Genomic DNA, 55,845 nt, shown 5'->3' with positions numbered 1-55,845 from the left:
GCCCCACAACACCGCCACCAGCGGCATCCCGGACCCGTCCGGGGACTTGCGGGCGGCCAGCGCGGTGACTGCCGCCGTCGTAATTTCCTCCCAGCCTTTGCCCCGGTGGGAGCCAGCCGCGCCGGCCCGGACGGTGAGCACCCGGTTCAGGAGCAGCACCCCCTGCTCCGTCCACGCCGACAAATCTCCATGGACGCGCGGAGGAATTCCCAGGTCCGATTCCAGCTCCCGGTAGATGTTGACCAGGCTGCGGGGGAGGGGCCGGACGTGCGGTTCAACCGAAAACGACAGGCCGACGGCGTGTCCCGGCGTGGGGTAGGGGTCCTGCCCCACGATGAGGACCTTCACGTCCGCGAGGGGCTGGCGGAAGGCGCGCAGGACGTTCGACGGCGGCGGCAGGAGCTGGTGCCCGGCCGCCTCTTCGTCTGCGAGGAACGCCAGGACCTTCCGGAGCTGGGCTTCCACGCCCTGCAGCGCCGCGGCCCAGTCCGGAGCCATCAGCTCTGCCAGTGGCAGCTGCGCCAGATCGGCGAAGCCGGCGGCGTCCGCAGGGTCCTGGTGCAGCTCGAAGAGGGCATCCGGTTCAAACATCGTTCCATTGTTGCAGGGACGGTGCACAGCGGGCCGGGAACATTCAGCCGGCTTGGCTTAAATGACACCCTTGTTATTCGGCGGCTAGCATAGGGGTAAGACATTGACCGTTACCAGCGAAGGAGTGTGCCGTGGCGGAACCGGCCCGGGAACACCTGCCGGAGCAGGACCCAGGGAAGTCCCTCCTGGCGGATTTCATCCTTCGTGAGTCCTCCCTGTCCGAGCGTGAACAACAAATGCTGGCCCTGGAACGGCAGTGGTGGAAGTACGCGGGAGCCAAGGAGCAGGCGATCCGTGACCTGTTTGACCTCTCCGCCACCCATTACTACCAGCTCCTGAACGCGTTGATCGACCGCGAGGATGCGCTGGCCCACGATCCCATGCTGGTCAAGAGATTGCGTAGACTACGTACGTCGCGCCACCGTGCACGTACTGCCCGGCGCCTGGGATCCGACGCTTAAGACGCCCCAGGCCGGGACAACAGCCGCAATCAACAAGGATGTCCTTCCACCATGACCAGATACGCCCGCGATGAATTCGACAAAGTCCCGGAGGCTGCGTCGCGACAAGGTGTCCACCGGACGGCCTCGGCCCCGTCCCGCGTGCGGCTGTGGCCCATCCTGGCTATGGGAGTGGCGGCCCTGGCCATAGGGTTGATGTCCTTCCTGATCCTTCCCAAACTTGGCTTCAACGCCACCGCCAGCCAGGCCTCCGCCAGCGTGGAGTCAGCTCCGCTGGCCGGCACCGGCACAGCCCCTTCGGCCACGCCTTCCGCTTCCGCGCCCGTGACGTCCCCGGCGCCCCCCGCCTCTTCCGAGCCAACCCAGGACGCCGGCCCCTCGCCGGAGTCCACGGCCTCTGCCACCCAGCAGGCTGCTGTCGACAGGACCCAGGCAGTTGCCATCTACAACGCCGCCGGCACGGCGGGGCTGGCCAGCCGGGTAGGCGGAACCGTCCAAGCAGACGGATGGCGGCTGGGCCAGGTTGGCAACTGGTCCGGAGCCCCGCAAAAGTCCTCCGTGATCTTCTACGCCGGCCCCCAGCACCTGGCCAGCGCCCAGGCGCTTGCCGGGCTGCTGAACATCCCCACCGTGGTGGACAGCACCGAATTCCAGTCGCCGCTCGTCGTGGTCCTGGGCCCGGGTTACCGGTAGCCGCACGCCGTCCAGTAACGCAGGTCCGGTCTCCACCTGGCCCCAAACGGAAAGAGTTGTTCATCATGGCACTGGGAACCGTGAAATGGTTCAACGCTGAAAAGGGCTACGGCTTCATCACCGTTGACGGCTCCGGTGATGACATTTTTGTCCACTGGTCCGCAATCCAGGGGGAGGGGTACCGTGCCCTGGCCGAGGGGCAGCGGGTCCAGCTCGATGTGGGCGAGGGTGAAAAGGGTCCGCAGGCGGAAAACGTCCGGCCGGCGCAGTGATGCCTGCTTTGCGACCCGGTGTCCGCGTCCGCGCGGCCCTCGCCCTGTCCGCGGGAGCGGTTCTTTCGATGACGGCATGCGCCGGCACCGGCGGCAACGCCAGGGTGGAAACGGCGGAGGCCTCCGGCGACGGCGTCCTGCGGGTGGGGCTGGTCCTGGACAACGCCGGTGACAATGCCTTCCTTAACGCGCCCCAGCTGGCTGCCGCCAAGCTCGCTGTCCAGGACATCAACGCCGCCGGCGGACACAAAGGCCGGCCGGTGGAGCTCGTCCCGGTGCACCCGGACCAGGACACGGGAAGGCAGGCAAAGGACCTCGCCGCCAAAGCGGATGTGGTGATTGGACCCACTGACTCCAGCCACGCAGCCGCCGCGGTGGACGTTCTGTCCCACGCGCGCATACCGCTCATCTCGCCGGCCAACACTGCTGCAGGCCTGTCGGAGCTTACCAGCGGAGGCTACTATTTCCGCACCGCCGCGGCCGACGTCGCCCAGGGCCCCGTGTTGGCAAAACTCGCCAAGGACTCCGGCGCTGCCACCATCGGCGTGCTGTACCAGGAAGGCTCCTACGGCAAGGACCTCTCCGCTGCCGTCACGGACGCTGCGAGAAAGTCCGGACTCACGGTCCTGCCCGGGGCCGGCTTCAAGGACGGTGCCGCCGCCGAAGCCGCGCGCTCCATGGCAAAGGCCAAGCCGGACGCCGTCGTCCTGATTGCCCGCGAGGGCGCGCAGGACGCCCTGGCCGGGCTGGACAGCGCCGGCCTCAGCGGTTCACGGATCATCCTCAGCGACGGCGCGTTTGCCCGTTACGGATCCAGGCTCGCCTCCGGGACCCTGGAGGGCGCACGTGCCGTCGTCCCCGGACAGTTGCCCACCGCTGCGTTCCAGGCAAAACTGCTGGCGGTGGACCCTGCCCTCAAGGACCTCTCCTACGCTGCCGAAACCTACGATGCCGTAACGCTGGCGGCCCTCGCCGCAGCACGTGCCCAGGATGACGCCGGACGCTCCATTGCCGCCAACCTGATTGCCGTCTCCGGAGGGGCAGCCGACCCTGGAGCCGGAGTGCCGACCGCCCCATGCTTGAGCTACAAGGAGTGCCTGGGCGGCCTTGCTGCCGGCCCGGACATCAACTATGACGGCGAATCGGGCCCGGTGGCCTTCGACGCCAAGGGCGACATCACCACGGCCCTCTTCTCCGTGTACACCTTCGGACCCGACAACAACCCCGCCCTGTCCGGCCGGGAGACAGCCGGACACTCCGGCTGATCGCCCTGGGCGAAGCCGCTGCTTCCCGCAGGGCATCAAGCGTCTTTTCGCTTGCACTCTCACCTGGGGAGTGCTAATTATTGACTTAGCACTCTGACGCACCGACTGCTAAAGCAACGCCTGGTTCCGGCCGGCAGCGCACGGCACCGGTCGAGGAGCGAAAGAAACACCTCACTTCAGTGAGATCCCCGCCCGGAGGCATACAGAGGCCGCCGGCAAAGGATCGTCCGTCGCGGGCACTGCAGCGAAGGTTCATTCTTAACGACTGTCCCGAAAGGACTATTGCCGTTATGGCCAAGATCATTGCATTTGATGAAGAGGCACGCCGCGGCCTTGAGCGTGGCCTGAACACCCTCGCCGACGCCGTTAAGGTCACCCTCGGCCCGCGTGGACGCAACGTCGTCCTCGAAAAGAAGTGGGGCGCCCCCACGATCACCAACGATGGTGTTTCCATCGCCAAGGAGATCGAGCTGGACGATCCCTACGAGAAGATCGGCGCAGAGCTGGTCAAGGAAGTTGCCAAGAAGACTGACGACGTTGCCGGTGACGGCACCACCACGGCAACCGTCCTGGCCCAGGCCCTGGTCAAGGAAGGCCTGCGCAACGTTGCCGCCGGCGCCGACCCGCTGTCCCTCAAGCGCGGCATCGAAAAGGCTGTTGAGGCCGTCACCGCCGAGCTGCTGAACTCCGCCAAGGAAATCGAAACCAAGGAAGAGATCGCGGCTACTGCCTCCATCTCCGCCGGTGACGACGAGATCGGCGCCCTCATCGCCGAAGCCCTGGACAAGGTGGGCAAGGAAGGCGTCATCACGGTCGAGGAGTCCAACACCTTCGGCCTGGAGCTGGAACTCACCGAAGGCATGCGCTTCGACAAGGGTTACATCTCTGCCTACTTCGTCACCGACGCTGAGCGCCAGGAAACGGTCCTCGAGGATCCGTACATCCTGATCGTCAACTCCAAGATCTCCAACGTCAAGGAACTGGTTGCTGTCCTGGAAAAGGTCATGCAGTCCAACAAGCCGCTGCTGATCATTGCAGAGGACATCGAGGGCGAGGCCCTGGCCACCCTGATCGTCAACAAGATCCGTGGCACCTTCAAGTCCGTTGCCGTCAAGGCTCCGGGCTTCGGTGACCGCCGCAAGGCCCAGTTGGCCGACATCGCCGTCCTGACCGGCGGCCAGGTCATCTCCGAGGAAGTTGGACTCAAGCTCGAGACCGCCGGCCTTGAACTGCTGGGCCAGGCCCGCAAGGTTGTTGTCACCAAGGACGAGACCACCATCGTCGAAGGTGCCGGCGACGCCGACCAGATCGCCGGCCGCGTCTCCCAGATCCGCGCCGAGATCGAGAACTCCGACTCCGACTACGACCGCGAGAAGCTGCAGGAGCGCCTGGCCAAGCTGGCCGGCGGTGTTGCAGTCATCAAGGCCGGTGCTGCAACCGAGGTCGAGCTCAAGGAACGCAAGCACCGCATCGAGGACGCCGTCCGCAACGCCAAGGCTGCGGTTGAAGAAGGCATCGTCGCCGGTGGTGGCGTGGCCCTGATCCAGGCCGGTGCCAAGGCATTTGCCAACCTGCAGCTGTCCGGCGACGAAGCAACGGGCGCCAACATCGTCCGCGTTGCCATCGACGCTCCGCTGAAGCAGATTGCCTTCAACGCCGGCCTCGAGCCTGGCGTGGTTGTCGACAAGGTCCGCGGCCTGCCCGCAGGCCACGGCCTGAACGCAGCCACCGGCGAGTACGTCGACCTGCTGGCAGCCGGCGTGAACGATCCGGTCAAGGTAACCCGCTCTGCCCTGCAGAACGCGGCCTCCATCGCCGGCCTGTTCCTCACCACCGAAGCTGTTGTGGCTGACAAGCCGGAGAAGGCTTCTGCCCCCGCCGGTGGAGACGACATGGGCGGCATGGGCGGCATGGGCGGCTTCTAAGCCGCCCGGCCGGGACCGGCCCCGACCAGTTACTAACGGGCGGCCCCCTCTTCGGAGGGGGCCGCACTTTTTTGTCCCGGTGCCAGGATCCTGCCGGGGATTTACTTCCTGGCCGAGTCCAGCATCCCCTGGACTTCCTTCCTAAAGGCGTCCGCCGCGGCCTGGGGGGTCAGCCGGTCATACAGCACTTCATCCGTGTAGCGTTTGATGACGTTCTGGACGCTTCCGGCACCCACGGGAGGGACCGGGGGTGCATCCTTGATGTCCGGCGCAATGTCGTTCAGGAACCCGACCACCGTGGTGTCCGCCGGCTTCAGCGTGGGCGTGATGTCCGCGACGATGTCGATGTTGGTGGGCACGCCCCTGTCCGTCATCAGGATGGCGCCCGCCTCAGGGCTGTTGGTGAGGTAGTTGATGAACTCTGCGGCCTGCTGGGGATGCTTGGACCGGGAGGAGGCGGACCAGAACATGGTCGGTTTGTAGTACATGCCGTTCGCGGCCGATGCGCCGTCCCTGCTCGGAGCGCGCAGCATCTTGATGCTGCTGCCTGTGGTGGCCTCAAGCGATCCAAGCTGGTTGGTCCACCACCAGGCCATGGCCACCCGGTTTGTACCGAAGAGGCTTTCTTCAAGCCCGGCCCCGGCGTCCTCCGTGGCCACCGTGGCCGGCGGGCTGGCCTTGGAATCGCGCTGCTCCTTGAGCCGATCCCAGAAGGAGGCGGCCGTGTCGGCCTCGAAGCCGAGCTTGCCGTCAGCGGAGTAGAGGTTTTCCCCGTGCTGGCGCAGCCAAATGATCAGGTCGGCCTCGTTGCTGCCGTAGGCGGCTCCATAGGTCTTTCCGTCCCCTGCAGCACTGATCTTTGCAGCGGTGTCCGTGAAGTCCTTCCACGTCCATGTCTTGTCGTCCGGAACGGGCACCCCGGCCGCTTCGAATACCTTGGTGTTTGCCATGATGACATAGGCATTCCGGCCAGTGCTCAGCCCGTACTGGGCGCCGTTGTACTGGCCGGAGGCCAGTGCTTCCTTGTCCAGTTTTGCGGTGTCGATGCCGCTTTGCTTTGAGAGATCCATCAGCGCGCCGCGGCCGCCGTATTCGGCAATGTACTTCTGGTCCATCTGGATGACGTCGGGCGCATCATTGGCGGCGGTCTTCGTGGCCAGCTTGTCCCAGTAGCTGGACCATTCGCCGGGCTCGGCCTTGATCTTGATGTTTGGGTGGGACGCCTCAAACGCGGCGATGACCTTGTCCGTCTGTCCGTTGAGGTATTCGTTGCCCCACCATGCGAACCGCAGGGTTACCTGGCCGTTGTCGCCCGATCCGCCCGGGGCTCCGCAGCCTGTGGCCAGGATGGACAGGGCCAGGGCGGCGGCGCCAAGCTGGAAACTGCGGCGGCTTACGACTGGAATCGTCATTGATGTTCCTTCCGGGTTGGCTTCTCCGGGGGCGGCGGCAGCACGGTCGACCGACGTAGCCCAAGATGTGTGAGAAACCGCTTTCTCATGTGATGCTGTGATTGTTTCGCGCATCCCGCACCCCCGTCAAGAACTTTCGGTAAACGGTTTCCCACATCTTGGCCGGGCCGCTGTCGGCCGCTTCTGGCAGGATGGACCGGTGACGATTACTGCAGCGGCTGATGGTTCGGCCTTGGGAAACCCCGGCCCGGCCGGCTGGGCCTGGTATGTGAATGACGATTGCTGGCGCGCCGGCGGCTGGCCCCACGGGACCAACAACCAGGGGGAGCTGATGGCTGTCCTTGACCTCCTGCGCGCCACCGCGCACCTGCCCGGGGAAGACCTGCGCATCCTTTGCGACAGCCAGTACGTGATCAACTCCATTACCAAATGGATGCCTGGATGGAAGCGCAAGGGCTGGCGCAAGGCCGATGGAAAGCCTGTCCTGAACGTGGAACTGCTGAAGGAACTTGACCGCGAACTGGCCGGCAGGACCTACACCTTCGAATGGGTCAAGGGGCACGCCGGCCACGACCTGAATGAGGCAGCCGACGAGCGTGCCAGGGCTGCGGCCACCGCCTACCAGCAGGGAGTGGCGGCAAGGTCGGGCCCGGGCTTCCCCGGCGGCCACCACCCGGGCACCTCCGGGCGTGCCGCGGCCCCGCAGCCTGCCTCCGGCGCGGGCCTGCCGCCCGCCACGCTGGACATTCCGCCCGCCGCGCCGGTCCGTCCTGCGGCCGCTCCTTCCGGCGCGGTGCCTGCAGCCACCGGCGACGTTCCGACAGCCCGCGGCGCTGATGCTGTGGGGAGGCCGCGGGCCACGCCGGCGCCCGTCCCGGCCTTCGAGGAACTTGACCTGTTCAGTGAACTGGACAACGAAGCCTTCGAAGAGGCCGAGGCAACCCAGCACGCTGGCTCCGTTCCGCCCGAGGCGCTGGTGGAAGAGCTCGAACGTGAGCTGCTGGGTCCCTTGGTGCGGGGGGATATCGGGCGGACCGCCGTCCTCCTCCACCCGGACTTCGTGGAAATCGGGAGCTCCGGAAGGGTCTGGACCCGGGACGCCATGATGATGGCCCTCGAGGAGGACCCGGGGGAACGGACCGATATTGAAATCCTGGGTGCAGAGCGCATCGGCACCAGCGCGGTCCTGCTGACGTACCGAAGCTTTGCTCGATCCGGCACTACGCTCCGCAGTTCGCTGTGGGTCCTCGATGGGGGCCGCTGGCGGTTGCGGTTCCACCAGGGTACTCCGGAGGCCTGACCCGGGGGTGTCAGCTGAACCGCTGCGCGTTCCCCTGCTCCGCCTGGGCGTAAGTGGCGGCGGCAGAGGCCAATGCGGTGTTGATGGATGCCAGTGAAGCCTCCACCCGGCCCTGGGTGATGGTCCATTCGGTGACGAGTGCCTGGAAGTTGGTGGCTGCGGAGCCACGCCATGATCCCTGGAGTTCATCCAGTCCGCGCTTCATTGTTTGCACGTCGGCGCTGATCCGGTCCACGGTGGCCTGCACGTTGGCGGACTTCAGCTGCAGTAATTCTGTGTCGACGGAAATGATGCTCATGGCTGTGCCTCTCAGGTAGGGCGGGGAATGCCCCCGCGCCCGGGGGGTCCGGGCTGCTGGGACGAGCCTATGGAGCGGCGGCGGGCCGGAGCCATGGCCGGCCGGCTATATGTGGATAACCGATCCGTCGCTGCCCCTGGCACCGGCGGTACTTCCGGCTGCTTCCTGGCCGTCTCCGCCGCCATCCCGGGATGGCTCTTCACGCCGCGGCAGGCTGACCATCAGGGTGGCGCCGCCGCCGTCGGTCTTCTCCACCCGCACCGAGCCGCCGTGGGATCCCACGATGGCCGCCACGATGGCGAGCCCCAGGCCGCTGCCGCCTGTCTCCCTGGTGCGGGAGGTGTCCGCACGGTAGAAGCGTTCGAAGACCTTGGCCGCCTCCTCTTCGGAGATGCCCGGTCCGTGGTCCCGCACTTCGATGACAGACCGCTCCCCGCCGTCGGCCCTGCGGACTCCCACGGCGAGTTCGATGGGACTGCCCTCCGGGGTGTAGCGCAACGCGTTGCCCACGAGGTTTCCCACCACCTGGCGCAATTTGGCCTCATCCCCGAGCACCGGGGCAGGTGCCGCCGGTCCGCCGTCGAGCCCGGTCAGTGAAATCACCCTGGAACGGTCGCTCGCCTGCGTGTCCACCACGGCATCGTGGGCGATCAGCTGCAGGTCCACCGGCTTCTGCTGCAGGGGCCGCTGCTCGTCGAGGCGGGCCAGCAGGAGCAGGTCCTCAACCATCGACCCCATGCGCTTGGCTTCGCTTTCGATCCGGCCCATGGCTGTGGCCACGTCCTCGTCCGTGGCCAGGGCGCCGTGGCGGTACAGCTCGGAGAACCCGCGGATGGTCACCAGCGGGGTACGCAGCTCGTGGGAGGCATCGGCCGCAAAGCGGCGCATCCTGGCTTCGGAGGCCGTCCGCGCTGCGAAGGCGGTTTCAATATGCGCCAGCATGGCATTCAGGGAACTGCTGAGCCGGCCCAGCTCGGTAGTGGGGTTCTCCACTTCCACGCGGCGGGAGAGGTCGCCGGCGGCAATGGCTGCCGCCGTTTTCTCCACCCTGGCCAGAGGCCGGAAGGAACGGGACACTGTCCAGCTCGCAATGAGCGAGGCCAGCAGCAGCGTCAGCAGGCCTACCCCGGTGACCACCAGGGTGGCATGCTTGAGGACGTCGTCCACGCTCTCCAGCGGCAGCCCAATCACCACCACGGCAGTGGTTTGGCCGTTCTGGACCGTCACCGCCACCACGCGCCAGTTCTCCCCGTCCGTCCCGCGGACCTGGAAGGGGGCCAGCCCGCGGGCCTGCGCCTGCTCGACGGTCATGGAGCTGATGTCCGGGTGGTCGTCGGGATCGCCGCCGAACGTGTACGGCTGCTCGCCCGGAGCGAAGAGCATCAGCGAGTAGTCGGTGGGTATGGAGCTGGGAGCCTGCAGCTGGGTGAAGGAGCGTTGTTTCCGGGCGGAGTCGACGGCGGCGTTCAGTTTGTCATCCACCTGGCCCTGAAGGTAGCTGTGCAGCAGTGTCAGGGTCACCGCGCCGGTCACCGTCAGGGCCACAATCAGCAGGGCCATGATCATGGCCACCAGCTGCGACCTGAGTGAGGCCGACTTCCACCGCTTCAGCAAGGTCAGCGCTTTTCGGCCGTCCGCAGGACGTAGCCCACGCCGCGCTTGGTCTGGATCAGGGCCGGTGCCTCGGGGTCGATGTCCACTTTCCGCCGAAGGTAGGAGATGTAGGACTCCACGATGGACGCGTCGCCGTTGAAGTTGTACTCCCAGACGTGGTCAAGGATCTGCGACTTGGACAGGACCCGGTTGGGGTTGAGCATGAGATAGCGCAGGAGCTTGAACTCGGTGGGGGAGAGCTCAATGACGGTGCCGCCACGCCGCACCTCGTGGGCATCGTCGTCGAGTTCGAGGTCGTCCACGCGGATGACCGCGTCGTCGTCCAGCAGGGGCTGTGTGCGGCGGAGCACGGCCCGGATCCTGGCCACCACTTCGTCGAGGCTGAAGGGTTTGGTGACGTAGTCGTCGCCGCCCACGGTCAGGCCCGTAACCTTGTCCTCCGTGTCGTCCTTGGCGGTCAGGAAGAGAACGGGGAAGTGCTTGCCGGAGGCACGAAGCCGGCGGGTCACGGTGAAGCCGTCCATGTCAGGGAGCATGACGTCCAGCACGGCCAGGTCGGGGGCGTGGGTATCGGCCGCGGCGAGGGCGTCGCGGCCGTTCGCGGCGGAGACCACTTCAAAGCCGGCGAACCGGAGCGACGTGGAGAGGAGCTCGCGGATGTTGGGTTCATCATCGACGACGAGCAGCCGGGCTTCTGGACCGTTCTTGTTCATGCTCCCATCATGCTCCCAGTCTCTGGGAGTTGTCTGGATATTCGTTGTGAGCATGATGATGGTGGGCTTGCGGTCACCAGTCCATGGTCCCCGGCTCGCCTTTGAACGGGCCCACCACCCGGCTGGTGATCCAGCCGCCGTAGAACCGACCGGGCTGGGCGGTGACCCGTTCGCCATCCACTTCGCAGTAATCCATCCGGGCCGGGTAGACCGCCACCCGGTCAGCGAGTGCCTCGAAGCCGGAGGCGGGCTCAGGATAGGACCAGGCGGCGCTGTCCGCTTCCTTGCCGCCGCCGCGCACGGTCAGGTACTTCGCGGAACCCTTGAACTCGCAGAAGCTGCTGCCCGAGGCAGGCTCCAGGGAACCGGTGGCGAATGCTGACTTGAGGATGTAGTACACCGGTGGGTGGCTGGTTTCGAGGACGCGCAACGAATCGGTGGTATCGAGGATCAGCTCCCCGCCCAGGACGATACGTATCCGTTCGCTGCTGGTTCGATCCGCGGCGGGCGGGGATAGTCCCATACCGACTCCTGCCCGGGGCCGGGCATGGCCGGAACGATTCTTGTTGTCATGCTTCCAGTGTGCGTCCGCGCAGGGCGTTCCGCACCCGGGAACCCAATTCGCGGCAAGAACGTTCCGCGTCCCGCTGTATTCCCCCGCCCCTGGTGCGGGAATACAGTGATGCTTGCCGGGCGTTCAAGCCCGGCACCAGCGTTCAAACGGAGCACCGGCAGCTGTTTTTCCGCATCCCCGTGGCTCCACCCCACCAACGGTAGTTATCCGCTGGCTCCTGGCCCATCGAAGGGGATTGACCATCATGACTGACCTAAGTGCGACTGAAGAACCAGCTGCCAGTGAACGCAGCATTCGGGACTGGGCGGACCTTGCCGAGGAGATGTGGTCCTATCTCACCGGCAAAGGTGCCGCGATCAACTACCAGTTCATCGACATGACCGTTGAGGTCCCGCGTGACATCGGCCCTGACGCGCCGCGTGCCACCTGGAAGCTCAACGGAAGCCTGCGCGTCACCACCAGCGACCGGGACGCCGCCGGAGCGGATTCGAACCGCGGTTGACGGACATGACGGAGAACCGTCTGGACATCGATCTGGACTTTTCGTACACGGACGGGTCGGGCGCGGTCACCCATGGCCGTGCCAGGGCCGCCGGTACGGAGGTAACCGTGTCACTGGAAGGCCTCGCCCCGCTGACTGGCGGCGGCCTGCCATCGCTTGAAGAGATTAAACCGCTGGCGGAACTGCTGGCCCGTAAGGGGGTCAGCGTCACCGTGGCCGGACCTGACGGAACCATCGTCAGCCTGGGCAACGTGGACAGCCCGGCGCCACAGCGGCTGCTGACGCGCTCGCCATACATCAAACTTGGCAAGCTCGGCTCCCTGCTGCCGCTGGTCAGGCAGGGCAGGCGGAGGCCCAGGGGCATGCCACTGCTGCCCCCGTCCACGCCCTTGCCGTTGGTCCCCACAGTCCAGCGGAACATCATCCGGCGCATCACCACCACCCACTACGCCAGGGGTGGCGGGCGGCCGCGGCTGATCTTTGTCCAGGATGCCGCCACCTGGACCGGCCAGATCCCGCGGGAGGTGGCCCTCTCCGGGGAGGTCACGACCATAGGCGGCAGTCCCGGGTCGGATGTCCAACTGGAGGGACTGGAAGCACTCCACGCCGAAATAAGGCACGACGAGCAGGATGAGTACGTCCTGGTGCCGCACGGGCCGGTCAGCGGAAGTGTCTCCAGGACAGGGCCTTCCGTGCTGCGGACCGGGGCAAGGATCCAAATGGGGCAGTGGTGCCTTGCCTTCTTCCGGGAGGAATTCGCCGACCACGGCCGCCCCTATGGCGGCCGGAGCGGCGGGGAACTGGCCTACGAACGCCCCCAGCTGGACCCGCGGACGGGAACCATGGAGCGGGACAGCTCTGAGGGCATCAGCTGAGGACGTGCAGGCCGCGGCCTATTCCGCGGCCTGCACGTCCTTGGCGTCCATGATCCGGTAGGCGTAGCCCTGCTCGGCAAGGAACCTTTGGCGCTTGGCGGCGAAATCCTGGTCCAGGGTGTCCCGTGCCACCAGGGAGTAGAAGCGGGCGGCGCGGCCGTCCTTCTTGGGCCGCAGCAGCCGGCCCAGCCGTTGCGCTTCCTCCTGCCGTGACCCGAAGGAACCGGACACCTGGATGGCCACCGAGGCCTCGGGCAGGTCGATGGAGAAGTTGGCCACCTTGGACACCACCAGGGTCTGCAGTTCCCCGGCACGGAACGCGTCAAAGAGTTTCTGCCGCACCTTGACGGAGGTGTCGCCCTTGATCACAGGTGCCTGCAGGCGCGCCCCAAGGTCATCCAGCTGGTCGATGTACTGACCGATCACCAGCAGCTGTTCCCCGGCGTGCCGCGCCACCAGCTGCTCCACCACCTGGGTTTTGGACTCCGAGGTGGCGCAAAGCCGGTACTTGTCCGCATCATCGGCCATGGCATAGGCAACGCGTTCATCACCTGGCAGGTCCACGCGGACCTCCACGCAGTCCGCGGGGGCAATGTAGCCCTGGGACTCGATGTCCTTCCACGGGGCATCATAGCGTTTGGGTCCAATCAGGCTGAAGACCTCGCCCTCGCGCCCGTCCTCGCGGACCAGGGTGGCGGTGAGCCCAAGCCGGCGGCGGGCCTGCAGGTCGGCGGTCATCCTGAAGATCGGTGCCGGGAGGAGGTGGACCTCGTCATAAATGATCAGGCCCCAGTCATGGCCGTCCACCAGTTCCAGGTGGGGGTAGATGCCGCCGCGCCTGGTGGTGAGCACCTGGTAGGTGGCGATGGTCACCGGCCTGACCTCCTTGAGGGCGCCGGAGTATTCACCCACCTCATCCTCCGTGAGGGAGGTGCGCCTGATCAGTTCGTCCTTCCACTGCCTGGCCGCCACCGTGTTGGTGACCAGGATCAGCGTGGTGGTGGACCCAGTGGCCATGGCCGCCGCTCCCACCAGGGTCTTGCCGGCACCGCAGGGCAGTACCACCACGCCGCTGCCGCCCGCCCAGAAGTTTTCACTGGCCAGGCGCTGGTATGGCCGCAGTTCCCAGCCGTCCTCGTTGAGGGAAATAAGGTGCGGGGTGCCGTCCACGTAGCCGGCCAGGTCTTCCGCCGGCCAGCCGATCTTCAGCAGCAGCTGCTTGAGCTGGCCGCGCTGGGAGGCATGCACCACCACCGTCTCGCCGTCGATCCTGGGCCCCAGCAGCGGCGCGATCTTCTTGGCCCGGATCACTTCCTCCAGTACGGGGTAGTCATCGGTCCGCATGACCAGACCGTGGCGGGGGTCTTTTTCGAGCCGCAGCCGGCCGTACCGGGACATGGTTTCCGCCACGTCGATCAACAGGGCATGCGGCACGGGGAAGCGGGAGTACTTCAGCAGGGCGTCCAGCACCTTTTCGGCATCCAGTCCGGCGGCCCGTGCGTTCCACAGGCCCAACGGGGTCAGCCGGTAGCTGTGCATGTGCTCGGGTGCCCGCTCCAGCTCGGCGAAAGGCGCGATGGCGTGCCGGGCTTCGGTGGCCAGCTCGTGGTCCACCTCAAGGAGGATGGTTTTGTCGCTTTGGACGATCAGGGGTCCGTCGGTCACGCGGGGAAATCCTTCACTGGCGCAGTTCCTCTGCGGCCTCGATATCGATGATGCGGTGCACGGACAGGACCCGCTCTGTGTCCCTGGCGGGATCGAAGACACGGACCCTGCCCCCGCTCACAGATAGCGGAACAACGACTTCCAGGCTGGCATTCCCCAGGCTGTCCACCACGTTCATGTGGATCCGCTGCTTCAGGCGAATGGCCCTTTGCAGGGCCTCAAGCCCCAGCTGGGTGGCTGCCTCACTGCCGGCAACGGCGCCCGGGTGGTGTCCGACGCCGGCGCCCGCCTGCCGCAGGACGTGCAGCTGGGCTTCAACCTCCTCCGCCGGGGGCGCCATCCGCGGGGCGGTGTAGACGGGGCGGGAGCTTTCCTGCGGCGTGGAAGGCCGGCGCAGGTGGGCCGCGGGCTCGGCCCCGTCCACAGACGGGGACAGTCCCAGGCTCCGGAGTGCGGCGGCCAGTTCGCGGGGCGGCGCCGATGAGGTCACAACCGTGGGTGACAGGCTGGCCAGGCCCAGCTGGGCGGCTTTCGGTCCTGCCAGCAGCTCGCGCAGGGCTGCTTCGTCGTCGCTTTGGATGAAGCTGGCAGCCTGGCCCACGCGGAGCCGGCCGTGCCGGGAAGCGGTGTCCTCCACGAGGTATTCCAGCGGCTGCGGCACGGCGGTGGCTGAGTGTTCGCGAAGAAACGCCAGCAGGGCCGCAGCGTCGTAGCCGTGGTCCAGTGCCCGCTTGATGGACTCTGCGGAGAAGCGGTAGATGGTGGCCGGGCCCTGCCCCTCGGCGTCGGCCATGACCAGGAGCTTTTCGGTCAGCGACGGTGCCAGGTAGCCGGGGGCCACAGCGGTCAGGTCCGCCTGCAGCAGCACATGGTTCAGGGCCGCAGGCAGGTGCTCGCCCAGGATGGCAAGGGCGGCATCAGGATCGTCCTCGGCGACGGCGCTGCCCAGTTGGCTCAGGGCACCCGAACCGACCAGGCCCAGCATCTCCGCTTCGGCCAGGACGCCGCGGATCAGTGAGCTGAACCGCCGGGCCATACGAGGCTGCGACCACTCTGCACGCTGCAGGACGGCGGCGGCGTCAAGGACGGGAGCGGCGCCGTCGGACGCGGCCGCCTGCTGGGTGAGCTCGTGCAGGATCTCGAGGATCCGCTTGCGGACCACGGGAGCATCGGGCCGCTGCGCCCCGGCGGACAGCGCGGCGATGGTGGTTCCCGACGCCGACCGGCCGGCCGCTACGCCCGGCGCCGAATTCACCGGTTGGCCCACCATGGACGGCACGCGCTCGCTGGCCAGCCACGCGTTCACCAGCCACAGCCACTGTTCCTGCCGGGGAAGGACCAGCCATTCCAGTTGCGGGGGCTGCACCCACGATGAGGAGTCGACGTCGAGCCGGATAAGGCCAGCCAGGCCGCACAGTTCCAGCAGCAGGCCCACCGCACCCTGGTCAATCCGCAGGTGCTCTGCCAGGCGGCGTATCTCACGGACACCCACACCTCCACTGCGCAGCGTGGCCAGCGGGTGCTCCCGGACGGCATGCAGCAGTTCCGAGACCAGCCGCAGGGTTTCCGAGATGGAGCTCAGGGCCGCATTCCTGCGCAGCGCCGCCGTTGTCCGGCCAAGCTCGGGGACCGGTGGCGCAAGAGTGAAATCGTTGATGATCGAGCCGCCGCGGAGGGCCAGTCCCACGCTGTGGGGCAGCTCCACGTGGGCGGCGTCCAGCGGAACCAGCAGCCCGCGGGCAAGGAGCCAGTCAACGGGCCCGACGTCGGCGCCCTCCGTGGTGACCGACGCTTTCCGCTGCGCCTGGGGGACGGCACCCATGGCCCAGTTCCGGAACCGGGCGAGCAGCGCCGTCGTCCGCTCCGGGGCGCCGGCGAGGATGTCCCGCAGCGCCTCCGGGGAGGAGGTCCAGTGCTGAAGGGCCAGGGCAGCCTCCATGGGCGTGGTGGCTTCGTGGATTGCGAACCCGCTGTGGTGCAGCTCGGAGACCAGCTGCACGGCCCGCTGGGCGAAGGCCGGCTGCAGGCGGACCAGCTCGGTATAGCTGCGGCCCAGGCCGGCCGGATAGATCCCCACAACGTCCTTGAGGGAGCCCGCCGGGAGGTAGAACGGCTGGTCGGCAGCAGGGGAAGGGGTGCCGTGCGGGGGAGGGGCGGGGTGCACCAGGGCCAGCTCCTGCAGGGTGCCCAGGATCTGGGTGACGGTAGCCAGGGCGGAGCCGTGGATCAGCCTGTGCACGCCTTCAGCGGAGGCACTGTGTCCGGTGTCGGTGTTGGTGCACAGATGGAGGGTTTCCAGGACCTGCATGTGCGGCCGGTCGAGCCGCTCCAGGGCGCGCTGGACGCTGACGCGGGAACTGGCGCGTGCCGCCAGTGCGGCAAAGTCCGGGACGGAAGGGGAAATAAGGTCCGGCCGCGCGGCGAACAGCGCACGCAACGAATCGTCGCTGCGTGCCTCCAGGTCCTTGCCAAGCGCGCGAATAAGGGACATCAGTCCAACGTTACCGCTGCTGTGCCCTTCCCGCCCGCCGCCGGGCGGCAACACCGTCCAGGACCAGCAGGAGCATCAGGATGAAGGCCACCGGCAGGCCGTAAAGCGCGGTGTACGTGATCCAGGCAGGAGCTACCGAGCCGGCGAAGGCAAGCGCCATGACAGCTGCCACGGCTATCAGGGACAGCACGGCCACAACTGCGGCGAGGACCATCAACGGCCGCCGGTAACGCGAGGGAGTCATGGACGCAACGCTACCGCGCCCGGAGCGGTGCGGGTAAAAGCCGGGGCCTTGCGCCTGCGGCGGAACAGTGCTCCCCAAAGCATCAATAGGCCATGCGGCAGGATAACCTTGAAGCATACAGACCAACACGGTTTCCGTTTGCCATACCCTGAACCCGCACAACAATGCGGATGCGGTGGCAGCCGCCGTGTCTCATGACAGCAGAACGAAGAAGGTTGATTACGTGCCTACCGGCAAGGTCAAGTGGTATGACAAGGACAAGGGCTTTGGGTTCCTCGCGGGAGAAGACGGCCAGGAGGTCTTCCTGCCCAAGTCGTCGCTGCCCGAGGGCGTCACGGAGCTGAAGGCCGGCACCCGGGTGGAGTTCGGCGTAGCGGACGGGCGCAAGGGTGCCCAGGCACTGGGCCTGCGGGTGCTGGACAAGACGCCTTCCATTGCCAAGGCCAAGCGCCCCAGCGCAAAGGATCTCGCCCCGCTGGTGCAGGACCTGGTGACCGTCCTGGACAACCTGTCCGGGACCCTGTCCAAGGGCAAGTACCCGGAGGGCAACAAGGGCAAGGCCATTGCTGCCGCCCTGCGCAAGGTCGCCGACGAGCTGGACGTTTAGGCGCCCATGACTCCCGATTCTGAACAGCTGGGCACGCCAGTGCAGGAGCAGTCTGCCAAGACTCCGCCCAAGCGCAAGGCCGGTGTGCCCGTGTGGCGTACGGGCAAGCCGGACGCTTTCCTGGCCGCGGCGGTGGACACTGCCCGGACCGCAGTGGAGGGCATCACGCCGGCGGCTACCATCGGCCCGCACCTGGCCGCCAAGAGCGAGGGCGACCGGCTGGTCACGCACCTGTTCGAGTCGAGGCTGCCCGGCTACGCAGGGTGGCAGTGGTACGCGGTGCTGACCCGCAACTCGCGCTCCAAGGTGGTTACGGTCAATGAGCTGGGCCTGCTGCCGTCCGAGGATTCCATCCTCGCCCCCGAGTGGGTGCCCTGGGCCGAACGCGTCCGCCCCGAGGACCAGCAGCAGGAATCCGAAGCGGACTCCTCTGAAGCGCAAAGCCCTGAAACGGACGGCTCTGAAACGGACAGCCCTGAAACGGACGGCTCTGAAACGGACAGCCCTGAAACGGAGGGTCCTGCGGCGGACGGCCAGGAACCAGCGGAAGAGGCCCGGGATGTGACGGACGACGCCGGCACCCAGGCAGGAGCCTGACCGCACCTCCGCCGGGAAACCGGCCACCCCTTTGCCGGGGACAACGAAAAACGGCGCCGTCCGGGAAGAACCCTGGCGGCGCCGTCGTACGTTATCCGTACCTGTATTCCGTGCCTACTTCCGCAGCTCGCCCACCACGTAGTCGATGCTGGACAGCAGGGCCGAGACATCGCTCGGCTCGATGGCCACGAAGGTGGCGATGCGCAGCTGGTTGCGGCCCAGCTTCCGGTAGGGCTCGGTGTCCACGATGCCGTTGGCGCGCAGGATCTTCGCCACAACTGCCGCATCAACCGTTTCGTCGAAGTCGATGGTGGCGATGACGTTGGAGCGTTCCTCCGGGTTGGCCACGAAGGGGGTGGCGAAGTCGGAAGCCTCGGCCCAGCTGTAGATGCGCCCTGCGGAGTCAGCGGTGCGCGCGGCGGCAAAGTCCAGGCCGCCGTTGGAGTTCAGCCACTGGACCTGGGCGTCCAGGGTGACCAGCGTGGACAGCGAGGGCGTGTTGTACGTCTGGTTCAGGCGGGAGTTGTCGATGGCGGTCTGGAGGTCCAGGAAATCCGGGATCCAGCGGCCGCTGGCCTTGACCCGCGCGGCACGCTCGATGGCGGCGGGGGAGAACAGGCCAAGCCAGAGGCCGCCGTCGGAGGCGAAGTTCTTTTGCGGGGCGAAGTAGTAGACGTCGCTCTGCGCAATGTCCACGTCCAGGCCGCCGGCCGCCGAGGTGGCGTCCACCAGCACGAGCGATCCCTCGTCAGCTCCGGAGACGCGCGCGACCGGGGCCGCCACACCGGTGGAGGTCTCGTTCTGCGGCCAGGCATAGACGTCCACGCCGGCCTCGGCCTGCGCTGCCGGACGGGTGCCGGGCTCGGACTTGATGATCGAGGAGGCCTCCAGGAAGGGCGCCTTGTTGGTGGCTGCGGCGAACTTTGACCCGAACTCACCAAAGGAGAGGTGCTGGGCCTTCTTCTCCACCAGGCCAAAGCTTGCGATGTCCCAGAAGGCCGTGGAGCCGCCAACGCCGAGGACCACCTCATACCCCTCAGGGGCACGGAAGAACCGGCTCAGCCCGTCGCGGACCGATCCGACCAGGTTCTTGACCGGCGCCTGGCGGTGCGAGGTGCCGAGGATGGTCTTGGACGCTGCTGCCAGGGCATCGATCTGTTCCTGGCGGACCTTTGACGGGCCGGCGCCGAACCGCCCGTCCTTGGGCAGGAGGTCGGCGGGGATCGTGATGCTGGTGTCGCTCACAGGTGCTCCAATTCGGCGGGGACGAAAACTTTGGTCCGGACGGGCGGGTAAGGGTGGCCGCAGCGCGCGATGGCTGCGCGGCAGGCCTGTTCCATTCTGCCTGAAGGGCAGTGGGTGCGGGAGCCGGAGGGGGCAAAGTCCAGACAATGAGACGGTCCCGTTCGTGGGTGGCTGCCCAGGGGCCAGCTATTCGGACAAAGTCAAAATAGGCTAAGCTAGCCCCCGGACTACCTCGCGGGAACAGGCGGTACGGTGGGACAACGCAAGGTACTGCGCTCGAGGAGCTGAGCTGGATGACGGATCTGATCGACACTACGGAGATGTACCTCAGGACCATCCTGGAGCTTGAGGAAGAAAACATCGTTGCCCTTCGGGCCCGTATCGCCGAGCGTCTGCGCCACTCCGGCCCCACGGTGTCCCAGACCATCGGCAGGATGGAACGCGACGGACTCGTCGTCGTCTCCGGCGACAGGCATCTTGAACTCACGGACACGGGCCGCAAGCGGGCCACCGAAGTCATGCGCAAGCACCGGCTGGCCGAACGCCTGCTGGCTGACGTTATCGGTCTGGACTGGGCCTACGTGCACGACGAAGCCTGCCGCTGGGAACACGTCATGAGCGAGCGCGTTGAGCGGCGCATCTACGAGATGCTGGACCACCCCACCGAATCGCCCTACGGCAACCCGATCCCCGGCCTCGCTGCCCTGGGCGGACAACCGGCCACCGGCTTCCCCGACGGAGCCATCAGCCTGGTAGAGGCCATGAAGGGCTACGGTCCCGCCTCTGCAGTGACCATCAGCCGGCTGGCTGAGCCAATCCAGGTGGAGCCGGAACTGCTGGCGCAACTGGACGAAGGCGGGATCCGGCCCGGCGCTGCCGTTGCGCTGGAACGCGTGGGAGATTACATCTCCGTGCGGGTGTCCGGAATCGAAGGTGCGCTGGAGTTGCCGCCTGAGGTAGCCGCGCATGTTTTTGTCGCTGTTAAGCAGCCCTGAGCCGCGTCCCAATACCCCAGCGCAGAGCTTCCACGCAAAGATAACGGAATTGTTACCTAGGGTCTTAAGGCCCTATAGTGGAAGCAATCGTTGATACTTAAGCGTTACCCGATCCGGAGCCGAGCTCTGCCAGCGGATCGGGTGCACGAGTCGTTACTGGCAGAGGCGGGGGAACCACAATTGGCAGCGGGGGACTGCCTTGGGGTGAAGTCCGTCAGCAGCAAGCCTCTCCAGCGAAGGATTCTTCCGGGAATACCCCTGTGCAGAAGCTTGCCCATGACGGGCCGGGTCTTTGATCTCTCTGACCCGCATCCGACAGCTAACTCCGCAGGCTTTTCCAGAGAGGAACCCTTCTTGACCACGCAGACCTCCCGGGGCCGCCGCCGCGCCGCAGGCCCCCCTTCGGCACCCCGGGTTGTCGAAGATGCCGCAGCGGAGCGTCCCCGCGATCTGCATCGCGATGCGCGCCGCCGCCGGGGTCCGTTCCGGCAGGTGACGGAGTTCGCCGCCGCCAGTGGCATTGGCCAGAAAGCTGGAATCGCCCTGGCCGCCACCGGCCTGGTTCTGACGGTCACAGTGCCCGCCACCAGCCCCGTCATGGCCACGGACGCCGCCGGCAACGCGCCATTGGCAGCCTCCGCCGTCAGCCCGCAGCCCCAGATTTCCGCTGATGTTGGCGCCCAAATCGACTTCAGCCGTTCGGCAGTGGTGACCCAGGCCGACCCCGACGGGAAGCTGAAGCAGCTCCTGAGCGCCCAGTCCGCCGGCTCCGTCACGCGGGCCGCCTCGGCCGGCACCCTGGCCGCACCGCTGGCATCCCTCACCACCGCCTCGCCCTTTGGTTACCGCGTGAGCCCCATCACCGGCGGCTCCGGAGACTTCCACCGCGGCCAGGACTTCGTGGCACAGTGCGGAACGTCCGTCCTGGCGGCCGCGACCGGCACCGTGACCTTCGCGGGCTGGCACCAGTATGGCGGTGGAAACCGGGTGGTCATCGACCACGGCAACGGGCTGGAGACCACCTACAACCACCTGTCGTCGTTCAACGTCAAGGTGGGCCAGACCGTCTCCCGTGGCGAGGTTGTGGCACTCAGCGGCACCACGGGCGCATCCACCGGCTGCCACCTGCACTTTGAGGTCCAGGTCAACGGCGAAGTGGTCGATCCCATGGGCTGGCTGTAGCCGAATGATTGTCCACTCTCAGATCGCAGGGACCTGCCGTGACCTGAATGTGACATTGAAACAAAACTGCTGTACCGTCTAACTCGCGTCAACTTTTCCGAAGTTGACGCTCTTGAGTGGATTGCCTAACTCTGCCACCGCTCAAGGTCCGTTCGCATTTCATCGTCTGGCAGGGGCGGGGGAACCAATTTTGGCCTTCATTTCCTGAAGGCCTTGGGGTTAAGTCATGAGCTTCCCAGGAAGCAGAGTGGCCGGGTGACTCCCATCCGAATCCGACAGCTCACCTCGCAGGCATTGGGAGAGGCTACCTTCGTGTCTTCACGCCATAATTCTGCGCGCCACCGTGCGCAAACGGTTCGCATTAACCCCCTGGACGCCGTGTCCAAGGCCGTCAGTGCAAATGCCGGGACCGTAGGCCGCCAGGCTGCCGTTGTGGCAGCCGCGTCGGGCCTCATCCTGAGCATGGGCCTGCCCGCCACCGCAGCTGACACCACCGCTGGTGTCTCCGCATCCACCGAGTCCGGTTCGGCCCAGACGGCCCTCGCCGTCACTGCCGCCCCCACGGCTACGGTTTCCTTCGAACGTCCCGTCGTCAAGACCACCGCCGCTCCAAAGGTGGAAGCGGTGCGTCCGCAGTCCACCGCGCCGGCCGAGCGCGACGCCGCTGCCACCGCAGGCCAGGACGCTGCCCCTGCCGCCAAGGCTGCCGAGACTGTCTCCGCCGCAACCTCCGGCATTGCAGCAATCGCCTACACCGGCATCGGCCACTCCTACGTGTGGGGCGGCACCAGCCCCGTCACCGGCTGGGACTGCTCCGGGTTCGTCCAGTGGGTCTACGCCCAGGCCGGGATCAGCATCCCCCGCACCAACGCGTGGAACATCATGACCCCCACCTCCACCCCGCAGCCGGGCGACGTTGTGGTCCAGAACGGCGGCGCGCACGTGGGCATCTACGTCGGCAACGGCATGATGGTCAGCGCACTCAACCCTTCCCAGGGCACGCTGCTCCACTCGCCTGCAGCCACCGGTACCTCGTCGTACTACCACCTCAACAAGTAGTTCTTGGGCTTCATGCTCCAAGGGCTATTTCTTTGCCCAAAGCTTTTTCGCTAGAAACCACATCCCCGTTCGGAATGCGCCGGCTTGCCCCCAAGATGCCGGCGCGTCCAGTTCCCTTTGCCTGCCTACCCGCGGTTCGAAGGAAAAACGAAAGAGAGAACTGATGACGACTCGTGCTACCGCACGGCACCGCGCCGAGGTCACCAAAACCAACTCGATCGCTGTCATTGCCAAAGCTGTCAGCGACAATGCCGGTGGCATGGGCCGCCAGGCTGCTGTCATCGCTGCTGCTTCCGGTCTGGTCCTGACCAGTGGCATCGCGGCCAACGCTGCCGACACCAACGTCAAGCGCGATTCCGCTCCTGCATCCCAGCTGGAAGTTGAATCCGTCGTCGACGCCCCGATTTCCGCGGCTTCCACTATTTCCATCAGCTACGAGAAGCCCGCCGTTACCACCACGCCGGCTCCCGTCGTTGAGCCGGAGCCCGAGGTTCAGGTGCAGGAAGCTGCTCCTGCCGCCCAGCCGGCTGCTGCTCCCAAGGTCACCGCCAAGGTTGCAACCGCTGCCGCTCCGGCCGCACCGGCAGGCCAGGCTTCGGCCAGCGGCAAGGGTGCTGCCATCCTGTCCGCCGCTTACGCCCAGCTCGGCGTGCACCAAGACTGCACCATGCTGGTGACCAACGCACTGGCCGCCGTCGGCATCCACTTCCACGACTGGCCGGCTGGCTACCTGTCACTGGGTGACACTGTGCCCATGTCCCAGGCCCAGGCCGGTGACCTGCTGTACTACGCTGACGGTGGCGGAGGTATGGCTCACATTGCCGTTTACGCCGGAAACGGGATGGCCGTCCACGGCGGCTTCAACGGCAACGACACCGTGGTCTTCAGCGCCAATGTTGGCTCTGGCGCGGTTGCCATCCGCGTACGTTAGGCAGTCCTGGGGCGGCCTGATCCAACGCCGCCCGCGAATTGCTGTAAGGGACCCCCGCCGCCAGGCGGGGGTCCCTCGCGCTTTAACGGGTTCCCCCAGTGGTGCCCCTTGCCTTTCCCGTCTTCGTGCCCCGGTTGGGCTCCGGGGGCGGCGATTACCTGATTTTGCACTTCTTTGTTTACTCTTGTGATGTCGATCCATAGCCCGGACATGCCGAGGGCAGCCGGCCCTCGTGCCCCTGACGGGTGCGGCCGTGAAGAGGTAAGTGCATGCGCACTCTCGTTCTGAATGCTGGATATGAACCGCTGGCGGTTATCACTTTCCGCCGGGCGCTGGTGCTTGTGCTCACGGGCAAGGCAAGCGTGGTGGCCGAAGGGGATGACCCGGTGGTAGGGCCCACCGACGTTCTGGGCCGCCCGTCCGTGATCCTCCTCAACCGCTACATACGGCCCCGGTACAACCACTCGACGGCAGTCAGCCGCAGGGGTGTGCTCCGGCGCGACGGACATAAATGTGCCTACTGCGGCAAGGCGGCGCACACAATCGACCACGTTCACCCGAAGTCGCGGGGCGGTGCCGATTCATGGGAAAATCTTGTGGCCGCCTGCCTGCGGTGCAACAACGTCAAGGGCGACCACACTCCCGCGGAGATGGGCTGGACCCTTCGGTTCGTGCCCGGGCCGCCGCACGGAACGATCTGGCAGATCAAGGAACTGGAGAAGCCGACGCCGGCGTGGGATCCGTTCCTTCTTCCGGAGCGCGCCGCCTGACGCATCGCGCTGCCCCCAGCCTTGCTGATCGCTAGTCTGGGGGAGTGCAAAAGAGCATGGTGGTTTTCGACGCCCTGATCCTGGCCGGGGGGCGGTCATCCCGGCTGGGCGGGGTACCCAAGCAGTCGCTGGTCTACCAGGGCCAGACCCTCCTTGAGCGCGCCGTGGCCGCGGCAGACGGCGCCCGCCGCACCGTGGTGGTGGGTGATGCGGGGTCCCTGCCGGTGGAGTCCGGGGGTCTGCCGGCCCCGTCAACCCGGCCCTCCGCCGTGCTGATGTGCCGCGAGGAGCCGCAATTCGCCGGGCCTGCTGCCGCAATAGCCGCAGGCCTGGCCGCGCTGGCCAGGAGCGGTGAAGGTGCGCCCTGGTGCCTGGTGCTGGCGTGCGACATGCCGCTGGCCTCCCAGGCGGTGGCTGTGCTGAAGGATGTCCTGACGCGCACCGATGCTGCGGCCGGTGGGGGTGGTGTGATGGCTTGTTCCGGCGATGGAAGGGCCCAGCCCCTGGCGGGTTTTTACAGCACGGCTGAGTTAACAAAAGCCTGCTGCGACCTGGCTGCCCGCAACGCCCTGGTCAACGGATCTGTGAGGGCGCTCCTTGCTAGTCTGGACGTGCAGCTTGTCACAGTCCCCGCCGGGTCCACATCCGATGTGGATACCTGGGACGATGCTGCCGCGCTGGGGATTGCCGCCGGGAACCAGCGCGCGGGCCAGGACCCGTTCATGGGCGGAGCTAACGTGGGAGGCAAGTCGTGAAAAGCCAGGACGAGACGCTGGAAGAGTGGTGCAGGGCGCTTCTCCAGGCCTACAAGCTTGAAGATGTCCAGGTGGATGTCAACGCCGTGCTGGCGCTGGCCGGCGTCGCTGCCCATGCGGTTGTCAGGCCGGCCGCGCCGCTGACCACCTTCATCGCAGGCTTCGCCGCAGGGCTGGCGGCTGCTCCCGGCAGGGAAATGGACGCAGCATCGATGGACGCGGCGCTGGCCGTTGCCCGTTCCCTCGCGGAAGACTACGACGCTGAAGCCGCCGGGACTCCCGGCGAATGACGGCAGAACCCCACAGCGATCCGGAGGCGCCACCGGGCAGTGAAGCAGAGGCGCACAAAACTGAACAGCCGCATGACGCCCACCATCATGCGGCCCACACCTGGGAAGAGGCCCGGCAAGCTGCGTTCGATGCAGCAACCCCCATACCCCCCGGGCCGGTGGCGCTCAGGATAGCCCTGGGCCGCAGACTGGACCGGGACATCGTGGCCCTTCAGGACATGCCCCACTACGCGTCCTCAGCCATGGACGGCTGGGCTGTCAACGGCAGCGGCCCGTGGATCCCGGTGGAGCCCGGAACGCGGCTGGCACCGCACCAGGCGAGTCCCATTGCCACGGGAGGCCTCATCCCGCCCGGCGCCAAGGCAGTCCTTCGCACCGAGAATGCTGTCCTCGGCACGGACGATGAGGGGCTCCCCATCCTGATGCCCGGCGGCAAGGCGCGCCCCGGCGAGCCCCGCGCGGGAGAACACATCCGCAAGGCCGGCGAGGAAGCACTGGAAGGGGACACCCTGGTCAAGGCAGGGGTGGAGCTCAACCCGGCACACCTGGCGCTGGCCGCCCTGGCCGGCTACGACGAAGTCCAGGTCCAGGGGAAGCCGGTGGTCCGCCTGGTGCTCACGGGGTCAGAGGTGGTGGAACAGGGCACTCCGGCCCCGGGCCAGGTGCGCGACACGTTCGGCCCGCAGTTGCCCGACGTCGTGGCCATGCTGGGCGGCATCGCCGGCGGACAGCAGCGGATCGGCGACTCCTACGCCGAATGGCTGGCGGCGCTTGAGGACGTGCTGCCGGAGGTGCCCAGCGCGCCGGACCTGCCCGCCGACGTCGTTATCACCACCGGGGGTACCGGGCGCTCCGGAACGGACCACCTGCGGCGGGCTGTGGCGGAGCTCGGCGGACGGCTCATCATCGACGGCGTGGCAATGCGCCCGGGACACCCAGCGGTTCTCGCCGAGCTTCCGGACGGCCGCTTCGTCCTGGGGCTTCCGGGCAACCCGCTGGCGGCCATGATGGCCCTCTCCACCGTGGGTGCTCCGCTGCTGGCCGCACTGGGGCACCGGTCCATGCCGCCCGTGGAGGAAGTGCCCTGCGGGACGATGGTCGAGCCGGACCCCGGACGCACCAGGCTGATGCCGTTCCGCCTGCTGTACGGCATGGCGTCTCCGGCGCAGCATACGGGACCGGGCATGATGCGCGGGCTGGCCGCTGCCGACGGGGTCCTGGTGGTGCCGCCGCACGGAGTGCAGCTGGGCGAACTGGTGCCGGCCTTCGCCCTGCCATGGGGGCCGCCCATTCCGCGCCCTGGTGACAGGGAAGCAAAAGCCAAACCGCGGAGCAATGCCCGGACGGGCCAGCCCAAGGCCAAACCGGCACCGAGCGGACCCGTGGACTGGAGCGCCCTCCTGGGCTGAGCCAGTTTTGGGCTGAGCCGTTCAGGGCCGGTCGGATGGGCCGTGGCAGGCTCTGTTGGTGCCATGATGGAGTAATGAACAGGCAGGGTGGAACATGGGACGAGTAACCCAGCGCCGCAAGGTGCACAAGTATCTCCTGGATGGTTCTCCGGGCGCCCTGGAGTACCCGGTCCGCCACCGCGAAGACGTCCTCGCCGTGGAGGAACCGCTGGAAATCCGGCTGGGCGGTCTGTCCTACTCGGTCACCATGCGCACGCCCGGCGACGACTTTGACCTGGTGGCCGGATTCCTGGTGTCCGAAGGGGTCATCTGGGCCCCTGAACAGCTGGTGTCGCTGCGGTTCTGCGCCGGCGAGGACGAAAACGGCGTCCAGACATTCAACGTGGTGGAGGCCCAGCTGCGGCCGGACGTTCCGCTCCCCGACGCCGGCCGCAGGGTCTATACGTCCAGCTCCTGCGGCATCTGCGGGACGGACTCCATCGAAGCCGTCCAGAAGTCCTCGCACCACAGCCCGCAGGCGGACCCGCTGACGGTGGACGCGAAGGTCCTGGCCGCCCTGCCGGACCTGCTGCGGGAATCCCAGCGCGTCTTTGATGACACCGGCGGGGTTCACGCGGCGGGCCTGTTCAGGATCGACGACGACGGCGCGCCACGGCTTCTGTGCCTGCGCGAAGACGTGGGACGGCACAATGCGGTGGACAAAGTGGTGGGCTGGGCGCTGCGCGAAGGGCTCCTGCCGTTGAGCGGGACGGTCCTCCAAGTGTCCGGCCGGGCATCCTTCGAGCTGGTGCAGAAAGCTTCGCTCGCCGGAATTCCCGTCCTGGCTGCCGTCAGTGCCCCGTCCAGCCTCGCCGTGGAACTGGCAGAGGCGAACGGTTTGACCGTGGCGGGATTCAGCCGCGGCACCAGTTTCAATATCTATGCCGGGGACTCCCGGATCCTGAGGCCCGAACCCGCCGTCCCAAGGACGTAGCGGCGCCAACACCTGGGCCGGTCCCGCTGCATGGACCCGGGGGGTTGGTTGCGGTGCTGTCAGCGGGTAGATTTGTCCATCGAATGGACTCGATGATCCAGTCTCCAGCTTAAAGAGGACCTATATTGCATGACGACCGCAGGATCACGGAAGTCCGCCTGGCCAGGTTTGTGCGGGAGCGCATTGTCCCTGCCGTTTACAGCAGGACAGTCCCGCTTACCCTGAGCAGCTGGGAAGTGCCCGGTGAGCCGGTCCCCGCGCTCGAGGCGATGCGGCAGGAGTTCCAGCCGCAGGAGCACGGTGCCCCCTGGGGGCGGCCGTGGGGTACCACGTGGCTGCGGCTGCAGGGGGAAGTGCCCGAATCCTGGGGCGGCGGCCCGGACACCACGGTGGAGGTGGTGGTGGACCTGGGGTTCACCACCGAGGCCCCCGGGTTCCAGTGCGAGGGCATCGCCTGGCGCTCCGATGGCAGCATCATCAAGGCAATATCACCCCGCAATCAGTACATTCCGCTCAAGCTGCTGGGCAGCGGCATGGCCGTGGACTTCTACGTTGAGGCGGCCGCGAACCCGGACATGGCCCAGGGCTGGACGTTTGCCGCCACCCTATTGGGGGACAAGGTGACCGCAGGGGAAGCCCCGCAGTACCGGCTCGGAAGCATCGCCATCGCCGAACTGAACCAGACCGTGTGGGAACTGCAGCAGGACATCTGGACCCTTGCCGGCCTCATGGAGCAGCTTCCGCTGGAGCTTCCGCGCCGCCACGAGATCCTCCGGGCGCTGGAACACATGATGGACGTGATGGACCCGGACGATGTTGCCGGGACCGCGGGGGCAGGGCGGCGGGCGCTCGCCGATGTCCTGACCAGGCCTGCCTATGCCTCCGCGCACCAACTGGTTGCCACCGGGCATGCGCACATCGACTCCGCCTGGCTCTGGCCGGTCCGGGAAACCATCCGCAAATGTGCGCGGACGTTCTCCAACGTGGTGGCCCTGATGGACGAGGACCCCGGCTTTGTCTTCTCCTGCTCCTCCGCGCAGCAGCTGGCCTGGATCAAGGAGCTGTACCCGGACCTGTTCGGCCGGATCAGGGAAAAAGTCCGCGCCGGGCAGTTCGTCCCGGTCGGCGGCATGTGGGTCGAGTCGGACACCAACATGCCCGGAGGTGAAGCCATGGCCCGGCAGTTCGTGGAGGGCAAGGGCTTCTTCCTGGACGAATTTGGCATTGAATGCAGGGAGGCGTGGCTCCCGGACTCATTCGGCTACAGTGCGGCCCTGCCCCAGATCGTGAAGGCCGCGGGCAGCCGCTGGTTCCTCACGCAGAAGATCTCCTGGAACCAGACCAACAGGATGCCCCACCACACGTTCAACTGGGAGGGGATCGACGGCACCCGGCTCTTCACCCACTTCCCGCCGGTGGACACCTACAACTCCGACCTCAGCGGCAGGGACCTGGCCCACGCCGAACGGAACTACCGGGACCACGGCCGCGGCACCGTGTCGCTGGTGCCGTTCGGGTATGGCGACGGTGGCGGCGGCCCCACCCGCGAAATGCTTGCCGCCGCTGCACGCACGGCCGACCTGGAAGGATCGCCGAAGGTCAGGGTCGGCTCCGCGGAAAGCTTCTTCCGGCAGGCCGAGGAAGACTATCGAGCTTTGCCGGTCTGGGTGGGCGAGATGTATCTGGAGCTGCACCGCGGCACGTACACCAGCCAGGCGCGCACCAAGAAGGGCAACCGGCGCAGCGAGCACCTGCTGCGTGAAGCCGAATTGTGGTGCGCCACGGCTGCTGTCCGCGCCGCCGGTGCCTACGAGTATCCCGGCGCCGAGCTCAAGCGCCTTTGGCAGCTGGTGCTGCTGCAGCAGTTCCATGACATTCTTCCCGGCAGTTCGATTGCCTGGGTGCATCAGGATGCCGAGCGGAACTACCAGGCCATCGAGAGCGCCCTCGAGTCGCTGATCGGCCGCGCTGCCGCCGCCATGCTGGGCTCCGGTGACCGCCGGTTCCTGTTGAACGCCGCCCCGCACGCCCGGGATGGAGTTCCCGCGCTGGCGGCGGCTGAAGCGGCGGTGGCCCCGGAGCCGGTGCAGGCCACACCGCATGAGGATGGCTACATCCTGGACAACGGAATCATCCGCGCCGTGGTGGATGCCGACGGACTGCTCTCCTCCCTGTGTGACCACGCCAGCGGCCGTGAAGCCATCGCTCCCGGCCAGCACGGCAACCTGCTGGAGCTGCACCGGGACACCCCCAATGAGTGGGATGCCTGGGACATCGACGAGTTCTACCGGCGCAACGTCACACAGCTGGTCCACGCAGAATCAGTCCGGCTTGCCACCGAAGGCGGCAGCGTCGTCGTTGTGGTGGAACGGCTGGCAGGCGCCTCCCCGCTGATTCAGCGCATCACGCTTGCCCCCGGCAGTCCGTCACTGGAGATCACCACGTCAGTGGACTGGCAGGAGCGCGAAAAGCTGCTGAAGCTTGGCTTTGCCCTCGACGTCCGGGCTGACAGGTCGGCTGCCGAAACGCAGTTCGGCCACGTTTTCCGGCCCACCCACACCAACACCTCGTGGGAGGCCGCGAAGTTCGAAATCTGTGCCCACCGGTGGATCCATGTGGGTGAACCCGGCTACGGCGTGGCCGTGTCCAACTCATCCACCTACGGCCATGACGTGGGCAGGAACATCAGGGAATCCGACGGCGGAACCACCACCACGGTGCGCCTGTCGCTGCTGCGGGCGCCCAAGTTCCCCGACCCGGACGCAGACCGGGGGCGGCACGAGTTGACCGTCACCATCCGCCCGGGTGCTGACATTGCCGATGCCGTCCAGGAAGGGTACCGGACCAACCTGGCGCCCCGGCTGGTCAGCGGAGGCGCCGGCGTGGAGCCGCTGTTCTCCGTCAGCAATCCTGCCCTGGTCATCGAAGCGGTGAAACTGGCGCAGGACGGTTCCGGGGACGTGGTGGTCCGGCTGTATGAGTCGCTGGGGAAGCGTTCGGCGGGGAACATTACGGCGAACTTCCCGGTGCAGGACGTGGTGCCAACGGACCTCCTGGAACGCACCACCGAAGCTGCTGGAGTCCAGCCCACCGGCACGGGTGCCGTGCTCAGACTCCGGCCGTTCCAGCTGGTGACACTGAGGTTTGCCCGGGCGTAGGTGCCCGGGGGCAGACCGGGGGCTGCTGAAAGGGCCTTAAACAGGCTGAGTGGGGGCGGTCCCCAACGGTCCGCCACCACTCATCCCCCCAATGTGTGCGAAGGCCCCCGGGGCGCCCGCGTTTTGGAATTTATCCCCGTTCGAAAACGCTGGGCAGTCCCGCCTTCACACATTCATGATTGTGTCACACACTAATGATTTTGTGAAAGCCCGTGAAGGTTACGTTTCGGTAGATGTCCTGCGGCTGCGCACGGTACGCGCGTTGACCACCTTGGCCGCCCAGATCAGGGCCAGTCCAACGACGTAGCAGAGTACTGCCGTGTAGTTGATGATGAACTCCAGAGCGTCCATGGAGGGCGGCACCACCGGGAAGAGCAGGGTGAGGGCCACGGCGACTCCGCCCAGGGCAAGCAGGGCCGAGGCTGCCCGCACCAGGGGCGGCAGCCGGTCCTTCACCGCACGCACCATTGCCGGCACCAAGGCCAGCCCCACATACGCCGGGTAGGCCCTGCCTGCCGCACCGTAGAACTCAACAAGCGCGAAGTTCCGGCCGTCCTTGTCTGAGATGGCCTTGAGGCCCGCAGAGGAACCGGCGGTGTCCATCATAAAGAAGACAGCGACCAGGACCACGGAGACAGCCAGCAGGACCAGCATGCCGGCCCGTCCCGTAATAAGGCGGTGTGCGCTCTCTGCGCCGAACCCTCTGGAGATGCGGATGCCCATGAAGTAGATGGCACCGAAGATCACGAACCGGAGCAGCAGGTTGGCCAGGTTGATTCCCCCCAGTGCCCGGTCGATCACCAGGTAGGGGCCCTGGATGCTCAACAGGATGGCCAGGGTCATCATGGCAAAGATGCCGAACAGGGACCGGTTTTCACCGCGGAGGGTGCTGGGAATGCGTGCCGCCGCAACGAATGCGCAGACGGCCAGTGTGGTCCATTGAAGGGTCTCGATCATCCCAGGTTCTCCCAAATCTTCTCTGTCTGCGCCTGGTCCTGCTCCTGCCGGCGCAATACTTTGCCCAGTGCCTGGAGCCTGTCCCCTGCAAGCGCGGTAAGTTCTCCGTCCGAGAGGCTGTCCAGAGCAGCCTGCCGGGCTCCCGGAGGCCAGCCGGCCTCTTCCTCCGTGATGACCCCGGTGGCCACCAGCCCGCCGGCCGGTCCCACCCCGGCCGCCAGGGCCGTGGCCATGGCAAGCTCGGGGGAGAGCCGGTTCGCGGTCAGCTGGGCGGAATAATTCTGCGGGGCCACGCCGGTGGAGGCCGAAACGCGGTGCCGCACCTCGCCGTCGTCAATGGCGTCAACCCAGTTCTTCACGGAGGTGCCGTGCGGGGCAGGGGTGAGAGCTGGGGCGGCCGCCCCCCGGGCGGCGTCCATGGCCGGACGGGCCAGGAGGGCCCGGAGGAGGTCTGCGCTGGAAATCTGGCTCACCAGCTCGTTCCTGGTGGGCGGGCGGGGCGGACCCGCGAGGGCGCTGTAGGCATCGAACCCGGCCAGCGCTGCCACCGGGTTGATTTTGTAGGCGCGGCTGATGCTGACCACCGTACTCACCGAGACCTTGCCCCGGACCAGTTGCTGGGCCAGCGTGGTCCGTTTGATCCCCGAGACCCGGCAGACGTCGGCAGTGCTGGCATCCGGCGCGATGCTTTGCAGCCAGCGCTGGAACGCCTTGGCGGAAAGGGTCATGGGGTGCTCTCTGCAGAACGGGTGGTGACGACGATTTTACCGTGCCCGCCTGCCGCTCCGGCCCGTGCCCGCCGTGCCGCGGATTTTGTCCATGGCCCACTTTCCTCTATAGTTGTTGGTCGAGCCCGCTGGTCCGTACACCCCCCAAGTCCGGACCAGCGGGTTCTTCTATGTCCTGCAGCCCCAGCGGCGCCGCGGCCCGCAATTTCGCCGCCTCTGCCGGCCGTCGACGGCTGTCCGGGCAGCGGCGAAAGGACGAATCAATGACTGCAACCCTTGTTGCCAAGGACGTCTCCGGTGGCCATGGGCACCGCACGCTCTTTTCCGGGCTCTCGCTGACAGTGGCGCCCGGCGACGTGGTGGGCGTCGTGGGTGCCAACGGGGCAGGGAAATCCACGCTGCTGCGCCTCCTTGCCGGCGTCGACCAGCCCCATGCGGGCTCCGTCAGTCTTGCCCCGGCCGATGCCTTCGTCGGCTGGCTGCCCCAGGAACACGAGCGTGTCCCAGGAGAAACGGTGGCAGGCTACATCGCCCGCCGGACAGGCTGCGCGGAAACCACCCTTGAAATGGAATCCACCGCGGAGGGCCTCGGTTCAGGTGCTCCCGGCGCAGATGATGCCTACGCGCGGGCCTTTGACCGCTGGATGGCCTCCGGCGCCGCCGACCTGGATGACCGCATCCCTGCCGTGCTGGCGGAGCTGGGCCTGGACGCCGGCCCGGACGCGCTGATGACCGGCCTTTCCGGCGGCCAGGCGGCCCGGGTGGCGCTGGCTGCCCTGCTGCTGAGCCGCTTCGATGTGGTGCTGCTGGACGAGCCCACCAACGACCTCGACCTCGCCGGCCTGGCCACCCTTGAAAGCTTCGTGACAGGGTTGCGCGGCGGGGTGGTGCTGGTCAGCCATGACCGTGAATTCCTTGCCCACTGCGTGACCAGGGTGGTGGAGCTGGACCTGGCACAGAACAGCGTGGCCGTGTACGACGGCGGCTACGACGCCTTCCTTGAGGAACGCGCCGTGGCCCGCCGGCACGCCCGCGAAAAGTACGAGGAGTTCTCCGCCACCAAGGCAGATCTGGTGTCCCGGGCACGGACCCAGCGTGAGTGGAGCTCCCAAGGCGTCCGGAACGCCATGAAGAAGAACCCCGACAACGACAAGATCCGGCGCGCCGCCAGCACCGAGTCCTCCGAGAAGCAGGCCCAGAAGGTCCGGCAGATGGAATCCCGCATCGCCCGGCTGGACGTGGTGGAGGAGCCCCGGAAGGAATGGCAGCTGCAGTTCAGCATCGGCCAGGCACCGCGCTCCAGCGCCGTCGTCGCCACGTTGCGCGACGCCGTGGCACGCCAGGGGGACTTCACGCTGGGACCGGTGAACCTCCAGCTCAACGGCGGGGAGCGGGTGGGCATCACCGGGCCAAACGGCGCAGGCAAGTCCACCCTCCTGCGCCTGCTGCTGGGAACCCAGGCACCGGACGACGGCGACGCCTCCATGGGTGCCACCGTCGCCGTCGGCGAAATCGACCAGGCCCGGGGACTGCTGGACGGTGCCCAGCCACTGGGCGACGCCGTCGAAGCCGTGCTGGCCGACTGGAACAGCGCGGACGTCCGCACCCTTTTGGCGAAGTTCGGCCTCAAGGCGGACCACACGTCGCGGACCGTGGATTCGCTGTCGCCGGGGGAGCGGACGCGGGCAGCCCTGGCGCTGCTCCAGGCGCGCGGCGTGAACCTGCTGGTGCTGGACGAACCCACCAACCACCTCGACCTGCCGGCCATTGAGCAGCTCGAAGAGGCCCTGGAAAGCTACGACGGAGCGCTGCTGCTGGTCACCCACGACCGCCGGCTGCTCGAAAATGTCCGACTCGACTACCGGTGGCACCTGGAAAACGGCACGGTCCAGGAGCTCCACCACACTGCAAGCCAGGAGAAATAACCATGAGCATGGACCGCGTGGCGTGGAGTTCGCTCTACAACATCAGCACCGCCAAGAGCGGCTCCAAGCCGTTCTCCAAGGAAACCCTGAAGCGGGTCCTGGCCTTTGCTGCTCCGCACAAGGGCAAGCTCATCGCTTTTGTGCTCTCTTCCATCGCAGCGGCTTTCCTGGCCGTCGCCACCCCGGTGCTTGCCGGCCAGGTGGTTGACGCCATCATCGCCAAGACGGATGCCGGTACGGTGATCTGGCTGGCCGTGCTGATCGCCATCGTGGCGGTGGGCGAAGCGGGGGTGGGGCTGTTGACCCGCTGGCTGTCCTCGACCATCGGCGAAGGCGTCATCGTGGACCTGCGCACCCGGGTGTTCGACCACGTGCAGCGCATGCCCATTGCCTTCTTCACCCGCACCCGGACGGGAGCCTTGGTCAGCCGACTCAACAACGACGTCATCGGAGCGCAGTCCGCCTTTGCCGGCACGCTCTCCGGCGTGGTGAGCAACTCCGTGGCGCTGGCCCTGACCCTGATCGTGATGCTCAACAAGTCCTGGCTGGTCACCGTGCTCGCCATGGTCCTTCTGCCGATCTTCCTGATCCCTGCCCGGCGCATGGGCTCCAAGCTGGCGGACCTGCGCCGCGAAGCTGCCGCGCACAACGCCGCCATGGGCACCCAGATGACCGAGCGGTTCTCCGCGCCCGGCGCGACGCTGGTGAAGCTGTTCGGCCGCCCGGATGAGGAATCCCGCGAATTCGCTGCCCGCGCGGGCCGCGTCCGCGACATCGGCGTCCGTATGGCGATGCTGCAGTTCACATTTGTCACGGCACTGACCCTGGTCTCCGCGCTCGCACTGGCGCTGGTCTACGGCCTCGGTGGCTGGCTCGCCCTGGGCGGCCAGCTCGCGCCCGGCGACGTGGTGGTCCTGGCGCTGCTCCTGACCCGGCTCTACGCCCCGCTCACGGCGCTGTCCAACGCCCGCGTGGAAGTCATGAGCGCGCTGGTCAGTTTTGAGCGGGTGTTTGAAATCCTGGACCTGAAGCCGCTGATCCAGCAGAAGCCGGATGCTGTGCCCGTTCCTGCCGGGCCCGTGTCCGTGGAGTTCGATAACGTCCGCTTCGCCTATCCCTCCGCGGACAAGGTCTCTTTGGCCTCGTTGGAGGAGGTCTCCACCCTGGACACGCGGGGCGGCGAGGAAGTGTTGCACGGCGTCAGCTTCCGGGTTGAGCCAGGCCAGACGGTGGCGCTGGTGGGTTCCTCCGGGGCCGGCAAGTCCACCATTGCCCAGCTGCTGTCGAGGCTTTACGACGTCGACTCGGGCGCCGTGCGTCTTGGGGGCACCGCGCCGGGGACGGGGCTGGACGTCAGGGACACCACCTTCGATTCGCTGCGGGACACCCTGGGCATGGTCACCCAGGACGGCCACCTGTTCCATGAGACCATCGCCTCCAACCTCCGGCTGGCCCGGCCCGACGCCACGGACGAAGACATGTGGGACGTCCTGCGCCAGGCCCGGCTGGAGACGATGATCAGGTCCCTGCCGGACGGCCTGGAGACGGTGGTGGGGGAGCGCGGCTACCGGCTTTCCGGCGGCGAACGCCAACGGCTCACCATCGCCCGGCTCCTCATTGCCCAGCCGCGGGTTGTCATCCTCGATGAGGCCACTGCCGCGCTCGACTCCACGAACGAAGCCGCCGTGCAGGCAGCCCTGGGCGCCGCACTCGAGGGGCGTACCGCCGTCGTGATTGCGCACCGGCTCTCCACTGTCCGCGCGGCGGACGCCATCCTGGTGGTGGAGGGCGGCCAAATCGTGGAACGTGGAACCCACACCGAACTGCTGGCGGCGGGCGGCCGCTACGCCGAGCTGTACCGGACGCAGTTTGCCGAGGCCACAGCTGTGGCGCAGGAGTCCGTCCCCGAGTTCTAAGGGCTGGAAGCCGCTGCCTAGAGGGCCCGCGAGGCCAGCAGGGGCAGGATGTGGTCCGTCAGCAGCGGCGCGAGGTCCCGGGGGAGGGCCGCGTCCGCCGGCCTGCTGATGTCCAGCCACCGGATCTCGGCGATTTCAGCCGCGGGAGTGGCCTGCCACGTGCCCGGAGCCACGAACACGGTGGCTTCGATGTCGGTGGCGGCCTCGTTCGCGGCGTCCGCGATCCAGACACCCATCAGTTCAAGCTCCTGCGGCCGCACCACGATCCCCACCTCCTCGGCGAGCTCGCGGGCTGCGGCTTCAACGGCCGTCTCGCCGGGTTCTGGCTTGCCGCCCGGATGCATGAACATGCCGGTCCCGCGCTTCCGCACGGTCAGGAGGCGCCCGGCGTCGTCAAACACGCAGACGGCGGAAACCACGATCCGGTCCTTCATGCGGTGATCCTTGCCAGGCGCGAGACCAGCAGGAGGTCCTTGCGGGGACCGGTGACGTCCCAGCTGTAACTGAACGCGTCCGGGCCCTGGCGGGTGTAGGACACGCGGTAGGTGTCGGGGTCGCACCAGTGGGTGTCCTGGCTGGTGTCAGGGGTGAAGCTCATGCGGTGGAACGGCCTGCCGTCGGGAAAGAACACGTCCAGCGCATCGGGCTGCGGCAGGGGTTTCAGGACGTACTCCCGCGAGGCGGGACCGGTAAAAGAAGGCCAGCGCATGGTGCCTTCCTCGCGAAGGGTCAGGCCGCCGTCGTCCGTTGGCGTGTAAACCACGACGCCGGAAAAGGTTCCGTGGGTGCCGTCCGACCTGTCCAGCAGGTCCCGCTCAAGCTGCCAGCGCCCAGCCTGGCTTGCTGCGCTGACGCCCAGGAGGTAGGCGCGGAGGCTTGGCTCCGGGGAAGGAGAATTCAAGTGCCCTCGATTGGAATCGAACCAACGACACCGGCTTTAGGAGAGCCGTGCTCTATCCACTGAGCTACGAGGGCGGGTGTCCGGTGGGGTTCGGCGAGGCCGGTCCGTCCGGACACGGTTACAAGCATACAAGGTGCCGGGCCGTACTACGCTCAAGGCATGAGTCCAGCCCCCACTGCCACTCCCGTCACTGCCTTCACCCCGAACGTAGCATCCACCCGGCAGTACATCGGGGCGTGGGCAGTGCTGAGCGTGCTGCAGTATTTCGCTGCCGAGGCAACCGTGGCCATGGCGTGGGCGGGTCGACGTCCGTACAACCTGCGGACCGGGTACATCAGCGACCTGGGGGCGCTCCACTGCGGAATCTACTCAGGACGCGACGTCTGCTCCCCATTGAACTGGCTGATGAACGCCTCGTTCGTGGTCCAGGGCCTCGGGCTGCTGCTGGGGGCGATATTGCTGACCTCGGGACTGCTGCGCGTGGCCGCCCGGCCCGGCACCCGGGTTAGTTGGGCCCGCAGGGAGCCTTGGCTCGCGGCCTCCGCCGTCCGGCTGCTCACCGGAGCCGCCGGCGTTGGAACCGTGGTGGTGGGCCTGGTCCCCGAAGACGTTGGCTCCCCCTGGCACTATGCGGGCGCCGTTATGTACTTCATCACCGGCGGCGCGGCACTGCTGGTGCTCGGCCTGCTGTGGCTGCGGAAGACGGGGATGGCGTGGTTCATCCTGGCGTGCGGCACCGTGTCCTTGGCGGCGGTCGCCACCGGGGGATTGACTCGCATGGAGGTACCGGAGCCGGGGACGCTGGAGCGGCTGATGGGCTACCCGGTGACGCTGGGGATGGCGACGGCGGGCCTGGTCATTGCGCAGCGGGTGCACCGGCACCGGAAGCAACGCCGCGCTGCGGAAGCTGCCGCAAGGGCAACTGCCGTTTAGCGCTCTTTCCGCTTCCGGCTGTTGAGGAAGACTGCGGCCGCCCCGGCCAGCAGGCTCAGCACCAAAAGCACCCAGCCTGCAATGGTGAGCCCGGACGCCAAAGCCACCTGGCCAGCGTCGGGACCTGGCGTGCCCATCATGGCGTCAATGGCTACGTTGCCCCACAGCCGAACCACCACGAACAGCATGGGCGCCGCCCAGAGCGCCCAGCGCACCGCCTTCCGTGCCACGTTGGTCCCAATGAGCAGCAGCCACGTGAACCCGAAGATCAGCGGGAAGAGCGTGCCGGCGGTCTTGTGGACGTAACTAAGCTGGCCCAGTGCGTCGCCGTTCATGACGCCCTGGAGCCGGCCGATGTAGCCGGCATCAAAACCGCCCACCAGGGAATCCGGCATGGCCATGTCCTGGGACAGCTGCGTGAGCTGGTCCAGGGTCAGAAGGTGCAGGTACCAAAACAGGAACAGGCTGGCCACCACACCGGCGATCACAATCAGGTTGCTGTTGCCCTGCGCCTTCTCCGGCGTGCGCGACGTGGTGGGGTTGACCACCGGCGGCAGGTGGTGCTGCGGCACAGCCGCGTTGGCGCCGTGCTTCTTGATCCGCTGGGCAGGGGTTTTGGCCATGGCACCATTATCCCGCCCCATAAACTGAACCCATGACCACTGGCCGACACAGCGCAGCTGTTCTTGACCCCTCATTGGATGACTACGACCTGGCGGCCGCCCTGGTCCGCGAAGCCGGCCAGCTGGCGCTCCTCATGCGCATGGCCGGGCTTGAGTCAGAACAAAAGACTTCTGTGTCCGACGTCGTCACCGCGGCCGACCACGCCGCGGAAGCCTACGTCCTGGAACAACTGCGGCGCTGCCGGCCGGACGACGGGATCGTGGGCGAGGAAGGTGCCTCCGTCCAGGGGACCAGCGGCCGGACCTGGGTGATCGACCCCGTAGACGGTACCTACAACTTCCTGCACGGTTCCACGTACTGGTGCTCAGCCATCGCGCTCAAGGACCGCCGCGATGTGCTGCTGGGCGCCGTCTTCCAGCCGGAGGAGGACAAACTGTGGCTGGGCGGGCATGACCGGCAGGCCACCTTGAACGGTGAAGCGCTGACCTCGTTTACCGGCGACGAAGGCAGGCGCAACACCATCAGCGTCGCCGAACTCGGCGCTGCCACCTACATCCATCCCACTTGGTTGATGGACCCGATGTGTGCCATGCCGTGGCACGCTGCGGCCACCTCCGCCGCATCCCTCCGCATGCTGGGATCCGGTTCCTGCGACCTTGGCCGGGTAGCCGACGGGCAGCTGGGGTGCTGGTTCCAGCACAGCTGCCCGGAGTGGGACTGGCTGCCGGGCAAGGCGATTGTCCTTGCGGCCGGCGGGGCCGTGGATACCGTCCGGGTCAACGGGCTGGAGTGGTTCATCGCAGGAGGAACGACGGCGGTCCGAGAGCTGCGTGCGGCCCTCGAGTCAGGCTCTGTGGCCTGAAGCAATCGCCCGCGCAGCGGGAGTAATCCACAGGCTGGAAGGCGTTGTCGGTCCCACCGCCTAGACTTGTAGGCACCATGGATATGTTGTTTGACCCGTACTCTGACGGACCGTTCAAGGCCGCTCCCGCCTCCACCGCCCGGACAAGGACGGAGCCTGAGGGCGTTGCCACCACGGCAGGGCCGGGCGGAATGCCGGAGCCAAACGCCGGCGGGCACAACACCTCCGGGGGCTGGCAACAGTCCAACCACGACGCCGGCAGCCGGCACCACGGTGACGGTCACCAAGGCAGTCGCCGCCCCGGCGCCGCCCAGCTGCTGGAGGGACTGAACCCGCAGCAGGAGGAAGCGGTCAAGCACGGCGGATCGGCGCTGCTGATCGTCGCCGGCGCCGGATCCGGCAAGACGCGTGTGCTCAGTAACCGGATCGCGTACCTGATCGCCACCGGCCGTGCCCACCACGGCGAAATCCTGGCCATCACGTTCACCAACAAGGCGGCCGCGGAAATGCGGGAGCGCATCGAGGCGCTGGTGGGTGGACGCGCCAAAATCATGTGGATTTCGACGTTCCACTCGTCCTGTGTCCGGATCCTGCGGCAGGAAGCGGCCAACGTCGGCCTGAAATCCAACTTCTCCATCTATGACTCCGCCGACTCCCTCCGCCTGGTCACGCAGGTTTCAAAAACCCTTGACCTGGACCCCAAGAAGTTCGCGCCGAAAGCCATCCAGCACAAGATTTCGGCGTTGAAGAACGAACTGATCGACGCCGAGTCCTTTGCCTCGGCAGCCAACTACAACGATCCCTTCGAACATGCGGTGGCGGACGTCTACAAGGGCTACACGCAGCGGCTCCGCCAGGCCAACGCCATGGACTTCGACGACCTCATCGCCGAGACCGTCTACATGTTCCGAGCATTTCCGGCGCTGGCGGAGTCCTACCGGCGCCGGTTCCGCCACGTCCTGGTGGACGAATACCAGGACACCAACCACGCCCAGTACGCCCTGGTCCGGGAGATCGTGGGGGAGGGCCCCGGTGCCTCGGAGCTCACCGTTGTTGGCGACTCGGACCAGTCCATCTATGCCTTCCGCGGTGCGGACATCCGGAACATCGTGGAGTTCGAAAAGGACTACCCCGAGGCCCGCACCATCAAACTGGAGCAGAACTACCGTTCCACCCAGAACATCCTGAGTGCCGCCAACTCGGTCATCTCCCGCAACCCCAACCGGCCGGAGAAGCGGCTGTGGACCGCTGAGGGCGAAGGCCACAAAATCATCGGTTACGTCGGCGAAAACGAACACGACGAAGCGCAGTTCATCGCGAAGGAGATCGACCGGCTCCAGGACGAGGAGAACCTCCGCCCGGGCGACGTCGCCATCTTCTACCGCACCAACGCCCAGTCCCGTTCCATCGAGGACGTGCTGGTGCGCGTGGGCCTGCCGTACAAGGTGGTGGGCGGCACCCGCTTCTACGAGCGCAAGGAAATCAAGGACGCCCTGGCCTACCTGCGCGTCCTGGTGAACCCGGACGACGACGTCAACCTCCGCCGGGTGCTCAACGAACCCAAGCGCGGCATCGGCGACCGTGCGGAAGGCGCCGTGGCGGCCCTCGCCAGCCGCGAACGCACGTCCTTCATGGCCGCCGCCCGCCGCGCCGACCAGGCGCCCGGCATGGCCACCCGTTCGGTCAACGCCGTCCTGGGCTTCGTGAAAATGCTGGACGACCTCGCCGAAGTGGCTGCCGGGTCCGGGGCTGCCGCGGCACTCGAAGCAGTGCTCGAGCAAACCGGCTACCTTGCCGCGCTGCGGTCCAGCACCGATCCGCAGGACGAGTCCCGCGTGGAAAACCTGGCCGAGCTCGTGGCCGTGGTGCGCGAGTACGAACAGGAAAATCCCGAGGGCAGCCTCGGCGCATTCCTGGAACAGGTGTCCCTCGTGGCAGACGCCGACCAGATCCCGGATGCCCCCGGCGCGGACATTGACGCCGCCGTCGCCGAGGCCAAACGGCTGGGCGTGGTAACGCTGATGACCCTGCACACCGCCAAGGGCCTGGAGTTCCCGGTGGTATTCCTCACCGGCATGGAGCACGGGCTCTTCCCGCACCAACGCTCCGCCACCGACCCCAAGGAACTGGCTGAGGAACGCCGGCTGGCCTACGTGGGCCTTACCCGTGCCCGGAAGCGGCTGTACGTGACCCGGTCCGAGGTACGCAGCATGTGGGGCCAGAGCCAATACAACCCGGCCAGCCAATTCCTTGAGGAAATCCCCGCGGAGCTCCTGGAATGGAAACGGGAAGGAACCAGCCGGCAGTCGTGGGCCGGCGGCGGTTCAATCGGCTCGGGCCGGTACAGCGGATCGTTCTGGGGCGCCGGTACCGCCCGCGGAGCCGCGGCAGATTCTTCGGCCGGCTTCAATGCCGACGTTCCGGCGTTCATCGCCAAGAACCGGGTGCAGCCGCAGAAGGAAATTATCGCCGTCAGCGTGGGGGACAAGGTCAACCACACCAGCTTCGGCAACGGAACGGTCCTGGCCCTCGAGGGGGCCGGAGACAAGACCGTGGCAAAGGTGAAGTTCGACGTCGGTGAAAAGCGCCTGCTGCTGCGCTACGCCCCGCTCACCAAACTCGACGCCTAGGAACGCCCGCGCCCGCGCCGCCCCGTCAGCGTGCGGTGCGGCGGGCGCGGCGGGTGCAGCATCAGCTACGTGCCCGGGCAGGACCCGGCCACGAGGCGGCGGGCCATGGCCACTGCCCGGGCCCCGTATGCAGCGCCGTCCAGGACCGCGGCCGTGGCATATGCGCCGTTGAGGACGATGAGGAGTTCCTCGGCAAGCTGATCGGGATCCTGGGCGCCGGCGTCGGCCGCCAGTTCGCGGAACCAGTCGCGGACCTGCTGCTTGTGCGCGACGGCTGCCAGATGGGCCGGGTGCGACCCCTCGGGGAACTCGGTATTGGTGTTCAACATGGGGCACCCCCGGTAGCCGCTCCCGGCGCAGTCCGTGGCCAGTACTTCGAAGACGGCAACGAGCTTGTCCTGCGGAGCCGCTTCCCCGCCGGCGGCATCACGCATGCGTTCGAACCAGGCGTCGGCCCGGCCCTGGACGTAGGCGGTGGCCAGTGCATCCTTGGTAGGAAACTGCCGGTAGACGGTGGCGTTGCCCACCCCGCACTCTTTGACGACGGCATCCATTCCCACAGCCCGGATACCGAGCGCATAAAACAGGCGCGTGGCAACTTCCAGAACGTTGCGCCGATTTTCCTCAGCAGTCCTGCGCACCACAACACTCCCCCTAATCGCTCCGACATCGACGCACCAAGTTTGACAGACGGAACGATCCGTCACAAACTTGGGAACGATCCGTCACATTGAATGTGCGGACCACGCGCGAACAGGAGAACAGCATGAAGTCAGCAGTACTGGGGACCGGCATGGTCGGACGGACCATCGCAGCACGCCTCGCAGAGCTCGGCCATTCCGTCACCGTCGGCACCCGCGATCCTGACGCCGCCATGGCCCGGAACGCGGCGGATGCGATGGGCAACCCGGCCTTCGCCGCCTGGGCCGCCGAACACCCGGACATCAAGGTTGCGCGATTCTCCGACGCCGCTGAAGGCGCCGAGCTTATCGTCAACGCGACCAACGGCGGAGCATCCCTTGACGTTCTGGGGCAGGTTGGGGATGGAAGCCTCGATGGCAGGGTGGTCCTGGACATTGCCAACCCGCTCGACTTCAGCAACGGCATGCCGCCAACCCTTTTTGTGAAGGACACCGATTCGCTGGCTGAGCAAATCCAGCGTGCCTTCCCCACTGCCCGGGTGGTGAAGGCGCTGAACACCCTGAATGCGGACCTGATGGTCCGTCCCGGACTGCTGCCTGACCCTGGTTCCGTCTTCGTTTCCGGTAACGATGCGGAGGCGAAGGCCATAGTCACCGGGATCCTGAAGGATTTCGGCCACCAGGACGTCATCGATCTCGGCGACATTACGACCGCCCGTGGAACCGAGATGCTGCTGCCTGTCTGGCTGCGCCTTTGGGGTGCACTTGGTACGCCGGCCTTCAACTTCAAGATCGTCCGCTGACGGGCCGGACCCGGCAGTCACACGCGGGTTGCCTGAGGGCCGCGCCGGCTAACACCAGTGGCTGAGCGTCCCTGACTTTCCGCGGCCGGGCATAATGGAGGCCATGCGACGGACTGTATGGGGGATGCTCGCCGCCCTTTTCCTTATCACCGCCACGGGCTGCACGGTGACCACCAAGGACCCGGCCTACGTTCCGCCGGCTCCGTTGCACCCCATGGAGCAGCTGGAAAAGGCGCCACTGGCCGATGCGAAAACGTTCTCCAGCGGCGCAGATGTCCTCTCTTTCATCACCGCCGACCGGACCATCGCGTGCTCGCTCACGTCCGCCCGCGGGGAACACCTGAACCTGCCCTACGAGCAGAACCGCTACAGCGACGCCGCCAACAACAAGCTGCCCATCGTCCCGGTAGCCCACTGCGAGCTCGCCTCCTATCCGGCGCCCGAGCCAGGCGATATCAAGGACGACTGCGCCGGAACCCACCTTGGCTACCTGGGCGGTGTGGCCCTCCTGTCGCCGGACACCGCCCGATACGGTGAATGCCGCTCCGGCGTCACATCCATGGAAGGAACCTACGGGCCCAAGGGGAGCAAGGAGGGAACGCTGACCCAGTTGCCCGTGCTTGCGGACGGGCAGAACCTGGAACGCAACGGACTGCGCTGCTCCGCGTACAACCGCGGCGTGGCATGCGGAAACGTCTCCGCCGGCGTCGGATTCTTCGTTTCGCCCAAACGTTACGAGCTGATTCAGGGGGCGGCAAAAAGCGGCCAGCCGCCGCAGCAGGAGGGCCCAAAAACCCCGTAATTCCGCGGTTTTTCTACGCTCCATAGAATAGTGTGCTTACTCACATAAGGGGTAGTCTGGGACGGCCCGGTCCCTCCAAAGGACTAGAGTTCCCCATGGAGCATTACGCCGCGTGGCTCGTTTCCAGACAGGCCGCCGGTGCGTGCAATCCGCAGCCCGGTCATCGTCGTACAGATGGTGTCCGACTGTACAGAAACTACTTCGACGTAGAAGGACACTAAACCGTGGACCTGTTTGAATACCAGGCGCGCGATATGTTCGAGGCGCACGGTGTACCCGTGCTTGCCGGCATCGTGGCGTACACCCCAGAAGAAGCAAAGGCAGCTGCTGAGAAGATCGGCGGCGTGACCGTTGTCAAGGCACAGGTCAAGGCAGGCGGCCGTGGCAAGGCCGGCGGCGTCAAGGTCGCAAAGTCCGCTGATGAGGCGTTTGAGCACGCCACCAACATCCTGGGCATGGACATCAAGGGCCACACCGTCAAAAAGGTGATGATTGCCCAGGGTGCGGACATCGCCGAGGAGTTCTACTTCTCCGTCCTGCTGGACCGCGCCAACCGCAACTACCTGGCCATGTGCTCGGTTGAAGGCGGCATGGAGATCGAGCAGCTCGCCGTCGAACGTCCCGAAGCGCTGGCCAAGATCGCCATCGATCCCGCCGTGGGCATCGACCAGGCCAAGGCCGACGAAATCGTCGCAGCCGCAGGCTTCGCCGAGGAACTGCGCGGCAAGGTCGCCGCCGTGATCCTCAAGCTCTGGGATGTCTTCAAGAAGGAAGACGCAACCCTGGTGGAGGTCAACCCGCTGGTCAAGACCGGCGCCGGCGAGATCGTGGCACTGGACGGCAAGGTCTCCCTGGACGAGAACGCCGACTTCCGCCACGCCAAGCACGCGCAGCTCGAGGACAAGGACGCTGCAGACCCGCTTGAGGCCAAGGCAAAGGCGCAGGACCTCAACTACGTCAAGCTTGACGGCGAAGTGGGCATCATCGGCAACGGTGCAGGCCTGGTCATGTCCACCCTGGACGTCGTTGCCTACGCCGGTGAAAACCACGGCAACGTCAAGCCCGCCAACTTCCTGGACATCGGCGGCGGAGCCTCGGCCGAGGTCATGGCCGCCGGCCTGGACGTCATCCTGGGCGACGAGCAGGTCAAGTCCGTATTCGTCAACGTCTTCGGCGGCATCACCGCTTGCGACGCTGTCGCCAAGGGCATCGTCGGCGCACTGGCCGAACTGGGCCACGCCGCCAACAAGCCGCTGGTAGTCCGCCTCGACGGCAACAACGTCGAGGAAGGCCGCCGCATCCTCAACGAGGCCAACCACCCGCTGGTTACCCTGGCCGCCACCATGGACGAGGGCGCCGACAAGGCCGCCGAGCTCGCCAACGCAGCGAAGTAAAGGGACGCACCATGTCTATCTATCTGAACAAAGACTCCAAGGTCATCGTCCAGGGCATCACCGGCGGCGAAGGCACCAAGCACACCGCCCTGATGCTCAAGGCCGGCACCAACATCGTGGGCGGCGTCAACGCCCGCAAGGCCGGCACCACGGTCCTGCACGGCGACAACGAAATCAGCGTCTACGGCACCGTCAAGGAAGCCATGGCTGAAACCGGCGCCGACGTCTCCATCGTCTTCGTGCCGCCGGCATTCACCAAGAACGCCGTTGTCGAAGCCATCGAGGCCGGCATCGGCCTGGTCGTGGTCATCACCGAGGGCGTTCCCGTCCAGGACTCCGCCGAATTCTGGGCCCTGGCCCAGTCCAAGGTGGACGCCGACGGCAACCAGGTCACCCGCATCATCGGCCCGAACTGCCCCGGCATCATCACCCCCGGCGAAGCACTGGTTGGCATCACCCCCGCCAACATCACCGGCAAGGGCCCCATCGGCCTGGTTTCCAAGTCCGGCACGCTGACCTACCAGATGATGTACGAACTGCGCGACCTGGGCTTCTCCACCGCCATCGGCATCGGCGGCGACCCCATCATCGGCACCACGCACATCGACGCCCTGGCCGCGTTCGAGGCTGACCCCGAGACCAAGGCCATCGTCATGATCGGTGAGATCGGCGGCGACGCCGAAGAGCGCGCAGCCGACTTCATCAAGGCCAACGTCACCAAGCCGGTCGTCGGCTACGTTGCCGGCTTCACCGCCCCCGAAGGCAAGACCATGGGCCACGCAGGCGCCATCGTCTCCGGTTCCGCCGGTACCGCGCAGGCCAAGAAGGAAGCCCTCGAGGCTGCCGGCGTAAAGGTCGGCAAGACGCCGTCCGAGACCGCCAAGCTGCTCCGCGAGGTCTACGCCGCCCTCTAGGCAGCACTTCACTACGCGGGGCCACCCCCGGTCCGTTTCCAGTGATGGGACGGACCCCGGGTGGCCCCGCGTTCGTTGTTTAACGAATGACGACGACGGCGGGCGGCGCCTGCCCAACCCGGTCGAGTAATGTTGGGACAGGAAAAACGGGCGCCCCGGGCGCGCAGGCAGGGGATTAACGATGGCAGAAACGCGACCCACCCTGGTCGACGCCGTCGTGGACAAGGTCCTCGAGCACATCATCAGCGGGGAAATAAAGGCCGACGACGCCCTGCCGCCGGAGGCTGACATCGCCAAGGAATCGGGCGTCAGCAGGCTGACGGCCCGGGAAGCCATGAAGGTGCTCAAAGCGCAGGACGTTGTCTACGTAAAGCGCGGCCGGGGCACTTTCGTCAACCCGCCCGAGCGCTGGACCGGGCTGGACGCCATCATGCGTGCAGCCTCCAGGGGAGTGGCCTCGGACCAGGTGGCACTCCGCCTGCTGGAGGTACGCCGCATGGTGGAGACCGGGGCAGCCGAACTTGCTGCCTCCCGGCACCGCCCGGTTGACCTCACTGCGTTGCAGGACAGCGTGGAGCAGATGGAAGCGGCGCACCTGGCCGGAGATGTCGATGCACTGACCGTGGCCGATATCGCCTTCCATGACACCGTGCTGCGTGCATCCGGCAACCCGTTCGTACCCGCCCTGCTGGGACAGCTCTCCACGCTGCTGTACGCCATGCGCCGGGAAACTTCAGCCTTCCCGGACGTGCAGCGCCACGCCATCCACCACCACAAGATGGTCCTGGCGGCCATCGCTGCGGGCGATCCAGCCACGGCGCGGTCCACCATGGATGCCCATATCACCCAGACCTTTGAGGACTACGAGCAGTTCCTTGCCATGTCCAGCCGCAGCGGAACCACCGGCCGCTAGGGGCTTGCCCGCTCGGAACCCGCCGGGCCGGCCAGGGCCCGGTGGCCTGCCTCCCTGTCCGCGTGCGCAGCCATTATGTTGACGCCCACAAGCACCTGTGACTAGAATCTCAGTCAGACATCAGACATCTGATATCACCCCCCAAATGCCGCCAGCCAAAGGAGTCGTCATGCGCGCGCATTTCCCTTTTGAGGGTCCCCACACCACCCCCGGAGGCCTGCGATGACCTCCCGCACCACTGCCCCCGCCCTCAGCCAGCTGGGCGAGACCACCCTCCGCAAGGTACGCCGGCGGCTGATGCCCCTGATCGTCCTTCTCTACTTCATCGCCTACCTGGACCGGAACAATGTGGGCTTCGCCAAGCTCGGCATGCAGGGCGACATCGGCCTGACCGAGGCCGCCTACGGCCTGGGCGCCGGCATCTTCTTTCTTGGCTACGCCTTGCTTGAGATCCCCAGCAACGGCGGCATGTACCGGTATGGTGCCCGCAAATGGATCGCCAGAATCCTCATCACCTGGGGCATCTTCGCAACTGCCATGTTCCTGGTGAACGGTGAAACCACGTTCTATGTCATCCGTTTCCTCCTCGGCGCGGCAGAGGCCGGCTTCTTCCCGGCGATCCTCTTCTACCTGACGCTGTGGTTCCCGGCGGCCCAGCGAGTGACGGTGTTGGGCATCTTCATCCTCGCCCAGCCCATCTCCAACGCCCTGGGCGCACCAGTGTCCGGCATGCTCCTGAACCTGGAAGGCGTGGCCGGCCTGCACGGCTGGCAGTGGCTCTACATCCTCGAGGGCATTCCGGCCATCATCCTCGGCATCATCACGCCGTTCGTCATGACCGACCGCCCTGAGCACGCCAAGTGGCTCAAGCCGGAAGAGCGTGAATGGCTGTCGACCACCATGGCCGCTGAGCTGGCCCACAAGCAGAAGTCCGGAAACCACAACTTCCTGGCCGGCCTCAAGGACCCCCGCACCATCGCCTACTCCGCGCTGTACTTCGGCCTGGTCTGCGGCATCTACGGCCTGGGGCTCTGGCTGCCCACCATCGTCAAGGCACTGGGCAAGTTTGACTCAACGCAGGTTGGGTTCATCGTCTTCATCCCGTACGCCATCGCCGCGGTGTTCGTGTACTTCTGGAGCAAGCGGTCCGACCGTACGGGCAACCGCGTGTGGCATGCCAGCGTCAGCATGGTGCTTGCCGCCGTCGGCCTCCTGGGAGCCGGCTTCCTGCTCCCGGTCAACGCGGTGCTTGCCATGGTCTTCCTGACCCTGGCAGCCATGGGCATCTACTCCGCGATCGCACCCTTCCTGGCCATGCCGTCCGCCGCCCTCACCGGCGCCGCGGCAGCCGCCGGACTGGCCATGGTCAACTCGCTCGGCAACCTGGGCGGCTTCGTGGCCCCCTACATCGTGGGCATCCTCAAGGACGCCACCGGAAACAGCCAGACGGGCCTGGTGTTCCTGGCCGCCTGCCTTGCCGTGACCGCCGTCGCCACTTACCTCTATGCACGCAACCGGCCTGAAGGTGTCTCCGCCCCCGCAGCCACCGTTCCTGCCGCCGAAAAACATTAGGAAACAGCAATGACTACAGAGCACGCATTCCCCACAGAACGTACCGCAGTCCTGACCGGGGCGGCATCCGCCCGGGGCATTGGCCGCGTAACCGCAGACCGGCTGGCCAGCCAGGGCTGGTCCATCGCCATTTTGGACATCAACGCCGAAGACGCCAAGGCGGCCGCAGCGGAAATTGGCTCCAGCCGTGCCGTCAAGGCCATCGGCGTGGGCGCCGACGTCTCGGACGAGGCGTCGGTGGATCGTGCCATCACCGAAATCGAGCAGTCCCTTCCGCCCATCGTGGGACTGGTCAACCTGGCCGGAATCAGTTCCCCCACTCCCTTCATGGAAACCACCGTGGCGGAATGGGACAAGGTCTTCGCGATCAACATGCGTGGCACCTTCGTGGTGTCCCAGCGCGTCCTCAAGGGCATGATTGAGCGGGAGCTGGGACGGATCGTCAGCATCTCCTCCATCTCCGCCCAGCGCGGAGGTGGAACCTACTCCAAGGTTGCCTACAGTGCCTCCAAAGCCGGCATCCTCGGGTTCACCCGTGCCCTCGCGCGTGAAGTCGGTGAGCACAACATCACAGTGAACGCCATCGCACCGGGCCCGATTGACACGGACATCATGGGCGGAACGCTGAGCGATGAGCGCAAGGCGCAGATGTCCGAGGGGATCATGATGGGCCGGGTGGGAACCCGGGAGGAAGTGGCGGCCCTGATCGGGTTCCTCCTTAGCGAGGATGCCGGCTACATCACGGCCGCGACCTATGACATCAACGGCGGCCTGCAGGTTTCCTGACGCCCCTGCTTTCCTGGCACCCCTGGCGCACGGTGCCGTACGGCCCAGCGGCCGCACGGCACCGTGGCCGGGGCGCGTCATCCGCTACGTCCCGCCTCTGCAGCGGCTATAGGATTTCTACATGGCAACCAAGAACCAGGCCACCGGCGGGGTGAGCAGGCAGGTCCTCGCGGACCACGTCTATGAGGCGCTTTTGGTTGCCCTCATGGACGGCCGGCTGGAAGCAGGCACCCCCGTCAGTATCGACGGGATGGCCAGGGAACTGGACGTCTCACCAACGCCCGTGCGGGAGGCGCTTGCCCGGCTGGAAGCCACCGGCATGGTTCGCAGGATGGCCCTGCGCGGCTACCGGGTAGCCCCGCTGTTCTCTCCGGAAGAGCTGGCAGACCTGATGGACGCCCGGCTGGTGATCGAACCGGCCAACGCCTTCATGGCCTGCAAGCACGCAGACCAGGAACTGACCGGGCAGCTCCAGCAGGCCATCGAGGACCTGAAAGCCGCACCTCGGGGCCCGTCGTTCGCCGAGTTCCGCGCGTACTGGGAAGCGGATGAGCGGTTCCACCGGCTCATTGCCGAATCGGCGGACAATCAGTTCCTGTTGTCCGCCTACAACGCGCTGGGTGGCCAAGTGCAGCGTTTCCGCTTCTTTGGCGGCCTGGGCGTAACGGACGCCGACTACGCCATCGCGGAACATACCGAGATCCTCAAGGCCTTTGAAGCCGGCGACGCCGAACTCGCCCGGCAGAAAATGATCGACCACATCGAGGGCGTCAAGCAGCGCTCGCAGCACGACAGCGAAGTGCGCAGCTAGCAGCACGCCCAGGGGCCGGCGAGCCCCTCATCCCTTGACTCCATCCCTGGGAGTCCACAAACGAACCCTTGACAGGATCCATAACCAACGTAGATCCTATAGGAAATGCGATTCACGATCTGGAGTGACAATGCCGTACACCGCTGAAAACTGGCCCATCGCCGCCGCCCTGCTGCAGTTCCCCGGAACCAGGCCGGACGGAACCGCCGTCCAGGACGCCCCTGCCAGCGACTGGCAGCAGGTCTTCGAAGAAGTGGCCGACGCCGGTTTCACCAATGCCGACCTCACCGACAGCTGGGTCCGTCCCGGCGATCTTTCCAGTGCCCGGCTGGACGAACTGAAAGCCGCCGCCACGGCCGCCGGCCTTGGACTTCCCTCCATCTCCGCCATCCGGCGCAGCGTGATCGAGGAAGGCAACTGGGAAGACAACCTGGCCTACACCCACCGAACCCTCGAGGCCGCAGCGCACCTTGGCTGCGAGGTTGTCTCGATCGGGCTCCACCAGGCCATTACCCCCGAGCAGCGGAAGCAGCTGTGGTTCTGGACCGTGGAGGGCCACAAGGACCCGGTGGGGGACAAGGAAAGCTGGAACAACGCCGTCACCCGCATCCGCGAAGTGGGCAAGCACGCCGCCGAACTTGGCCTCCTGGTGTCCCTGGAGATGTACGAGGACACCTACCTGGGCACCGGAGATTCCTCCGTGCAGCTGGTCCAGGACATCGACCTGCCCAACGTGGGGCTGAACCCGGACCTGGGCAACCTGATCCGGCTGCACCGCCCCATCGAGGACTGGCGCGAACTGGTGCACAAGACCCTGCCGTACTCCAACTACTGGCACGTCAAGAACTACATCCGCGATGAAAACCAGGCCCGGAACCAGTACGTCGCCATGCCGGCCCCTATGGAATCAGGCCTCATCAGCTACCGCGAGGCCTTCCAGTTCGCCATCTCCGTCGGCTTCCAGGGCATCATCTGCACCGAGCACTACGGTGGCGACGGACTGAGCGTCACCGCCGCCAACCAGGACTACCTGCGCCGCCAGGTCCTGCCTAAGCGGGACGGCTATGCCCTGGGCACCAGCCTGGTGGCCCAGGGCCGGCAAACTCCGGCGGCAGTCCCCGCACGCTAGCCGGCAGGCATCCCAACCGAGACAACCGGTTCAACGAGGAATCATGACAAAGATATTTGACGATCCAGCGCAGTTCGCAGACGACGCCCTCGACGGCTTCGTGGCCGCCAACCGCCAGTACGTTGCGCGCGTTGACGGCGGCGTTGTCCGCTCCACCGAATCACCCGCCGGCCAGGTGGCACTGGTCATCGGCGGGGGCTCCGGCCACTACCCGGCCTTCGCCGGCCTGGTGGGCGCCGGGCTGGCCGCAGGAAGCGCCTGCGGCAACATGTTTGCGTCCCCTTCCGCGGGGCAGGTGTACCGCGTGGCCAAGGCATCCCAGACCGGCGGCGGAGTCCTGCTCAGCTACGGAAACTATGCCGGCGACGTCCTCCACTTTGGCCAGGCCCAGGACAAACTGAACGCCGAAGGCATCGAAACCCGGACCGTCCTGGTCACCGATGACATCGCCAGCGCTCCGCTGGAGGAAATCGCCAAGCGCCGCGGCATCGCCGGCGACCTGACAGTCTTCAAGGTGGCCGGCGCGGCAGCGGAAGCCGGCCTTGACCTGGACGAGGTGGAGCGCCTCGCCATCAAGGCCAACCACCACACCCGCTCGCTCGGCGTTGCCTTTGCCGGCTGCACCCTTCCCGGAGCAGCCGAACCTCTGTTCACCGTGCCCGACGGCATGATGTCCGTGGGGCTCGGCATCCACGGTGAACCGGGCATCTCCGAGCAGCCCCTGCCCACCGCCGGCGAGCTCGCCCGGCTCCTGGTGGACGGCTTGCTCAAGGACAAGCCGGACGCCGCGGGCACCAGGGTGGTGCCGATCCTGAACGGCCTGGGAACGGTCAAGTACGACGAACTCTTCCTGCTGTTCGGCAAGATCGAAGCGCTGCTGACCGGGGCCGGACTGGAGATCGTGGAGCCGGAGTGCGGCGAACTGGTGACCAGCCTGGACATGTCCGGACTGTCCCTGACGCTGTTCTGGCTGGACGGGGAACTGGAAAAGTTGTGGGCAGCGCCGGCCGACACGCCCGCCTTCCGCAAAGGCAACCTGGCCCCGCGCCGTGCCCGGTCCGTGGAGTCCCTCGCCGAGGCGGGAACGGCGCCGGCGCTGGCCGCCACCCCGGCGTCGACTGCCCTGGCCGCCACGGCGGTGGGCGCGCTGAAGGAAGCCCGGTCCGTCGTCGTCGAACATGAGGACGCGCTTGGGAAACTGGACGCGATCGCCGGGGACGGCGACCACGGCATCGGCATGCGCCGCGGAGTTGATGCCGCCGTTGCCGCCGCCGAGAAGTCCCGCGCGTCCGGTGCGGGGCTTGAGGAACTCCTCACGGCGGCGGGGGAGCAGTGGGCCGAACGCGCCGGCGGCACCTCCGGGGCCCTGTGGGGCGCTGCCGTCACTGCCGTCGGCAGGACCCTTGGCAGCAAGGACTCCTACACCGCGGCCGACGCAGCCGCCGCCGTCAACGCCCTCCGCGACGCCATCATCACCCTGGGCAAGGCCGAAGCGGGGGACAAGACCATGGTGGACGCTCTGCTTCCGTTCGCCGAGACCTTCAACCGCGCAATAGACGACGGCGGCAGCCTGGCCGGGAGCCTCCGTGCAGCAGCGGAGGCGGCAGCAAAAGCCGCTGACGAGACCTCCGGGCTCAGCCCGAAGAAGGGCCGCGCCCGTCCCCTGGCCGAAAAGAGCCTTGGCCACCCCGACCCCGGTGCTGTGTCCTTCGGCCTCATCGCCCGCAGGCTGGCCGACTACGCCGCCACCATCGAAAGCCACTAAAGGAGAACCCTTATGACTGAGCAATCCCAGCCGGGCTGGCGCATCGTCGTCGGCAATGACGAAGCCGGCGTCGAATACAAGAACGCCCTGCGCGAACTGCTGGAGACGGACCCCCGCGTCGCCTCGGTGGAGGATGTGGGAGTCGGCGCCGACGACACCACCGCCTACCCCCACCTGGCCGTCGCCGCCGCCCGCAAAGTGGCCGCCGGTGAAGCGGACCGCGCCCTCCTGATCTGCGGAACCGGCCTGGGCGTCGCCATCTCCGCCAACAAGGTACCGGGCATCCGGGCCGTCACCGCGCACGACAGCTACTCCGTGGAACGCTCCGTGCTGTCCAACAACGCCCAGGTCCTGACCATGGGCCAGCGCGTCATCGGCCTGGAACTGGCCAAGAAGCTGGTGGGCGAGTGGCTCAACTACCGCTTCGATGAAAACTCCGCATCCGCGGCCAAAGTAGACGCCATCTGCTCCTATGAGGGCGCGTCGGAAGGACTTGAAACCACATGAGCACCCGTAACATCGCCGTCGTCGGCTCAGGCTACATGGGCGGTGGAATCGCCCAGGTCCTGGCACTTGCCGGAGCCCGCGTGGCCTTGGCGGACGTCTCCGCCGAAATCGCCCAAAGCAACTACGAACGGCTCCTGAAGGAATCCGACGAGTTTGTGGCAGCAGGCCTCTTCCCGGCCAACGCCACGGACCTGCTCAAGGAAAACCTGTGGGCAGCCAAGGACATCGAAGAAGCGGTAGCGGACGCCGAATACATCGAGGAGGCCGTGCCGGAAGTCCTCGAGATCAAGCACGCCACCCTCGGCCGGATCAGTGCCGCCGCCCGGCCCGATGCCATCATCGGCTCCAACACCTCCACCATCTCCATCGCCAAGCTCGCCGAAGTGGTGGACAACCCGGAGCGCTTCCTGGGCGTCCACTTCTCCAACCCGGCACCCTTCATTCCCGGCGTGGAAGTCATCCCGCACGAGGGGACCTCCGAGGCAACCGTCCAGGCCGCCTGCACCATCGTGGGGGAGACCGGCAAGGAAACCGCCACCGTCAAGGACGTCACCGGCTTCGTGCTGAACCGGCTCCAGTACGCCCTCTTCCACGAAGCCGCCCAGGTGGTGGAGGAAGGCATCGCCACCGCCGAGGACGTGGACACCCTGGTCCGCACCACCTTCGGCTTCCGCCTGCCGTTCTTCGGCCCCTTCGCCATCGCCGACATGGCAGGCCTGGACGTCTACGCCTTCTGCTACAAGTCGCTGCAGACCGGCTTCCCGGAGCGGTTCGCCACCCCGCAGATCCTGCAGGAAAAGGTCGACGCCGGCCAGCTGGGCACCAAGACCGGCTCCGGCTTCCTTGATGTCCCGGCAGAGCGCACGGCAGCCCTGGTTGCCTACCGGAACAAGGCCTACGTCGCCATGCAGAAGCTCATCGAGGACCTGGGCCCGGCCCCGCTGTCCTAGCCCTGCTTTCCCTCAACCGGAAGGAACATTCCATGACAGTTTTCCCCGCAGAGCGCACGGTGATCGTCACCGGTGCAGTCTCTGAACGCGGCATTGGCCGCGCCACCGCGGACTACCTTGCCGAGCGCGGCTGGAACATCGGTGTGATCGACCTTGACGATGCCGCCAGCAAGGACCTGGCCAAGGAACTGGCCGAAAAGCACGGCGTCAAAGCCCACGGCGCCGGTGCCAACATCGGCGACGAAGCCTCGGTGCGTGCCGCCATCGACGAGATCGAAGCCGAGCTTCCCCAACTGGTGGCACTGGCAAACATCGCGGGCGTCAGCTCCCCGGTTCCCTACCTGGAGCTCGACAGCGCCGAGTGGGACCGCGTAGTGAACATCAACATGAACGGCGTCCACTACGCCACCCGTCGTGCGGCCGAATCGATGGCCAGGAACCGGGTGGGACGGATCGTCAACATCTCCTCCGTCTCCGCGCAGCGCGGCGGAGGAACCTTCAGCAAGACCCCGTACT

Annotated in this window: 53 protein-coding genes, 1 tRNA gene, 1 pseudogene and 2 riboswitches (2 of these 57 only partly in view); of the genes and pseudogenes, 38 read left to right on the top strand and 17 right to left on the bottom strand. The window is 66.7% G+C overall.

Annotated features, from left to right (window positions below; all coding sequences use genetic code 11):
- Positions 1–591, bottom strand: partial view of a uracil-DNA glycosylase gene (locus ACWRN3_RS14095; RefSeq protein WP_476741013.1) — the 5' portion only. The gene continues 180 nt to the left of window position 1, outside the view; only the first 591 of its 771 coding nucleotides appear in the window; it begins with the start codon at positions 589–591; its stop codon lies beyond the left edge, outside the window.
- A 131-nt stretch (positions 592–722) separates the two neighbouring features.
- Between ACWRN3_RS14095 and ACWRN3_RS14090 the strand changes: the two genes are divergently transcribed.
- The 5 genes from ACWRN3_RS14090 (at position 723) to groL (ending at position 5,207) form a co-directional block, all read left to right on the top strand.
- Entirely contained in the window at positions 723–1,052 is a 330-nt protein-coding gene (locus ACWRN3_RS14090; RefSeq protein WP_420716246.1) for a DUF3263 domain-containing protein, read from the top strand.
- A gap of 51 nt (positions 1,053–1,103) precedes the next feature.
- The gene (locus ACWRN3_RS14085; RefSeq protein ID WP_476741012.1) at positions 1,104–1,745 is read left to right on the top strand and encodes a LytR C-terminal domain-containing protein; all 642 of its coding nucleotides are present in this window, start codon (positions 1,104–1,106) and stop codon (positions 1,743–1,745) included.
- 65 nt (positions 1,746–1,810) lie between these two features.
- A complete protein-coding gene (locus ACWRN3_RS14080) occupies positions 1,811–2,017 on the top strand; it encodes a cold-shock protein (RefSeq protein WP_141180812.1) in 207 nt (68 codons plus the stop codon).
- Positions 2,017–3,282, top strand: coding sequence for an ABC transporter substrate-binding protein (locus tag ACWRN3_RS14075; protein WP_476741011.1), 1,266 nt, complete (start codon positions 2,017–2,019; stop codon positions 3,280–3,282). The genes ACWRN3_RS14080 and ACWRN3_RS14075 overlap by 1 nt, the downstream gene beginning before the upstream one ends.
- Before the next feature lie 290 nt (positions 3,283–3,572).
- On the top strand, positions 3,573–5,207 hold the full coding sequence (gene groL, locus ACWRN3_RS14070) for a chaperonin GroEL (protein WP_255174503.1): 1,635 nt from the start codon (positions 3,573–3,575) through the stop codon (positions 5,205–5,207).
- Positions 5,208–5,308: 101 nt separating this feature from the next.
- On the opposite strand, the gene ACWRN3_RS14065 is transcribed toward groL, so the two are convergent.
- Positions 5,309–6,619 (bottom strand): ABC transporter substrate-binding protein, encoded by a 1,311-nt coding sequence (locus tag ACWRN3_RS14065; RefSeq protein ID WP_476741010.1) that lies wholly within the window; start codon positions 6,617–6,619, stop codon positions 5,309–5,311.
- Between the two features lie 199 nt (positions 6,620–6,818).
- On the opposite strand from ACWRN3_RS14065, the gene ACWRN3_RS14060 reads away from it, so the two are divergent.
- Positions 6,819–7,919, top strand: a complete 1,101-nt coding sequence (locus tag ACWRN3_RS14060) for an RNase H family protein (protein WP_476741009.1) — start codon at positions 6,819–6,821, stop codon at positions 7,917–7,919.
- A gap of 10 nt (positions 7,920–7,929) precedes the next feature.
- On the opposite strand, the gene ACWRN3_RS14055 is transcribed toward ACWRN3_RS14060, so the two are convergent.
- The 4 genes and pseudogenes from ACWRN3_RS14055 to ACWRN3_RS14040 form a co-directional block, all read right to left on the bottom strand.
- Positions 7,930–8,217 (bottom strand): WXG100 family type VII secretion target, encoded by a 288-nt coding sequence (locus ACWRN3_RS14055; protein ID WP_159632861.1) that lies wholly within the window; start codon positions 8,215–8,217, stop codon positions 7,930–7,932.
- Positions 8,218–8,322: 105 nt separating this feature from the next.
- Entirely contained in the window at positions 8,323–9,831 is a 1,509-nt protein-coding gene (locus tag ACWRN3_RS14050; RefSeq protein ID WP_476741008.1) for a sensor histidine kinase, read from the bottom strand.
- 2 nt (positions 9,832–9,833) lie between these two features.
- Positions 9,834–10,544 carry a response regulator transcription factor gene (locus ACWRN3_RS14045; protein WP_056331118.1) on the bottom strand — a complete coding sequence of 237 codons (711 nt, stop codon included), beginning with the start codon at positions 10,542–10,544 and terminating at the stop codon, positions 9,834–9,836.
- A 73-nt stretch (positions 10,545–10,617) separates the two neighbouring features.
- A pseudogene (locus ACWRN3_RS14040) lies at positions 10,618–11,117 on the bottom strand (DUF427 domain-containing protein).
- Positions 11,118–11,362: 245 nt separating this feature from the next.
- Between ACWRN3_RS14040 and ACWRN3_RS14035 the strand changes: the two are divergent.
- The gene (locus ACWRN3_RS14035) at positions 11,363–11,620 is read left to right on the top strand and encodes a hypothetical protein (protein WP_476741007.1); all 258 of its coding nucleotides are present in this window, start codon (positions 11,363–11,365) and stop codon (positions 11,618–11,620) included.
- Positions 11,621–11,625: 5 nt separating this feature from the next.
- The gene (locus tag ACWRN3_RS14030) at positions 11,626–12,495 is read left to right on the top strand and encodes an FHA domain-containing protein (protein ID WP_476741006.1); all 870 of its coding nucleotides are present in this window, start codon (positions 11,626–11,628) and stop codon (positions 12,493–12,495) included.
- 18 nt (positions 12,496–12,513) lie between these two features.
- Here ACWRN3_RS14030 and ACWRN3_RS14025 read toward each other — a convergent pair whose 3' ends face one another.
- Genes ACWRN3_RS14025 through ACWRN3_RS14015 form a run of 3 tightly spaced genes read right to left on the bottom strand, consistent with a single transcriptional unit; the run spans position 12,514 to position 16,895 of the window.
- On the bottom strand, positions 12,514–14,160 hold the full coding sequence (locus tag ACWRN3_RS14025) for a DNA repair helicase XPB (protein ID WP_476741005.1): 1,647 nt from the start codon (positions 14,158–14,160) through the stop codon (positions 12,514–12,516).
- Between the two features lie 13 nt (positions 14,161–14,173).
- A complete protein-coding gene (locus tag ACWRN3_RS14020; protein ID WP_476741004.1) occupies positions 14,174–16,651 on the bottom strand; it encodes a helicase-associated domain-containing protein in 2,478 nt (825 codons plus the stop codon).
- A 10-nt stretch (positions 16,652–16,661) separates the two neighbouring features.
- Positions 16,662–16,895 carry a hypothetical protein gene (locus ACWRN3_RS14015; RefSeq protein ID WP_159632854.1) on the bottom strand — a complete coding sequence of 78 codons (234 nt, stop codon included), beginning with the start codon at positions 16,893–16,895 and terminating at the stop codon, positions 16,662–16,664.
- Between the two features lie 223 nt (positions 16,896–17,118).
- On the opposite strand from ACWRN3_RS14015, the gene ACWRN3_RS14010 reads away from it, so the two are divergent.
- Together ACWRN3_RS14010 and ACWRN3_RS14005 are read left to right on the top strand one after the other, a co-directional pair.
- Positions 17,119–17,502 carry a cold-shock protein gene (locus ACWRN3_RS14010; RefSeq protein WP_142131045.1) on the top strand — a complete coding sequence of 128 codons (384 nt, stop codon included), beginning with the start codon at positions 17,119–17,121 and terminating at the stop codon, positions 17,500–17,502.
- A gap of 6 nt (positions 17,503–17,508) precedes the next feature.
- A complete protein-coding gene (locus ACWRN3_RS14005) occupies positions 17,509–18,099 on the top strand; it encodes a DUF3027 domain-containing protein (protein WP_476741003.1) in 591 nt (196 codons plus the stop codon).
- Between the two features lie 114 nt (positions 18,100–18,213).
- On the opposite strand, the gene serC is transcribed toward ACWRN3_RS14005, so the two are convergent.
- Entirely contained in the window at positions 18,214–19,344 is a 1,131-nt protein-coding gene (gene serC / locus ACWRN3_RS14000; RefSeq protein ID WP_324644244.1) for a phosphoserine transaminase, read from the bottom strand.
- 293 nt (positions 19,345–19,637) lie between these two features.
- Between serC and ACWRN3_RS13995 the strand changes: the two genes are divergently transcribed.
- The 10 genes from ACWRN3_RS13995 (at position 19,638) to ACWRN3_RS13950 (ending at position 30,866) form a co-directional block, all read left to right on the top strand.
- Positions 19,638–20,339, top strand: coding sequence for an iron-dependent transcriptional repressor DtxR (locus ACWRN3_RS13995; protein ID WP_324644245.1), 702 nt, complete (start codon positions 19,638–19,640; stop codon positions 20,337–20,339).
- A gap of 138 nt (positions 20,340–20,477) precedes the next feature.
- Positions 20,478–20,689: riboswitch (cyclic di-AMP (ydaO/yuaA leader) on the top strand.
- A gap of 4 nt (positions 20,690–20,693) precedes the next feature.
- The gene (locus tag ACWRN3_RS13990; protein ID WP_324644246.1) at positions 20,694–21,521 is read left to right on the top strand and encodes a M23 family metallopeptidase; all 828 of its coding nucleotides are present in this window, start codon (positions 20,694–20,696) and stop codon (positions 21,519–21,521) included.
- A 128-nt stretch (positions 21,522–21,649) separates the two neighbouring features.
- A riboswitch (cyclic di-AMP (ydaO/yuaA leader) is annotated at positions 21,650–21,829 on the top strand.
- 70 nt (positions 21,830–21,899) lie between these two features.
- On the top strand, positions 21,900–22,580 hold the full coding sequence (locus tag ACWRN3_RS13985) for a C40 family peptidase (RefSeq protein WP_255174517.1): 681 nt from the start codon (positions 21,900–21,902) through the stop codon (positions 22,578–22,580).
- A 163-nt stretch (positions 22,581–22,743) separates the two neighbouring features.
- Positions 22,744–23,511: an NlpC/P60 family protein gene (locus ACWRN3_RS13980; RefSeq protein WP_324644247.1), complete on the top strand. Its 768-nt coding sequence runs from the start codon at positions 22,744–22,746 to the stop codon at positions 23,509–23,511.
- Positions 23,512–23,780: 269 nt separating this feature from the next.
- A complete protein-coding gene (locus tag ACWRN3_RS13975) occupies positions 23,781–24,281 on the top strand; it encodes an HNH endonuclease (RefSeq protein WP_255174519.1) in 501 nt (166 codons plus the stop codon).
- A 44-nt stretch (positions 24,282–24,325) separates the two neighbouring features.
- Positions 24,326–25,036, top strand: coding sequence for a molybdenum cofactor guanylyltransferase (gene mobA, locus ACWRN3_RS13970; RefSeq protein ID WP_476741002.1), 711 nt, complete (start codon positions 24,326–24,328; stop codon positions 25,034–25,036).
- Positions 25,033–25,326, top strand: coding sequence for a DUF6457 domain-containing protein (locus ACWRN3_RS13965; RefSeq protein ID WP_275181861.1), 294 nt, complete (start codon positions 25,033–25,035; stop codon positions 25,324–25,326). The genes mobA and ACWRN3_RS13965 overlap by 4 nt, the downstream gene beginning before the upstream one ends.
- Positions 25,323–26,735 carry a molybdopterin molybdotransferase MoeA gene (locus ACWRN3_RS13960; protein WP_476741001.1) on the top strand — a complete coding sequence of 471 codons (1,413 nt, stop codon included), beginning with the start codon at positions 25,323–25,325 and terminating at the stop codon, positions 26,733–26,735. Before ACWRN3_RS13965 ends, ACWRN3_RS13960 begins: the two co-directional genes overlap by 4 nt.
- 94 nt (positions 26,736–26,829) lie before the next feature.
- Positions 26,830–27,708, top strand: coding sequence for a formate dehydrogenase accessory sulfurtransferase FdhD (gene fdhD, locus ACWRN3_RS13955; protein WP_476741000.1), 879 nt, complete (start codon positions 26,830–26,832; stop codon positions 27,706–27,708).
- A gap of 125 nt (positions 27,709–27,833) precedes the next feature.
- Positions 27,834–30,866, top strand: a complete 3,033-nt coding sequence (locus tag ACWRN3_RS13950) for an alpha-mannosidase (protein WP_476740999.1) — start codon at positions 27,834–27,836, stop codon at positions 30,864–30,866.
- Between the two features lie 219 nt (positions 30,867–31,085).
- Here ACWRN3_RS13950 and ACWRN3_RS13945 read toward each other — a convergent pair whose 3' ends face one another.
- Complete coding sequence (locus ACWRN3_RS13945; RefSeq protein ID WP_476740998.1) at positions 31,086–31,823, bottom strand: hypothetical protein; 738 nt, start codon at positions 31,821–31,823, stop codon at positions 31,086–31,088.
- Positions 31,820–32,551: a hypothetical protein gene (locus ACWRN3_RS13940; protein ID WP_476740997.1), complete on the bottom strand. Its 732-nt coding sequence runs from the start codon at positions 32,549–32,551 to the stop codon at positions 31,820–31,822. The genes ACWRN3_RS13945 and ACWRN3_RS13940 overlap by 4 nt, the downstream gene beginning before the upstream one ends.
- Positions 32,552–32,814: 263 nt before the next feature.
- On the opposite strand from ACWRN3_RS13940, the gene ACWRN3_RS13935 reads away from it, so the two are divergent.
- Together ACWRN3_RS13935 and ACWRN3_RS13930 are read left to right on the top strand one after the other, a co-directional pair.
- Entirely contained in the window at positions 32,815–34,476 is a 1,662-nt protein-coding gene (locus ACWRN3_RS13935; protein ID WP_476740996.1) for an ABC-F family ATP-binding cassette domain-containing protein, read from the top strand.
- A gap of 2 nt (positions 34,477–34,478) precedes the next feature.
- A complete protein-coding gene (locus ACWRN3_RS13930; RefSeq protein ID WP_476740995.1) occupies positions 34,479–36,392 on the top strand; it encodes an ABC transporter ATP-binding protein in 1,914 nt (637 codons plus the stop codon).
- 17 nt (positions 36,393–36,409) lie between these two features.
- Here the strand turns inward: ACWRN3_RS13930 and ACWRN3_RS13925 are convergent, their stop codons facing one another.
- The 3 genes from ACWRN3_RS13925 to ACWRN3_RS13915 form a co-directional block, all read right to left on the bottom strand.
- On the bottom strand, positions 36,410–36,826 hold the full coding sequence (locus ACWRN3_RS13925) for an NUDIX hydrolase (RefSeq protein ID WP_476740994.1): 417 nt from the start codon (positions 36,824–36,826) through the stop codon (positions 36,410–36,412).
- Positions 36,823–37,293, bottom strand: coding sequence for a DUF6314 family protein (locus ACWRN3_RS13920; protein ID WP_476740993.1), 471 nt, complete (start codon positions 37,291–37,293; stop codon positions 36,823–36,825). The genes ACWRN3_RS13925 and ACWRN3_RS13920 overlap by 4 nt, the downstream gene beginning before the upstream one ends.
- A gap of 1 nt (position 37,294) precedes the next feature.
- Positions 37,295–37,367, bottom strand: a tRNA-Arg gene (locus tag ACWRN3_RS13915).
- Positions 37,368–37,452: 85 nt separating this feature from the next.
- Between ACWRN3_RS13915 and ACWRN3_RS13910 the strand changes: the two genes are divergently transcribed.
- Positions 37,453–38,226 (top strand): DUF998 domain-containing protein, encoded by a 774-nt coding sequence (locus tag ACWRN3_RS13910; protein ID WP_476740992.1) that lies wholly within the window; start codon positions 37,453–37,455, stop codon positions 38,224–38,226.
- Here the strand turns inward: ACWRN3_RS13910 and ACWRN3_RS13905 are convergent.
- Complete coding sequence (locus ACWRN3_RS13905) at positions 38,223–38,849, bottom strand: hypothetical protein (RefSeq protein WP_476740991.1); 627 nt, start codon at positions 38,847–38,849, stop codon at positions 38,223–38,225. The two genes, ACWRN3_RS13910 and ACWRN3_RS13905, sit on opposite strands and share 4 nt — an antisense overlap.
- 32 nt (positions 38,850–38,881) lie before the next feature.
- Here ACWRN3_RS13905 and ACWRN3_RS13900 point away from each other — a divergent pair, with 32 nt between their 5' ends.
- Entirely contained in the window at positions 38,882–39,712 is an 831-nt protein-coding gene (locus ACWRN3_RS13900; protein WP_476740990.1) for an inositol monophosphatase family protein, read from the top strand.
- Between the two features lie 83 nt (positions 39,713–39,795).
- The gene (gene pcrA / locus ACWRN3_RS13895; protein ID WP_476741022.1) at positions 39,796–42,342 is read left to right on the top strand and encodes a DNA helicase PcrA; all 2,547 of its coding nucleotides are present in this window, start codon (positions 39,796–39,798) and stop codon (positions 42,340–42,342) included.
- Positions 42,343–42,407: 65 nt separating this feature from the next.
- Here pcrA and ACWRN3_RS13890 read toward each other — a convergent pair whose 3' ends face one another.
- Entirely contained in the window at positions 42,408–42,983 is a 576-nt protein-coding gene (locus ACWRN3_RS13890) for a TetR/AcrR family transcriptional regulator (protein ID WP_476740989.1), read from the bottom strand.
- A 125-nt stretch (positions 42,984–43,108) separates the two neighbouring features.
- Here ACWRN3_RS13890 and ACWRN3_RS13885 point away from each other — a divergent pair, with 125 nt between their 5' ends.
- From ACWRN3_RS13885 to ACWRN3_RS13825, 13 genes are all read left to right on the top strand, one after another.
- Positions 43,109–43,786, top strand: a complete 678-nt coding sequence (locus ACWRN3_RS13885; RefSeq protein ID WP_476740988.1) for an NADPH-dependent F420 reductase — start codon at positions 43,109–43,111, stop codon at positions 43,784–43,786.
- A 94-nt stretch (positions 43,787–43,880) separates the two neighbouring features.
- Positions 43,881–44,588 (top strand): hypothetical protein, encoded by a 708-nt coding sequence (locus tag ACWRN3_RS13880; protein WP_476740987.1) that lies wholly within the window; start codon positions 43,881–43,883, stop codon positions 44,586–44,588.
- A 224-nt stretch (positions 44,589–44,812) separates the two neighbouring features.
- The gene (gene sucC / locus ACWRN3_RS13875) at positions 44,813–45,982 is read left to right on the top strand and encodes an ADP-forming succinate--CoA ligase subunit beta (protein ID WP_324644261.1); all 1,170 of its coding nucleotides are present in this window, start codon (positions 44,813–44,815) and stop codon (positions 45,980–45,982) included.
- 11 nt (positions 45,983–45,993) lie between these two features.
- Positions 45,994–46,896: a succinate--CoA ligase subunit alpha gene (gene sucD, locus ACWRN3_RS13870; protein ID WP_255174536.1), complete on the top strand. Its 903-nt coding sequence runs from the start codon at positions 45,994–45,996 to the stop codon at positions 46,894–46,896.
- Positions 46,897–47,077: 181 nt separating this feature from the next.
- Positions 47,078–47,809 carry a FadR/GntR family transcriptional regulator gene (locus ACWRN3_RS13865; RefSeq protein ID WP_476740986.1) on the top strand — a complete coding sequence of 244 codons (732 nt, stop codon included), beginning with the start codon at positions 47,078–47,080 and terminating at the stop codon, positions 47,807–47,809.
- Between the two features lie 222 nt (positions 47,810–48,031).
- Complete coding sequence (locus tag ACWRN3_RS13860) at positions 48,032–49,381, top strand: MFS transporter (RefSeq protein ID WP_476740985.1); 1,350 nt, start codon at positions 48,032–48,034, stop codon at positions 49,379–49,381.
- Positions 49,382–49,390: 9 nt separating this feature from the next.
- Complete coding sequence (locus tag ACWRN3_RS13855; RefSeq protein WP_476740984.1) at positions 49,391–50,167, top strand: SDR family NAD(P)-dependent oxidoreductase; 777 nt, start codon at positions 49,391–49,393, stop codon at positions 50,165–50,167.
- A 121-nt stretch (positions 50,168–50,288) separates the two neighbouring features.
- Positions 50,289–50,978 (top strand): GntR family transcriptional regulator, encoded by a 690-nt coding sequence (locus ACWRN3_RS13850; protein WP_255174540.1) that lies wholly within the window; start codon positions 50,289–50,291, stop codon positions 50,976–50,978.
- A 130-nt stretch (positions 50,979–51,108) separates the two neighbouring features.
- Positions 51,109–52,107, top strand: coding sequence for a sugar phosphate isomerase/epimerase family protein (locus ACWRN3_RS13845; RefSeq protein ID WP_476740983.1), 999 nt, complete (start codon positions 51,109–51,111; stop codon positions 52,105–52,107).
- Positions 52,108–52,150: 43 nt separating this feature from the next.
- Positions 52,151–53,872, top strand: coding sequence for a dihydroxyacetone kinase family protein (locus ACWRN3_RS13840; RefSeq protein WP_476740982.1), 1,722 nt, complete (start codon positions 52,151–52,153; stop codon positions 53,870–53,872).
- 12 nt (positions 53,873–53,884) lie between these two features.
- Positions 53,885–54,379 (top strand): ribose-5-phosphate isomerase, encoded by a 495-nt coding sequence (locus ACWRN3_RS13835; protein ID WP_476740981.1) that lies wholly within the window; start codon positions 53,885–53,887, stop codon positions 54,377–54,379.
- Entirely contained in the window at positions 54,376–55,329 is a 954-nt protein-coding gene (locus ACWRN3_RS13830; protein WP_476740980.1) for a 3-hydroxyacyl-CoA dehydrogenase family protein, read from the top strand. Before ACWRN3_RS13835 ends, ACWRN3_RS13830 begins: the two co-directional genes overlap by 4 nt.
- 32 nt (positions 55,330–55,361) lie before the next feature.
- Positions 55,362–55,845: the 5' portion of an SDR family NAD(P)-dependent oxidoreductase gene (locus ACWRN3_RS13825; protein WP_476740979.1), read on the top strand. It continues 284 nt past the right edge of the window; the window shows 484 of its 768 coding nt (coding positions 1–484); its start codon is at positions 55,362–55,364; its stop codon lies beyond the right edge, outside the window.

This window comes from Pseudarthrobacter sp. rb (assembly GCF_056389225.1).
The sequence above is the reverse complement of the archived record's forward strand: the minus strand, read 5'-3'. Positions and strand labels throughout refer to the sequence as shown.

Excerpts from the sequence above, each read along its gene's own strand:
- ACWRN3_RS14085 (WP_476741012.1), top strand. The coding sequence starts at position 1,104 with ATGACCAGATACGCCCGCGATGAATTCGACAAAGTCCCGGAGGCTGCG.
- ACWRN3_RS14080 (WP_141180812.1), top strand. The coding sequence starts at position 1,811 with ATGGCACTGGGAACCGTGAAATGGTTCAACGCTGAAAAGGGCTACGGC.
- ACWRN3_RS14075 (WP_476741011.1), top strand. The coding sequence starts at position 2,017 with ATGCCTGCTTTGCGACCCGGTGTCCGCGTCCGCGCGGCCCTCGCCCTG.
- groL (WP_255174503.1), top strand. The coding sequence starts at position 3,573 with ATGGCCAAGATCATTGCATTTGATGAAGAGGCACGCCGCGGCCTTGAG.
- ACWRN3_RS14065 (WP_476741010.1), bottom strand. The coding sequence starts at position 6,619 with ATGACGATTCCAGTCGTAAGCCGCCGCAGTTTCCAGCTTGGCGCCGCC.
- ACWRN3_RS14055 (WP_159632861.1), bottom strand. The coding sequence starts at position 8,217 with ATGAGCATCATTTCCGTCGACACAGAATTACTGCAGCTGAAGTCCGCC.
- ACWRN3_RS14045 (WP_056331118.1), bottom strand. The coding sequence starts at position 10,544 with ATGAACAAGAACGGTCCAGAAGCCCGGCTGCTCGTCGTCGATGATGAA.
- ACWRN3_RS14035 (WP_476741007.1), top strand. The coding sequence starts at position 11,363 with ATGACTGACCTAAGTGCGACTGAAGAACCAGCTGCCAGTGAACGCAGC.
- ACWRN3_RS14030 (WP_476741006.1), top strand. The coding sequence starts at position 11,626 with ATGACGGAGAACCGTCTGGACATCGATCTGGACTTTTCGTACACGGAC.
- ACWRN3_RS14020 (WP_476741004.1), bottom strand. The coding sequence starts at position 16,651 with ATGTCCCTTATTCGCGCGCTTGGCAAGGACCTGGAGGCACGCAGCGAC.
- ACWRN3_RS14015 (WP_159632854.1), bottom strand. The coding sequence starts at position 16,895 with ATGACTCCCTCGCGTTACCGGCGGCCGTTGATGGTCCTCGCCGCAGTT.
- ACWRN3_RS14005 (WP_476741003.1), top strand. The coding sequence starts at position 17,509 with ATGACTCCCGATTCTGAACAGCTGGGCACGCCAGTGCAGGAGCAGTCT.
- ACWRN3_RS13995 (WP_324644245.1), top strand. The coding sequence starts at position 19,638 with ATGACGGATCTGATCGACACTACGGAGATGTACCTCAGGACCATCCTG.
- ACWRN3_RS13980 (WP_324644247.1), top strand. The coding sequence starts at position 22,744 with ATGACGACTCGTGCTACCGCACGGCACCGCGCCGAGGTCACCAAAACC.
- ACWRN3_RS13975 (WP_255174519.1), top strand. The coding sequence starts at position 23,781 with ATGCGCACTCTCGTTCTGAATGCTGGATATGAACCGCTGGCGGTTATC.
- ACWRN3_RS13960 (WP_476741001.1), top strand. The coding sequence starts at position 25,323 with ATGACGGCAGAACCCCACAGCGATCCGGAGGCGCCACCGGGCAGTGAA.
- fdhD (WP_476741000.1), top strand. The coding sequence starts at position 26,830 with ATGGGACGAGTAACCCAGCGCCGCAAGGTGCACAAGTATCTCCTGGAT.
- ACWRN3_RS13945 (WP_476740998.1), bottom strand. The coding sequence starts at position 31,823 with ATGATCGAGACCCTTCAATGGACCACACTGGCCGTCTGCGCATTCGTT.
- ACWRN3_RS13940 (WP_476740997.1), bottom strand. The coding sequence starts at position 32,551 with ATGACCCTTTCCGCCAAGGCGTTCCAGCGCTGGCTGCAAAGCATCGCG.
- ACWRN3_RS13935 (WP_476740996.1), top strand. The coding sequence starts at position 32,815 with ATGACTGCAACCCTTGTTGCCAAGGACGTCTCCGGTGGCCATGGGCAC.
- ACWRN3_RS13930 (WP_476740995.1), top strand. The coding sequence starts at position 34,479 with ATGAGCATGGACCGCGTGGCGTGGAGTTCGCTCTACAACATCAGCACC.
- ACWRN3_RS13925 (WP_476740994.1), bottom strand. The coding sequence starts at position 36,826 with ATGAAGGACCGGATCGTGGTTTCCGCCGTCTGCGTGTTTGACGACGCC.
- ACWRN3_RS13910 (WP_476740992.1), top strand. The coding sequence starts at position 37,453 with ATGAGTCCAGCCCCCACTGCCACTCCCGTCACTGCCTTCACCCCGAAC.
- ACWRN3_RS13905 (WP_476740991.1), bottom strand. The coding sequence starts at position 38,849 with ATGGCCAAAACCCCTGCCCAGCGGATCAAGAAGCACGGCGCCAACGCG.
- ACWRN3_RS13900 (WP_476740990.1), top strand. The coding sequence starts at position 38,882 with ATGACCACTGGCCGACACAGCGCAGCTGTTCTTGACCCCTCATTGGAT.
- pcrA (WP_476741022.1), top strand. The coding sequence starts at position 39,796 with ATGTTGTTTGACCCGTACTCTGACGGACCGTTCAAGGCCGCTCCCGCC.
- ACWRN3_RS13885 (WP_476740988.1), top strand. The coding sequence starts at position 43,109 with ATGAAGTCAGCAGTACTGGGGACCGGCATGGTCGGACGGACCATCGCA.
- ACWRN3_RS13880 (WP_476740987.1), top strand. The coding sequence starts at position 43,881 with ATGGAGGCCATGCGACGGACTGTATGGGGGATGCTCGCCGCCCTTTTC.
- sucD (WP_255174536.1), top strand. The coding sequence starts at position 45,994 with ATGTCTATCTATCTGAACAAAGACTCCAAGGTCATCGTCCAGGGCATC.
- ACWRN3_RS13865 (WP_476740986.1), top strand. The coding sequence starts at position 47,078 with ATGGCAGAAACGCGACCCACCCTGGTCGACGCCGTCGTGGACAAGGTC.
- ACWRN3_RS13860 (WP_476740985.1), top strand. The coding sequence starts at position 48,032 with ATGACCTCCCGCACCACTGCCCCCGCCCTCAGCCAGCTGGGCGAGACC.
- ACWRN3_RS13855 (WP_476740984.1), top strand. The coding sequence starts at position 49,391 with ATGACTACAGAGCACGCATTCCCCACAGAACGTACCGCAGTCCTGACC.
- ACWRN3_RS13850 (WP_255174540.1), top strand. The coding sequence starts at position 50,289 with ATGGCAACCAAGAACCAGGCCACCGGCGGGGTGAGCAGGCAGGTCCTC.
- ACWRN3_RS13845 (WP_476740983.1), top strand. The coding sequence starts at position 51,109 with ATGCCGTACACCGCTGAAAACTGGCCCATCGCCGCCGCCCTGCTGCAG.
- ACWRN3_RS13840 (WP_476740982.1), top strand. The coding sequence starts at position 52,151 with ATGACAAAGATATTTGACGATCCAGCGCAGTTCGCAGACGACGCCCTC.
- ACWRN3_RS13835 (WP_476740981.1), top strand. The coding sequence starts at position 53,885 with ATGACTGAGCAATCCCAGCCGGGCTGGCGCATCGTCGTCGGCAATGAC.
- ACWRN3_RS13830 (WP_476740980.1), top strand. The coding sequence starts at position 54,376 with ATGAGCACCCGTAACATCGCCGTCGTCGGCTCAGGCTACATGGGCGGT.